The organism is Enterococcus sp. DIV1059_2 (genome assembly GCF_051713685.1).
GTDB lineage: Bacteria > Bacillota > Bacilli > Lactobacillales > Enterococcaceae > Enterococcus_D > Enterococcus_D casseliflavus.
Genome location: NZ_JBIOQK010000001.1, coordinates 2207843 through 2265513, shown reverse-complemented (window position 1 = coordinate 2265513; position 57671 = coordinate 2207843). Strand labels below are relative to the sequence as shown.

The 57671-nt window shown below is 42.9% G+C and carries 48 protein-coding genes, 1 tRNA gene and 1 riboswitch (1 of these 50 cut by a window edge); of the genes, 36 read left to right on the top strand and 13 right to left on the bottom strand.

The genetic code is table 11. The features are described 5' to 3' along the window. Together IGI72_RS10515 and IGI72_RS10510 are read left to right on the top strand one after the other, a co-directional pair. Nucleotides 1–1440: the final stretch of a hypothetical protein gene (locus IGI72_RS10515; protein ID WP_438754115.1), read on the top strand. 2040 nt of this gene lie to the left of the window's left edge; 1440 of the gene's 3480 nt are visible here — the last part of the coding sequence; its start codon lies beyond the left edge, outside the window; its stop codon occupies nt 1438–1440. A gap of 87 nt (nt 1441–1527) precedes the next feature. After that, complete coding sequence (locus IGI72_RS10510) at nt 1528–4503, top strand: alginate lyase family protein (protein ID WP_438754113.1); 2976 nt, start codon at nt 1528–1530, stop codon at nt 4501–4503. A 76-nt stretch (nt 4504–4579) separates the two neighbouring features. Here IGI72_RS10510 and IGI72_RS10505 read toward each other — a convergent pair whose 3' ends face one another. Further along, nucleotides 4580–5563 (bottom strand): AraC family transcriptional regulator, encoded by a 984-nt coding sequence (locus IGI72_RS10505; protein WP_438754111.1) that lies wholly within the window; start codon nt 5561–5563, stop codon nt 4580–4582. A gap of 165 nt (nt 5564–5728) precedes the next feature. On the opposite strand from IGI72_RS10505, the gene IGI72_RS10500 reads away from it, so the two are divergent. Further along, complete coding sequence (locus IGI72_RS10500) at nt 5729–6955, top strand: glycoside hydrolase family 28 protein (RefSeq protein WP_438754109.1); 1227 nt, start codon at nt 5729–5731, stop codon at nt 6953–6955. Nucleotides 6956–6984: 29 nt separating this feature from the next. Next, nucleotides 6985–9063, top strand: a complete 2079-nt coding sequence (locus tag IGI72_RS10495; protein ID WP_438754107.1) for a glycoside hydrolase family 36 protein — start codon at nt 6985–6987, stop codon at nt 9061–9063. A 192-nt stretch (nt 9064–9255) separates the two neighbouring features. On the opposite strand, the gene IGI72_RS10490 is transcribed toward IGI72_RS10495, so the two are convergent. From IGI72_RS10490 to IGI72_RS10470, 5 genes are all read right to left on the bottom strand, one after another. After that, nucleotides 9256–9927: a rhamnogalacturonan acetylesterase gene (locus IGI72_RS10490; protein WP_438754105.1), complete on the bottom strand. Its 672-nt coding sequence runs from the start codon at nt 9925–9927 to the stop codon at nt 9256–9258. A gap of 10 nt (nt 9928–9937) precedes the next feature. Continuing rightward, nucleotides 9938–11326, bottom strand: a complete 1389-nt coding sequence (gene uxaC, locus IGI72_RS10485; protein ID WP_086295511.1) for a glucuronate isomerase — start codon at nt 11324–11326, stop codon at nt 9938–9940. 20 nt (nt 11327–11346) lie between these two features. Beyond that, the gene (locus tag IGI72_RS10480) at nt 11347–12858 is read right to left on the bottom strand and encodes a UxaA family hydrolase (RefSeq protein ID WP_438754102.1); all 1512 of its coding nucleotides are present in this window, start codon (nt 12856–12858) and stop codon (nt 11347–11349) included. A 12-nt stretch (nt 12859–12870) separates the two neighbouring features. Beyond that, nucleotides 12871–14274 carry a tagaturonate reductase gene (locus IGI72_RS10475; protein ID WP_422704102.1) on the bottom strand — a complete coding sequence of 468 codons (1404 nt, stop codon included), beginning with the start codon at nt 14272–14274 and terminating at the stop codon, nt 12871–12873. Between the two features lie 70 nt (nt 14275–14344). Next, on the bottom strand, nt 14345–15325 hold the full coding sequence (locus tag IGI72_RS10470) for a LacI family DNA-binding transcriptional regulator (RefSeq protein WP_438754100.1): 981 nt from the start codon (nt 15323–15325) through the stop codon (nt 14345–14347). A gap of 162 nt (nt 15326–15487) precedes the next feature. On the opposite strand from IGI72_RS10470, the gene IGI72_RS10465 reads away from it, so the two are divergent. Beyond that, nucleotides 15488–17701 (top strand): AraC family transcriptional regulator, encoded by a 2214-nt coding sequence (locus IGI72_RS10465; RefSeq protein ID WP_438754098.1) that lies wholly within the window; start codon nt 15488–15490, stop codon nt 17699–17701. Nucleotides 17702–17761: 60 nt separating this feature from the next. Here IGI72_RS10465 and IGI72_RS10460 read toward each other — a convergent pair whose 3' ends face one another. Next, nucleotides 17762–18649, bottom strand: a complete 888-nt coding sequence (locus IGI72_RS10460) for a carbohydrate ABC transporter permease (RefSeq protein WP_015509917.1) — start codon at nt 18647–18649, stop codon at nt 17762–17764. A 258-nt stretch (nt 18650–18907) separates the two neighbouring features. Between IGI72_RS10460 and IGI72_RS10455 the strand changes: the two genes are divergently transcribed. From IGI72_RS10455 to IGI72_RS10400, 12 genes are all read left to right on the top strand, one after another. Next, entirely contained in the window at nt 18908–19876 is a 969-nt protein-coding gene (locus IGI72_RS10455) for an ABC transporter permease (RefSeq protein WP_005229934.1), read from the top strand. A gap of 15 nt (nt 19877–19891) precedes the next feature. Beyond that, entirely contained in the window at nt 19892–20569 is a 678-nt protein-coding gene (locus IGI72_RS10450; protein ID WP_005229936.1) for a YesL family protein, read from the top strand. Nucleotides 20570–20734: 165 nt separating this feature from the next. Continuing rightward, the gene (locus IGI72_RS10445; RefSeq protein WP_081116627.1) at nt 20735–21856 is read left to right on the top strand and encodes a glycoside hydrolase family 88/105 protein; all 1122 of its coding nucleotides are present in this window, start codon (nt 20735–20737) and stop codon (nt 21854–21856) included. Further along, nucleotides 21853–23169 (top strand): glycoside hydrolase family 28 protein, encoded by a 1317-nt coding sequence (locus IGI72_RS10440; RefSeq protein WP_438754095.1) that lies wholly within the window; start codon nt 21853–21855, stop codon nt 23167–23169. The genes IGI72_RS10445 and IGI72_RS10440 overlap by 4 nt, the downstream gene beginning before the upstream one ends. Further along, nucleotides 23166–24056 carry a dienelactone hydrolase family protein gene (locus IGI72_RS10435; RefSeq protein WP_438754093.1) on the top strand — a complete coding sequence of 297 codons (891 nt, stop codon included), beginning with the start codon at nt 23166–23168 and terminating at the stop codon, nt 24054–24056. The genes IGI72_RS10440 and IGI72_RS10435 overlap by 4 nt, the downstream gene beginning before the upstream one ends. After that, entirely contained in the window at nt 24017–24934 is a 918-nt protein-coding gene (locus IGI72_RS10430; RefSeq protein WP_438754091.1) for a pectinesterase family protein, read from the top strand. The genes IGI72_RS10435 and IGI72_RS10430 overlap by 40 nt, the downstream gene beginning before the upstream one ends. Continuing rightward, nucleotides 24931–25377 (top strand): DUF4064 domain-containing protein, encoded by a 447-nt coding sequence (locus tag IGI72_RS10425; RefSeq protein ID WP_438754089.1) that lies wholly within the window; start codon nt 24931–24933, stop codon nt 25375–25377. The genes IGI72_RS10430 and IGI72_RS10425 overlap by 4 nt, the downstream gene beginning before the upstream one ends. Beyond that, nucleotides 25374–26966, top strand: a complete 1593-nt coding sequence (locus tag IGI72_RS10420) for a glycoside hydrolase family 43 protein (RefSeq protein ID WP_428207205.1) — start codon at nt 25374–25376, stop codon at nt 26964–26966. Before IGI72_RS10425 ends, IGI72_RS10420 begins: the two co-directional genes overlap by 4 nt. 3 nt (nt 26967–26969) lie before the next feature. Continuing rightward, the gene (locus IGI72_RS10415) at nt 26970–28463 is read left to right on the top strand and encodes an extracellular solute-binding protein (RefSeq protein ID WP_015509909.1); all 1494 of its coding nucleotides are present in this window, start codon (nt 26970–26972) and stop codon (nt 28461–28463) included. A 149-nt stretch (nt 28464–28612) separates the two neighbouring features. After that, entirely contained in the window at nt 28613–29446 is an 834-nt protein-coding gene (locus IGI72_RS10410; protein ID WP_438754086.1) for a sugar phosphate isomerase/epimerase family protein, read from the top strand. A 165-nt stretch (nt 29447–29611) separates the two neighbouring features. Then, nucleotides 29612–30484 carry a VOC family protein gene (locus IGI72_RS10405; protein WP_438754084.1) on the top strand — a complete coding sequence of 291 codons (873 nt, stop codon included), beginning with the start codon at nt 29612–29614 and terminating at the stop codon, nt 30482–30484. Between the two features lie 64 nt (nt 30485–30548). Further along, a complete protein-coding gene (locus IGI72_RS10400) occupies nt 30549–30776 on the top strand; it encodes a hypothetical protein (protein WP_005229963.1) in 228 nt (75 codons plus the stop codon). An 88-nt stretch (nt 30777–30864) separates the two neighbouring features. Here the strand turns inward: IGI72_RS10400 and IGI72_RS10395 are convergent, their stop codons facing one another. From IGI72_RS10395 to IGI72_RS10385, 3 genes are all read right to left on the bottom strand, one after another. After that, nucleotides 30865–32136 carry a hypothetical protein gene (locus IGI72_RS10395; protein ID WP_438754082.1) on the bottom strand — a complete coding sequence of 424 codons (1272 nt, stop codon included), beginning with the start codon at nt 32134–32136 and terminating at the stop codon, nt 30865–30867. Nucleotides 32137–32337: 201 nt separating this feature from the next. Further along, nucleotides 32338–33564 (bottom strand): Ltp family lipoprotein, encoded by a 1227-nt coding sequence (locus tag IGI72_RS10390; protein ID WP_438754080.1) that lies wholly within the window; start codon nt 33562–33564, stop codon nt 32338–32340. Nucleotides 33565–33969: 405 nt separating this feature from the next. After that, nucleotides 33970–34052, bottom strand: a tRNA-Leu gene (locus IGI72_RS10385). Between the two features lie 196 nt (nt 34053–34248). On the opposite strand from IGI72_RS10385, the gene IGI72_RS10380 reads away from it, so the two are divergent. From IGI72_RS10380 to IGI72_RS10365, 4 genes are all read left to right on the top strand, one after another. After that, on the top strand, nt 34249–35361 hold the full coding sequence (locus IGI72_RS10380) for a hypothetical protein (protein WP_275854875.1): 1113 nt from the start codon (nt 34249–34251) through the stop codon (nt 35359–35361). Beyond that, nucleotides 35358–36572: an ABC transporter permease subunit gene (locus tag IGI72_RS10375; RefSeq protein WP_151195057.1), complete on the top strand. Its 1215-nt coding sequence runs from the start codon at nt 35358–35360 to the stop codon at nt 36570–36572. Before IGI72_RS10380 ends, IGI72_RS10375 begins: the two co-directional genes overlap by 4 nt. Before the next feature lie 10 nt (nt 36573–36582). Continuing rightward, nucleotides 36583–37458 carry an ABC transporter ATP-binding protein gene (locus tag IGI72_RS10370; protein ID WP_005229973.1) on the top strand — a complete coding sequence of 292 codons (876 nt, stop codon included), beginning with the start codon at nt 36583–36585 and terminating at the stop codon, nt 37456–37458. 167 nt (nt 37459–37625) lie between these two features. Then, entirely contained in the window at nt 37626–38843 is a 1218-nt protein-coding gene (locus IGI72_RS10365; protein ID WP_005229975.1) for a pyridoxal phosphate-dependent aminotransferase, read from the top strand. Nucleotides 38844–38898: 55 nt separating this feature from the next. Here IGI72_RS10365 and IGI72_RS10360 read toward each other — a convergent pair whose 3' ends face one another. Further along, complete coding sequence (locus IGI72_RS10360; protein WP_438754077.1) at nt 38899–39078, bottom strand: DUF2187 domain-containing protein; 180 nt, start codon at nt 39076–39078, stop codon at nt 38899–38901. Between the two features lie 159 nt (nt 39079–39237). Between IGI72_RS10360 and IGI72_RS10355 the strand changes: the two genes are divergently transcribed. From IGI72_RS10355 to IGI72_RS10335, 5 genes are all read left to right on the top strand, one after another. Further along, the gene (locus tag IGI72_RS10355; RefSeq protein WP_438754075.1) at nt 39238–40083 is read left to right on the top strand and encodes a helix-turn-helix domain-containing protein; all 846 of its coding nucleotides are present in this window, start codon (nt 39238–39240) and stop codon (nt 40081–40083) included. 68 nt (nt 40084–40151) lie between these two features. Beyond that, complete coding sequence (gene nagA, locus IGI72_RS10350; protein ID WP_096742572.1) at nt 40152–41297, top strand: N-acetylglucosamine-6-phosphate deacetylase; 1146 nt, start codon at nt 40152–40154, stop codon at nt 41295–41297. 122 nt (nt 41298–41419) lie between these two features. Beyond that, the gene (locus IGI72_RS10345; protein ID WP_271772766.1) at nt 41420–42259 is read left to right on the top strand and encodes an SDR family oxidoreductase; all 840 of its coding nucleotides are present in this window, start codon (nt 41420–41422) and stop codon (nt 42257–42259) included. A gap of 195 nt (nt 42260–42454) precedes the next feature. Beyond that, nucleotides 42455–43156 (top strand): ABC transporter ATP-binding protein, encoded by a 702-nt coding sequence (locus tag IGI72_RS10340; protein ID WP_438754073.1) that lies wholly within the window; start codon nt 42455–42457, stop codon nt 43154–43156. Next, nucleotides 43157–46579, top strand: coding sequence for an FtsX-like permease family protein (locus IGI72_RS10335; protein ID WP_438754071.1), 3423 nt, complete (start codon nt 43157–43159; stop codon nt 46577–46579). It abuts the gene before it with no gap. A 44-nt stretch (nt 46580–46623) separates the two neighbouring features. Here IGI72_RS10335 and IGI72_RS10330 read toward each other — a convergent pair whose 3' ends face one another. Beyond that, complete coding sequence (locus IGI72_RS10330) at nt 46624–47223, bottom strand: FUSC family protein (protein ID WP_005231932.1); 600 nt, start codon at nt 47221–47223, stop codon at nt 46624–46626. A 98-nt stretch (nt 47224–47321) separates the two neighbouring features. Between IGI72_RS10330 and IGI72_RS10325 the strand changes: the two genes are divergently transcribed. Then, nucleotides 47322–48284 carry an aromatic acid exporter family protein gene (locus IGI72_RS10325; RefSeq protein ID WP_438754069.1) on the top strand — a complete coding sequence of 321 codons (963 nt, stop codon included), beginning with the start codon at nt 47322–47324 and terminating at the stop codon, nt 48282–48284. A 32-nt stretch (nt 48285–48316) separates the two neighbouring features. Here IGI72_RS10325 and IGI72_RS10320 read toward each other — a convergent pair whose 3' ends face one another. Beyond that, nucleotides 48317–49273, bottom strand: coding sequence for a Gfo/Idh/MocA family protein (locus IGI72_RS10320; RefSeq protein WP_438754067.1), 957 nt, complete (start codon nt 49271–49273; stop codon nt 48317–48319). A gap of 123 nt (nt 49274–49396) precedes the next feature. Here IGI72_RS10320 and IGI72_RS10315 point away from each other — a divergent pair, with 123 nt between their 5' ends. From IGI72_RS10315 to purB, 9 genes are all read left to right on the top strand, one after another. Further along, nucleotides 49397–49900 carry a hypothetical protein gene (locus tag IGI72_RS10315; RefSeq protein WP_005229993.1) on the top strand — a complete coding sequence of 168 codons (504 nt, stop codon included), beginning with the start codon at nt 49397–49399 and terminating at the stop codon, nt 49898–49900. A 32-nt stretch (nt 49901–49932) separates the two neighbouring features. Next, on the top strand, nt 49933–50943 hold the full coding sequence (locus tag IGI72_RS10310) for a M15 family metallopeptidase (protein ID WP_438755091.1): 1011 nt from the start codon (nt 49933–49935) through the stop codon (nt 50941–50943). Beyond that, nucleotides 50940–51545, top strand: coding sequence for a glycoside hydrolase family 73 protein (locus IGI72_RS10305; protein WP_005229997.1), 606 nt, complete (start codon nt 50940–50942; stop codon nt 51543–51545). Before IGI72_RS10310 ends, IGI72_RS10305 begins: the two co-directional genes overlap by 4 nt. A gap of 20 nt (nt 51546–51565) precedes the next feature. Further along, nucleotides 51566–52243, top strand: a complete 678-nt coding sequence (locus IGI72_RS10300; RefSeq protein WP_010749577.1) for a hypothetical protein — start codon at nt 51566–51568, stop codon at nt 52241–52243. 82 nt (nt 52244–52325) lie between these two features. After that, a riboswitch (purine riboswitch) is annotated at nt 52326–52423 on the top strand. 76 nt (nt 52424–52499) lie between these two features. Beyond that, on the top strand, nt 52500–53081 hold the full coding sequence (locus IGI72_RS10295) for a xanthine phosphoribosyltransferase (protein WP_010749578.1): 582 nt from the start codon (nt 52500–52502) through the stop codon (nt 53079–53081). Continuing rightward, nucleotides 53081–54385: a nucleobase:cation symporter-2 family protein gene (locus tag IGI72_RS10290; RefSeq protein WP_438754065.1), complete on the top strand. Its 1305-nt coding sequence runs from the start codon at nt 53081–53083 to the stop codon at nt 54383–54385. Before IGI72_RS10295 ends, IGI72_RS10290 begins: the two co-directional genes overlap by 1 nt. Nucleotides 54386–54714: 329 nt before the next feature. Then, nucleotides 54715–55203 (top strand): 5-(carboxyamino)imidazole ribonucleotide mutase, encoded by a 489-nt coding sequence (purE, locus tag IGI72_RS10285; RefSeq protein WP_010749580.1) that lies wholly within the window; start codon nt 54715–54717, stop codon nt 55201–55203. After that, nucleotides 55187–56314, top strand: a complete 1128-nt coding sequence (gene purK, locus IGI72_RS10280) for a 5-(carboxyamino)imidazole ribonucleotide synthase (RefSeq protein ID WP_015509893.1) — start codon at nt 55187–55189, stop codon at nt 56312–56314. Before purE ends, purK begins: the two co-directional genes overlap by 17 nt. Nucleotides 56315–56327: 13 nt before the next feature. Then, entirely contained in the window at nt 56328–57626 is a 1299-nt protein-coding gene (purB, locus tag IGI72_RS10275) for an adenylosuccinate lyase (RefSeq protein ID WP_438754063.1), read from the top strand. The last annotated feature ends 45 nt before the right edge of the window (nt 57627–57671 follow it).

The window sequence follows — 57671 nt, the reverse complement described above, 5'->3', positions numbered from 1 at the left end:
CATACGTTTATGTATAAGTTTTATGTTCAAAATTCGCTCACCCATAATATGACAGTTGTTGATCTCAAGCAGCAAGATCCGGCACCAACGAAAACGTTGGCATGTGTAAGCGAGACAGAGTACCAATACATTGTTCAGGAAATTCGTACGAAATGGTGTCAACCGCCTTATGGTGGTTGGAGAGTCGGCAACGCTGAGACATTTCGCGAAAGATGCTGGCAAGAAGGTCGAAGCGTGTTTATTCCTGATGAGATACCTGAATATAGCCAAAGATCCGCTTTTACTGAAGAGATCCTCCAACGACGAGCAGTTGTAGTGACCGATGACTATGTCATTGTACTTGATTATCTGGAAGGAGAAGATACCCATGCTTTTGATTGTCTATACCATGCAAGTGGATTAAAGGGAATTTTTGCTAAAGAGCTAGAAGCAGATTATTTACTTAGTAATGACCCTCAAGATGCTCGGTACTTTTTAGTTGGCAAAGATATCGAGTACCAAAAGACAACAGAAAAACTTTCAGATGATCCGTTATCAAGCGCTCAGTTTATGACAGATGTGCATTGGTTTCGTGCACAAGAACCATTAAGGTTTTCTTTTTCGGTCGATATGCATAAATACAATGATAAGGGCTGGCTCACACCGTTGCGAACCAGTCAAAATCAACCGGGATTACTAAACTTGGCTATTCACATGATCCACCCGCAAAATGCGCCCGTTTTTGTGGGGATGGAGCCAGCATATAGTCAAACACAACAGCAACTGGTTTATCAGATTCGAACGGAAAAGAGTGTTCTTCATGAAAACAAGATGGGTACATGGATTTTTGGAAAAGAAGAAATTCAAGTAGCTATTCCTGCAAAGAGCCAAACGATCGTTTTAGAAACTAAGACAACCTATGTTGCGAATGAATACGGAAGTGGAAAAGACGTGCCTTTGCCTGCAGTGTTTTGGGGTGAAGGAGTCATCAAGACCCACGCAGGGGAGAGAATTCCTATTAATCAACTACCACGAGTGACAGAAGGTATCAAACAATCCCCATATGAGAACCGAGATTACTTTGGCGGTCCTATCAAATTTGAAACCCAAGTGATCCAATCCGCTTTGCCAGCCACGCCAATTGCAGAAGCTATTTCTGGAACGATAACGATCGATCTCAGCGGCGTTGATGCAGCATCATTAGAGATTGTGATAGGTGGCGATTATCCGTTAGGAGATGAATCCGATCATCGGCGAGTAGTTGGTATTCGCAAAGAGGGACGAACTGCCCAGTTTGCAACGATTCTCGAGCAGTACGATCAAGAAAGCAAAGTTGAATCGGCAACGATTTCAGAAAAGACCTTGACTGTAAGGCTAAAAGATGGACGTGAAGATGAATTGAATGTAGCCGATTGGCATTTAGAACAAGCACAATTGCGTTTTAGATCTGGAAAAACATAAATAGCTTTTTTGTGGAAAGAGGCAAGACATAGCTGATAACGTTGGTCGATTATTTTGACTATTTTTTTTAAAAAAAGGAGGCAGAAAATGGGGATCGCAAAAGTTTGGTTTTTGTTGCTTGGTAGTCTGTTGCTTAGTATTTTAAGTGTTCAAGTAGGATTTGCTAGCGAAAGAGAGGAAATCATCATTGTTGATGATGCGTTTGTCTCAAACTTTAATGGTCAACATGGAGAAGTGATGAAAGAACGAAACAGAGAAAAATTAATTGTAGGAAAATTAAGAGAAGCTTATATGAAATTAGCTATCAGTGATTTGACAGACATAGAAACGATCAAACAGATCCAATTGGAAATGGTGACTACTCATGGTGGCAACCAGTTGTTTTTCCAAGAGGCTTCCAATGAATTGACTAGTGGAGGACAAGCCGGGAGTCAGTGGGATTCTGATACGATCACTTACGACAACAAGCCTAGCGTATTGAAGGATACGAAAACGTATGAAGTCACGCTGCCAAATGGAGAGGCGGTAGTTACGTTAGATATCACTGATTTGATCAAAGAAGCCAAAGCTGCGAATCGTCAAGAAGTGACCATCCACTTTTATACAGAAAAAAGTCTTGATGAATCGATTGCTGCATCCGAACTTTTTTCAATTCGTTCGACAAGAGCGCCCTATGTCAAGATTATACGGACAACTGATGAAGTACCCCAAACCATAGAGGGACATAAGATTGGTAATTATTTCACCAACGCTTCATTACCAGTGAAGTACATGAAAATCAAAACTGATTCGGGGAGTTACTTTGCCGTTAGGGAAAATGGGGCAATTTACACAGTAGAGAATGAACAAGAAGCAGAGACGTTTGCTTCGTATGTGGCAGAACCGATCCACAAAATAACTGGTTCTTTAAAACCGACAGCTCAAATTCAATCAACCACCACTGGTAAATTTCTGAGCTTTCAAAACTATTTTTCAGAATCAGATGAACAAAAAAACTATTATCAAAAGAAAGACGAACGCTTTTTATTCAACTTTACCGCCGCATCCGTCAATGATAATGAACGGTTATCCATTCATTATTATCCTGAGTCAAACCGTTATACGATCGCTTCAGATCTAGATACTTTACGAGACGAACCCTCCGTTACTCATTGGTTTTTACATTGGCAGGAAGGAAGCTTAACTGCTAGTCGACAACAAAATCGACCAGCGTACTTTGTTTTTGAAGAAACTGAGTTCTCAGGAGCGCTGATTGTTGACCATGAAATACGTGCAAATCAAGTGTTTGTTCGATGGTTGCCGATCACAAGTGATGATCTGCCAAATGACTATCAATTAAATGTTTCAGCTAAAGTTCAGAAAACAAGCGACTATTTTCAAGCTGTTTTCCCAGTAGCGGATTTGCCTGAAAGCATCGAAGTTACTTATCAGCAGGCAACGTATACGGTAAAAGGAGTAAGTGAAGCTAGATCCTTTACCCATCCAGGTATCCAACTGACCACTGAACATCTCGATCAGATGAAACAACGAGTCGCTGAGAAAAAAGAACCCTGGTATAGTGATTATTTAAAACTTAAACAAGGGGTCTCCAATGATCAAAGTGCATTGACATTTATAGATACGCCTTTAGAAGGAGTGGGACGCGGTGCTCCAGAAGGTCATGGCAATATCGGCAAATTTGAAAGCGCCAGCAATGCAGCGTACTTTTTAGCCCTACAATGGGTCATCACAGAAGAGGATGACTATGCACAAAAAGCTACAGAAATCATTAATGGCTGGTCGCAAACCTTAAAAGTGATTGATGGCCGTGATCGCATTTTGGGCGCTGCGATCAGTAGTTCAAAATTAATAGAAGCAGCAGAGATTCTTGCGCATTATCAAGGTGGTTATTCTGGATATACTGCCGAAGATATCAGCCAAACCCAAGAAATGCTTATTAATACTGTGTATCCAGTAATTGAAGATCTAGGGGTTCCAATGTTAGCAAACGGCAACTGGGATACGGCGGCTATGAATGCGATGATGGCGATTGGTCTTTTTACAGATAGTCAACCGATCGTTGAGCGGGCGATCAATCTGTATCAGTCGATTCATATCAATGGATCGATTGCTGTCTATGTCAGCGATACGGGGCAATCGGTTGAAAGTGGACGTGACCAAGCACATGCACAGTTAGGGATCAGCTATTTGGCATCTGTGGCTGAAGCCGCTGCGAATCAAGGGATCGATCTTTATTCATTACATGATTATCGCTTAGTGAAAGCCTTTGAATGGGCTGCCAAGTACAATTTATTTGAAGAGGTACCATTCACCCCCCTCATGAACGTTTTCCAAAACCCGAATCGAGGGTATTGGACCCGGCTAGATAGTGAACGCATCAATCGCGGAGAGTTGCGCCCAATATATGAACAAGTGGCAGCACGCTTTCACGATAGTCCCGTTGATATGACCTGGACAAGCAAAGCTGCTGCAGCAATGCGCGCCCAAGGGTACATCCATAATGATCATTTGAATTTTTCAACGTTGACTTTTTACAATGGCCCGATTTATGAGACTGCGCCAAGCTTAACTTTGCGAATAAGAACACGCTTAGAACCTTGGTATGAAAGAACCTTAACCAAAGTAGGCGACGAGTATGTTTATGAAACACGAAATTCTTATTTATCCGCTAACGATGCAAGTCTTCTACAAATCAGTAGAAAATATGTTGAAGCTGATCTTTTCCAACTAATACCTCTGGATGGAGGGAAGGTTGCACTGTGGAACCAATCAGCAAACTGTTACTTGTCAATTACAGATGAAAAAAATGCTGCCGGTGATCAGTTGATCAAAGCAAATCAAACAGAAATTACTGAAAGCGAGACGTTTTCTGTCATGGGAACGGGACGAGGTTTTGTTTTTCTGACCGCTCCGTTTTATGAGGATCGAATCATAAAAATCGATCTTTCAGCAGTCGCAAAAGAGCAAGACCCTGAATTGACACTCGTCTTAGGACAAAAACAAACAACTGATGCAAATGCCCTTGCAGAAGAAGAAAAATTGCTTTTTTATTACGATTTCTAAATAAAAGAACAAAAAACATTTGCAGCCACCTTGAACAAGTTCCGCTAAAACGGACCAAAGGTGGACAAATGTTTTTTTATTGATGATTTTCTTTCAAAATCTGATAGATAAGCTTCTTTAGTGCCTCATTGCCTAATTGCTGTGGTAACGGGGCGGAAAGATTCATTTGACTAGAATTTAGATTGGTTTGCGCATTTTCTGCTCGATAGTCAGAAGGGGTTAAGCCATTTTTCTGTTTAAACGTCCTCATAAAATGTTTTGCATCGGAAAAGAAAGCTTGATCAGCTACTTCGTTGACCGATAAATTGGTTGTTGCTAAAAGTGTTTTTGCATAATCAATTTTGGTGTTTACCATATACTCTTTGATACCAATTCCCTGTTCCTTTTTGAACAGTCGGCTAAGATAATTGGGATTCAAGCCAAAATGGTTAGCAATATCAGATAAGTGGAGTTCACTTGTAAGGTTGACCCGAATCCACTCGGCAATCAATGCAGTTTTTTTGACATGATTTTTCGCGGTATGTGCCAATTGATTTAGGTAATCATCACAAAGAGCGATCAGTAATAAGGTTAAAGAAAAATCATTCCCCCGTTGTGTGTATTGTTGTCTTTTTCCGTTTGTAAGCAATTGATTAAGCAAAACAACGATTCGTTCGGGATACTTTAACTGGAAACGTTGTGGGAGAAAGATAAAATTATTTAACTCTGTTGGCATCGTTAGTGTTGCTAGATCCTGTAGGCCTTTTTGTAACATAGGCTCTTTTAAAGAAATCGTTTGGTAGGAAGCAATGAAATGTAGCCAGTAAAAATGAACTTCATGTTCAATTGTAGCAGCAGCTTTGATTTTCGCATATGGCGGTATCAAAAAGCATTCGTTTTCCTTGATCAATACCTCTTTTTCGTTGATGGTCAAGGAAACATCGTTTTTTATTGGCAAGATAAGTTCAAAATTTTCGGAATGATGGGTTTCTTTGTGGCGCCATGTTTGATTTTTATTGTTCGAAAACAACCCACTCCATAAATTGAAAATTGGTAGATTTAAATGAATCTGATAGATCATTCGATACTCCTTCATAGCAAAGACATTAGAAAGGTAACTTTCTGACACCAATTATATCGTTTTTTCAGTTATTCAACAATTAGATCCGCATTATAATTGACTTGTATTCATTTTTGAGAAATGACTGGGTGGAAAAAAATGATTATTGGACAGGAGGAAATGGAAATGGAAGACCAAAGGAACACGTTTATTATCACTGATTACGGGGTGTCAACAAATTCAGAAAAAAATCAAACAAAGGCGATTCAATCATGCATCGATGTTTGTCGAAAGGCTGGAGGAGGAGAAGTAATCATACCAGAGGGGGACTATTTGATTGGCTCTTTACGTCTTTATTCAAATATCACCTTACGTTTAAAATCTGGGTCAATCTTAAGGGGAAGCCAAAACTTAGCGGACTATTGTGATTTTCAAGTACCAAGTACGATTAACTACTTGCACGATGAATACTACAAAAAAATTTGGCATTTACCTGAGTATTATTTTTATGCCATGATCACGGCTTTTAAAGAAGAAAATGTGAAGATCATCGGGGAACCTGGATCGTTGATCGATGGTCAAGATACTTTCGACGAAAATGGGGAAGAAGGCTTTCGTGGACCGATGGGGATCATTCTTTCCCAAATCACGGGGGTTCATTTAGCTGGTTATTGTTTTAAAAATAGTGCTAACTGGAGTCATACGATCGATGGCTGTCAAAATGTCCAAATAAACAATGTAACCATCGAAGCGGGGCATGACGGATTCAATCTACATCATTCCACCAACATTTATGTCCGTGATTGTCATCTAGCATGTGGAGATGACTGCTTTGCTGGGTATGACATTGAGCAGCTGATGGTAGAAGATTGTTTTTTAAATACAGCTTGCAACGCAATGAGGATCGGTGGCGATACGATTACCTTTAAAAACTGTAGGTTTCAAGGCCCAGGGCGTTATCCTCACCTTTCAGAAAATACGTATTATACCCATGCCATTTTTAAATACTATGCGATTGAGGCAGATACGATTAAAAAAGATGCCCAAAACATTCGCTTAATTGATTGTAAAATCGCTGACGCAGATAAGTTTCTTGTTTACGAGTATGGCGAAAAGAAACTAATGCAAAATAATCGACCTTTGCGCCAGTTATTGATAGAGAATTGCTCGATTTCTGGGATTCGCAAGACATCAAACTTTTTTGGGAACGGTGAACAGGTCCGATTACAATTTAAGAATCTCAAGATTGATTATACAGGGGAAGCTTGTTTTCTTCGGGTGGACGAAAGTGTTCAACTAGAACTACAACAAGTGGAATTTTTGAATCCGACGAAGATTGAAATTGGGAAAAACCAGGTGATTGAATTGCAAGGACTTATTACGCAGAGCTTTTTTAAAGGAATCGATCAGTAGGCAATATACAAATGAAAGGAGGCCGTTATATGCAAAAGTTACGCACGGTCGTGTTTGGCGATATGACGATCGACTACTATCAATCCGCCGAATCTGTGGAATGGGTCCTTAGCCCAACTTCTTTGCATCATGAAGTACAGCTACCTAAAAAGACCAAATTTGATTCCTTGATTCAAGCAAAACTGATAGGTGATGATTACCCAAAAGGGTTCAGCACAGGGAGTACGATGCGGAATAGTGCAACAGTCAAAAGCCTTCGATTAGTGAAACAAATCGATAAACAGGAATCGAATAAAAAAGAAATTGCTACCATCTTAGCTGATGATAGAGGAAATCACTATACCCATTATGTAAGCTGGCAGATAGGGTTTCCAGTAATAGAAACTTATGTGACCTTTGAAAATCGGACGAAGATTCCCCAGATGCTTGAAATGTTGGCAAGCTTCTCATTGAGTAATCTTAGTCCATTTTATGATGAGAATCCAATAGGCAATTTGAGCTTGATCCGCTATCAAAGCAAGTGGAGTTTTGAAGGGCGTAAAACCATACAATTGCTTGAAGACTTACAGCTTGAGCCCTCATGGAAGCCTTCTGGTGTAGGATTAGAAAAATTTGGGCAAGTAGGTTCGATGCCAGTTAGAGGGTGGTTTCCGCAAGCGGCAATCTATGACAAACAAAAGGATATTACATGGGCAGTTAGTCTTGCGCAACCAGGATCATGGCAGTTTGAAGCGTATCGTCTTGATGAGGATTTTTGTTTGTCGGGTGGATTAGCAGACCGAGATTATGGCCATTGGCTAAAAGCTGTTATGCCGGGTGAAGTTTTTGTCACTCCAACAGCATACCTAACCGTCACTTGCGGGAATGAAGCAATTGCCGCCCAAAGATTAACAAAGATATTGACGTTACCTTTGGCACAAAAACAGCATCCTACGGAAGAGGATTTGGCAATCCAATTCAACGAATTTTGTACATCTTGGGGACGACCAACAGAAGATATGACTTTGAAAAATTTGGCTGCCTTAAAAGGGAAAGCGATTCAATATTATGTCATTGATGCTGGCTGGTATGCCAATCAACATGGATGGGAACGTAGTCATGGTGATTGGCAAGTAAGTTCGTCACAGTTTCCCAATGGATTAGAGACGGTGATCGCTGCTATCAAGCAGCATGATCTGATTCCGGGCATTTGGTTTGAAATTGAAACAGTCGGAGATCAGTCAGTTGCCAGTACGTTTTTTGAACATCTATTGAATAAAGATGGACAGCCTCTAACCGTCGGCAATCGACGCTTTTGGAATATGCGAGATCCTTGGGTCATTGACTATTTACAAGAGAGAGTAATCAATTTTTTAAAGTACTATGATATCGGATATTTGAAAATCGATTATAATGAAAATTTTGGGATCGGTTTTGATGGGAAGGAATCTTTTGGCGAAGAAAGTCGCTTACAGCTGTTGGCAACACAGGCATTTATTAAACGCATTCAGCAGCAATTACCTGATTTAATCATCGAAAACTGTTCGTCAGGCGGTCATCGCTTAGAGTATTCAATGATCCAACTGACGGATCTGTCGAGCTTTTCTGATGCTCATGAGGCAATCAGTGTCCCAATCATAGCAGCAAATTTGCATGACCATCTTTTACCGAGACAAAGCCTGATTTGGGCGGTCATTAGAAAGCAAGATTCACCCCAACGGTTGTTTTATTCTTTGATCAGTACCTTTTTAGGAAGAATATGTCTATCCGGCGATATCAATGAGCTTTCCAAAGAGCAGTGGAAAGTGATTGATGATTGTTTCGTCTTTTACGATCACTGTCGTCCTTTGATCAAGGATGGAACGACAACTGTCGTCCGAAGTCAGATTCTTTCCTATCGAAAACCAACTGGTTATCAAATCGTTCAACGGGAACTTGGTGATCAAGCCTTGCTCATCATTCATAACTTTGACCAAACAATGGTTGAACTACCTATGGATTTTCGTACGATTCTTCATACCTGCGGATTTGAGTGCCAGGGAATCCAGCTTCAAAAGAAGAAAAATAAGTGGTACCTTTCTTTTCCTTCTCCCTTAATGGGGTGTGCGATGCTCATTAAGCTTCGTTAGCATTTTCTTTCTATCAAAATTCAATCATTAAATAGCCTTTTAAACTAAGTAGAATAGAGGAAGTGACCGCTCAAAGTTAGACGAAAAATGCTAACTTTAAGCGGTCACTTTCAAATTCTGAAACGAACCAGTTTGGGGGATACATGGTTTCTTCTAATCTAAATGGGGAAGATTCAACACGAACAATGAGTTTCAATCTAACAAAACTTGTTGTGCAAGCGGTAATGGAGCATTTGTCAAACATTTGGCAACTAATTTGGCGACGGCTGTAGCACCTTGGTCATTCAAATGCGTGTTATCCGTAATGCCGGCTGGATAATTGGGGTGCTGGTTTTTTTCTAAATGAAGAAAATAGGTTTTCGCCTGTTGTGGTTCCAGTGCTGAAAAGAACCGTTGTGTTGCGACAAAAAGATCCAGACAGACCACATCCAAGGAGGTAGCCAAAGCACGCATTGCTTCTGGGTAAGGACCGACTGCCAAAGGATCAAGTTGCTGTTGGTCCACGTAATGCAAACGAGTGATCGAGGTCAATAGGATCGGTGTCGCTTGCTGCTGGCGTGCCGTTTGCACGAAGGTTGCTAAATTATGCTGATATTCTACAGGTGTCGTACCACGACTATCTGTTTTTTGATTGTTGTGTCCAAATTGAATCAAGAGATAATCACCAGCATATAGTTCTTTTTTTGCCTGCAACAAGCGTCCTTCTTCAATGAAGCTTTTGGAGGAACGCCCATTTTTTGCCAAGTTGACGATTTGATGCTGGGGGAGATAGCGTGAGATCTTTTCACCCCAGCCCGTTTCTGGACGAGCGCTAGGCTCTTTGATCGATGCGGTGGAATCACCGACGATGACGATTTTTTCCATTGTCTTTCTCCTAAAATTTGAAGTAGTTGTTGGCGTTTTGATAACAGACATTTTCTACTAATGGTTTTAGCTGACGAAGATCAGCAGGTGCTTCACCACGTACAACGATCTCAGCAAGCCATTCACAAAAGACGCGTCGGAAATATTCATGACGGGTGTAAGACAAAAAGCTTCTTGAATCCGTCAGCATGCCGACAAAGTTAAAGATCACACTGCCGTCTGCGAATTTCGTCAATTGGTGACGCATGCCTGCGCGGGTGTCGTTATACCACCAGCCAGATCCTAACTGCAATTTATTATTGCCTTCTTGCTGGAAGCACCCCATCAAAGCGACGAGTGCATCATAGTCATTGGGATTTAAGGAGTAGAGAATCGTTTGAGGCAAATGGTCCTGCGCATCAGCAGCGTTCAATAATTTCTGCAAGCTTTGAGTCAGTGGTTGATCATTGATGCCATCGTAGCCCGTATCTGGTCCCAAGCGCTCAAACATTCGTTGATTGCAGTTACGGTACGCATGGACATGCAGTTGCATCGTCCAACCATGTTCGTGATACAGCTTCATCAGTTCAACTAGAACATTGGTTTTGAAGAAAGAGACTTCGTTTTCCTCCAAAGATTCTCCAGCTAATGCTTTGGCAAAAATTGCTTCAAGGGATAACTGTTCGTCTGCAGCATACACTAAAGTATCCAGCGCATGGTCAGACAAGCGGCAGTGATGCTGGTGAAAGTAGGTTACACGGTCCCGCAAGGCTCTCAAGAAAGCATCGTAGGTAGTGATCGCGTTTTCGACACTCTTTTCGAGTTTGGTAACATAGGTAAGAAAATTCGGATGGTCGATTTGTAACGCTTTGTCAGGTCGAAAGGTCGGCAAGACCCGAAAACGTTGTTCTGTTTGGCTTAATTGGTGATGATAGTGAAGATCATCGACTGGATCATCTGTGGTGCAAACGATCTCGACGTTACTGCGAGCAATCAAAGCTCTTCGGGTAAAGTCTTTTTGCTGCAATTTTTCGTTGCATAGCCTCCACAAAGTTTCGGCATTTTCTTCAGTAACGGGAAGATCGATCTCAAAAAATCGCTTTAATTCTAAATGGGTCCAACTGTAAAGGGGATTTCCCACCAATTTTGGCACTGTTTGACACCATGCCAAAAATTTTTCATAATCACTGGCATTGCCCGTAATCGCTTCTTCGGGTACGCCACAAGCGCGCATCAATCGCCATTTGTAATGATCACCACTTAGCCATGCCTCGGTGATAGTTTTAAACGGCCGATCCTCATAGATTTCTTTCGGGTCTAGGTGGCAGTGGTAATCAATAATCGGCAGCTCTTTGGCATAGTCATGGTATAGTGTTTGAGCAATTTCATTTGGCAATAAATAGTTTTCATTTAAAAACATGTCGGACCTCTTTTCTTTGATTATAGTGTCACGCCATTTTTAAAGATGGCGATCTCACGAACGTTGTTGGCTTCATTACGCGTCGGTTTTCCACTGGCAGTATCGATGATCGCTTGAATAAAATCTTCCAGCACGACCTCCATCGGCTCTTCCAACAAGCGACCAGCGTTGAAATCCATCCAGTGGGGTTTCTTATGATAAATCTCTTGATTTGTGGCAACTTTCATGGTCGGCACATAGGCACCAAATGGCGTGCCGCGACCAGTGGTAAATAAGACGAGTTGGCAATCGGCAGAAGCCAGTGCAGAAGCGGCAACAAGGTCGTTTCCTGGACCTTCCAGCAGGCTCAAGCCTGGCTTACGGAGTTTTTCCCCATATTTTAAGACATCGACGACAGCGGAAGTCCCAGATTTTTGGGTACAGCCTAATGACTTATCTTCTAGCGTAGTGATACCGCCTGCCTTATTGCCAGGAGAAGGATTTTCATAGACTGGTTCACCGTATGCAAGGAAATAATCTTTAAAGTCGTTGATTAGATGGAGAATTTTTTCAAAGGTGGCTTCATCTTGTGCACGCGCCATCAAGACTTGTTCAGCGCCAAACATTTCGGGTACTTCCGTCAAGACTGTACTGCCACCTTGAGAAACTAAAAAGTCAGAAAATGCCCCCAACAAAGGGTTGGCGGTGATCCCAGAAAACCCGTCGGAACCCCCACATTTTAACCCGATCTTTAGCTCACTCAAGGGAACGGCTTCTCGTTGATCCTCTTTTGCTGCTTCCAGTAATTCTTCTAATAAGCTTTCGCCGACCGCAATTTCATCGTCGCTTTCCTGTGCCACCATAAATTTGACGCGCTTTGGATCGTAGTCACCCAGGTTTTTCTTAAACTCGGGAACGGTGTTGTTCTCACAACCTAAGCCAAAGACCAAGACGCCACCGGCATTTGGATGATGTACCGCATCAATTAAAATTTGACGGGTGTTTTGATGATCTTGGCCTAACTGAGAGCAGCCGTAGGGATGTTTAAGGATCGTAATATGATCAAAAGTGCCAAGATCCGGATGATTCTTCTTGAAGTTTTCAACAATGATCTCTGCGATGCCATTGATACAACCAACTGTTGGCACGATCAGTAAATCATTACGAATTCCAACTTTGCCGTTTGCCCTACGGTACCCTTGGAACGTCGCAGCCCTTTTTGGATAACGGACGGGATGCAAATCGGGAGCATAGGCGTATGTTAAGGTGCCAGAAAGGTTGGTTTTGACATTGTGGGTATGCAACCATTGGCCAGTTTTCACGTCAGCTAAGAGATGTCCAATGGGATAGCCATATTTGATCACGTCTTGTGATTGTGCTAGGTCTTTGAGGGCGATTTTGTGTCCTTGTGGAATATCCTCAAAAAGGGTGATCGTTTTGCCTTCAAATGCAAGGGTCGTTTTAGCAGCTAGTGGTTTTAATGCGACTGCGACATTGTCTTTAGGGTGCAATTTCAATAGTTGCGCGGGTGTTTCTGTTAATGTGCTGGACATAAAGATTCTCCTTTATTTCAAACTTGGCTCAGGGGTGTCAATCGACGCAAGTAACTGGCGGGGTCCGTCTTGTTTTAGGCATGCGCACATTTCATTGATTGTCTCTGTCATAAAGCTCAGGTCTGCATGCCAAAGTTGCTCATTTTTTAATAGAGCTGCGATCTGTTCTTCTGCTGGTAATTGTTTCACTTGCTGAAATATGGTTGTCACTAGCTCATCATCTTGAAAGGGTCGTGTGAGATAGAAAGTCAGCAATCCTGCCAGTGCGGCAGTGATTCGTTTTGGTACCTGCTGGTTTTGTTGGACATAACGACTTAAGACTGGTTGAAGACGCGCACGGAATTTTGAGACGCTGTTTAAAGCGATCGATTGCAGCTGATGCTTCACATAAGGATTTCTGAAGCGCTCTTTGATTTGGTCCGCATAAGCTGCAAGCTGCGCTTTAGGCAAATCAAGCATTGGAATCAACTCTTCCTGAAAAAGACCATCCAAAAAGGCTGCAAATTCACGGTCGTTCATTACTTCTTCAACGGTTTCTAAACCCGCTAAAAGAGCGAGGGGAACCATCGCCGTATGAGGACCATTTAATAAATGTACTTTTTGTTCACGGTAAGGAGTCATATCTTCTGTCACGATCACATTCAACCCAGCTTCTTGCAAAGGGAGCTTTTCGGCTACGCCGTTTCCTTCGATCACCCATAGCATAAAGGGTTCCGCAGTGACCATTACGGCATCCTCATAGCCAAGAACCTCTTGGTATTGAGCCACTTTGTCGCGAGGATATCCTGGAACGATCCGATCGACTAAGCTGCAGCAGAAGGTGTTTTCTTTTTCTAACCAGTTGACGAAGTCTGATTCCAAAGACCATAATGCGGCATATTGTAAGACGATCTCTTTTAGTTTTTCCCCATTCCGATCGATCAATTCACAAGGAATGATCAAAAATCCCTTTTTTCGTAGTTGAAAACGACGATACAAAAGAGCGGTCAGTTTTGCGGGAAAACTTTGGGGAGGGGTATCGTGTAAGGTATCCTCTGGGTGAAACGCAATACCTGCTTCCGTCGTATTAGAAACGATAATCTCAAGTTGCTCGTCTTCGGCTAAAGCAAGATAGTCTTCCCATTGCTGATAAGGATTCAGCACTTGATCAATGGTGGAGACGACTTCAAATGTTTGAGATAAAGCGCCATCGACAAGTCCTTCTAAGATAACGGTGTAGAGATTTTCTTGTTGTGCCAACAGCTCTTTCAAGCCGTGATCAATCGGCTGTACCACAACGGCACTGCCGTTAAAAAGACCGTTCTTGTTCATTTGCTGCAGCTGCCAGTTAAAAAAGCCCCGCATAAAATTGCCTTCCCCGAATTGAATCACTCGGGCTGGATAGGTTTGATGGGGTTGTTCGGTAATTTTTTTCATAGAATCCTCCTTAAAAAATAGTTATGCACACGTTAACATTTTTGCGTAAGCGCTCTTGAAAACAAGAGGCTTACAGCGATTGACGAATGATTAACGAGGTATCAAAGAAATGTTGTTTCTCAACTACTTGATTGGCAAATGCCTGCAACAGCAGGGTTGCTGCCAATTGACTCATTTCATAGACTGGTTTGCGGATCGTTGTTAATGGGGGATACGTATAGGGAGAAAAAGAACTATCATCAAAACCGATGATACCGATCTCCTCAGGGATCTTTCGTCCTGCTTGATGACAGGCATTGATCGCACCGATCGCCATGTCATCATTGGCGCAAAAAATCACTTCAGGTGGTTCAGGTAAAGCGAGTAGTTGCTGGGCACCCAGCTGACCGCTTTCCAACGAGTAGTCGCCAGCTACGAAGTATTCTTTCGGGCAGACAAGCTGCTTTTCTTGAATCGCTTTCATAAATCCTTTGCGGCGCTCTCTAGCGGAACCAAAGGAAGCGATCCCTTCGATCATGGCGATCTTTCGAAAGCCTTGTTCAAGCACATAGGTGATCATTTGATAGACCCCTTGGGCATCATTACTAGTGACATTCATCAAGGTTGCATCCTGCAATTGACGATTCAAAACGACGATAGGAATGTTATTCTTTGAAAGAGCAGCGATAAAGCCGTCATCACGATCACTTTGACTCATCACGATCGCTCCATCGAGGCGATTCGGCTCTTCATCAAATGTATCGGATTGCAATAATTCATGAACCGCCAAAGTATATTCGGATGGTAGGGTATCACTGATTCCTTTGATCACTTCGACTAAAAAGCTATCGGAAGTACCAATGGATAGATGAGAAAAATAAAGACCAATGATATAGGATTTTTTATTCACCAGACTTTTGGCATTGACATTGGGCACATAATGTAAAGATTCAGCGATGGCTGCGATCTTCTTTTTTGTTTCTGGCTTAATTAATGGGCTATCGTTTAGCGCACGAGAAACAGTTGTATGTGAAACACCAGCGACTTTGGCGATATCTTTGATCGTGACCATAGAAAACCTTCTTCCTTTTTGCTTGATTCAAGCATAGCTTGTTCCCACGAGAATGTCAATACACCAAGGATGCACACGTGAAACATTTTTCAAAATAACATAGGAACTTTTTCTGGGATGTGCTAGTATAAAAGAAGATAGTTAGGTAATGGGAGGGAGTCTATGAAATTCTTTTTAAGCTATCATCAAACGTCCAACTTGTTTTATAAAATATTTATTTTGATTTTTCTAATTGGTAGCGCTTTAATCGTTGGGTTTAGTGGGGTCATTTATCATCGAACGTATCAAAACATTCAAGAAACATTTTTGCAAAGTCAACATAATTTGGTCAACCAAGTCAAAGAAAATCTGGATCAAAAAATTCAGATGGTGGAGTATGCCTTTTCTACATACAGTAGCACACAAAGCTTTTCCGATACGATGGAACAGCCGTTTTCTGTGACGAATTATCGACAAGTACGAGAGATCAATTCACAACTGGCTTACATTGGTGTGATGGGGATCGAAAACGCCAGTTACCAATTGGTGAATTTGAACCAGCATTGGAAAATCGAAGAAGGCTCCTTAAAACAGATCGATGATACTGAACTTGCTGCTTTTCAATCGTTGATCGACAACCAACGCTACTTGTATTGGTTGCCAGAAGATGGCTATTTAAAAATGGTGATGACGCTGCCTGTGTTTCGACAGGAAACCACTGCTTTGGGGATCGCTGAAATCCAAGACCATACCATTGCGCAGTTGGTGGCAGATCATGACGATTCCTTTTTGAATATTTTTCATGCGGACGGACAACTGCTTTTCGATAATGGTGAAGTGATCGATTCTGCCTTACAAGAAACAATGATTGCAGCTGCCCACGGCGATGGCATCTTCACTGACAAAGAAAACAATAAGTATGTGGTCACACAATCGGATTACAATCAGTGGTATCATGTGATCCGCCTGGCGCCTGCTAGCGTTTCACAAGCAATCCGTGAATTAAGAAGCGGTTTGATCGTGATTGGCAGTCTTTTGATCATCCTCTTTTTATTAGTATCCTATCGCATTGCGATCGTGGCTACCTCACCAATCAATCGGATCGGTGAGCTTTTAAAGCCCAAAAAACAAGGTCAGAAATTAGAAGTCAATCAGTTGATTTCCGATATCGACCAGGTCTTACATCAAAACCACGATCTCGCCGTCAAAGTCGAGCATCAAAAGCCCGAATTAGAATCCTTGTTTCTATTAAACTTGTTTCGCGGCTGTATCTCAGAAGAAGATATTCACTTAAAACTGTCACAATTTGGGTATGAAGTATCCAAAACAGAACACTTTGCCGTATTACTGATTCAAATCGATGATTTGTGTGGACGAGAAACAGCGACTATTGATATTTTCTTGCTTGCCATCGAGAATCTCGTTTCGGAGATCATTCCAGCACATTTGCGTTTTCAACCAATCATCTCCAGTCAAGAAACCCAAGGAACGATTTTAAAGCTTCCTGAATCAGTTGACCAAAAACAAGTATTGATCTATTGTCAAAAGATCCATCAAGCGGCAAAAGATTACTTGAAAATCAAAATAAGTTGTGGGGTCTCACAATCCTACGACCGCCTCGTAGAAACCAAATTAGCGGTTGATAACGCCAAAGAAGCCTTGCACTATCGAATGAATTTAGGGGAAGAAGTCATTATCTTTTTTGACGACATTGCAGCACAATTAGACAATAATGCGATCGTTCAATACCCTAGAGAAGCAGAAAGCACCTTTTTGGATGCGATGCGTAGTGGGGAACTAGCGACCATCAAAGCGAGTTACACGGAAGTCGTACGGGAAATCATTCATGAAAACAAAAATCCGTTGACGATTGAAAGTGCCTTGTTTAAGTTGATCAACAGTATCGTTCAGCTAGGGCAACTCTTAGGAGCGGATCATACCAGCTTGCAGAATAGTCGTAAAGTTTATCAATCCGTGCTCAACCAAACTAGTTTGTTCAAAGTTGAGCAAATCATCTATCATGAGTTAGTTTTACCTATCGTTGAAACGACACAAGCCAAAACAGATCGAGAAATTCGCTCCTTGTCTGAAAAGATGGTCTTGATCGTACACCAACAATACGATCAAGATCTCTCCTTAGATAGCATTGCTGAACAGCTGCATTATAATGCCAATTACTTAAGTAATGTGTTTAAAAAGGAATTATCCATCAATTTTGCCGATTACTTACAAAACTATCGGTTGCAAATCGCCAAAAAATGGTTGCGGGAAACGGATATGACGATCAAGGAAATCGCAGCCAACCTTCAATATACCAACTCTCAAAACTTCATCCGCTTTTTCAAAAAGAAAGAACAGATGACCCCTGGAGAGTATCGCAAGCGATCCAAAGACTAAAAGAAAAAAGCGCTTTTTGATCGTTGATCAAAAGCGCTTTTTTTCTTTGCTGTCTGTTGGTTACCCTTTGACGGAACCAACCATTGCACCTTTCACGAAATACTTCTGGACAAATGGATAGGCGATCAACATTGGCAGAGTCGCAACGACGATCACGGCCATTTTTACGGATTGTGCTGGGGGGACAACATCGACACTAGCGGCATCAGCGTTCATCCCGCTGGAGACGATCACGATTTGTCGAAGGAGCACTTGGATCGGCCATTTCGCTGAATCATTGATGTACAAGATCGCTGATTGATAAGTATTCCAATAACTAACAGCGTAGAACAAAGAGATCGTCGCAATCGATGGTAAGGAAAGGGGTAAGATGATACGGAAAAAGACGCCCCAATCAGAGCAACCATCCATTTTTGCGGATTCCTCTAAACTATCAGGAATCCCTTGGAAAAAGTTTCTCATAATGATCATATTATATGCACTGATGGCGCTCGGTAAGATCAATGCCCAGAGAGAATCGATCAAGCCGAGGCTTTGTACCAAAATAAAACTTGGGATCATCCCACCGCTAAACAACATGGTAAATACGACAATAAAGTTGAAGATGCCGCGTCCATGCAAATATTTTCTCGAAAGAGCATAGGCCATAAAAGAGGTCAAGATCATTGAAAGAACCGTTCCGACGATGGTCACGAAAAGGGAAACACCAATACTCGTAAAAATCGTGGGTGTCGAGAGAATATACCGGTAAGCATTTAAGCTAAATTCACGTGGGATAATGATAAATGTTCGTGTCGCGATCTCAGAAGAAGAAGCAAAGGAGCTTCCGAGAATGTTTAGAAAAGGTAAGAGACACGTTAAGGTGAAGAGTAGTAGAAAGCCAATAATAAATCCTTGAACGACCCGTTCACTTTTCGGGCGGTTCGTTTTTTTCAGGGTTTGTTGCATAGAAAAAACCTCCATCTTTTTTTACTTAAATAGGTACTTCCAACGTATCATGAGGCGGGGACAACGTATATAATCACTTTTACATGTTGAAAAATTCACAATAGCGATAAACGTTGATAAATCAAGGGTTTTCCAATTCGATTGAGAAATAATTCTAAAAAATGTATGCCTTTTCAAAGCTGAGAAAATGATTATATACGTTATCTTTTTTTCACGCTACCATGGGACTATCAAATCAAAAAATTCGGAGGAACAAGTATGGAAACAAAAGTTGATAATTACTTCTCACCACTTAATGAAGAAGAACAGCGGCTGCGGCTGAAAAAGAAAAAATGGGCGCAAATCAGAAAAAATCGTGCCCTCTATATTATGGTATTGCCGGGGATTTTATATTTTCTTATTTTCCGTTACATACCGATGGGCGGTTTGGTCATCGCTTTTCAAGACTACCAACCATTCTTGGGGATCCTAGGAAGCCCCTTTGTTGGCTTCACTCATTTTATTCGGCTCTTTACTGAAGATACCTTCGTGATGTTGATGCGCAATACACTGATCATGTTTTTCTTAAATATCACGATTTCTTTCCCTTTTCCTATATTATTGGCACTTATGCTAAATGAAGTAAACAATCGCCGTTTGAAAAAAGGGATTCAAACCATCATTTATTTGCCTCATTTTATGTCGTGGGTCATCGTTGTTTCCATCTTCTATGTTTTATTAACGACAGAAGGTGGTGTAATCAATAACATGATCGAAAGTCTTGGTGGCGAACGTATCCCGTTTCTAACAAGCCGCACGTGGTTGCGTCCAATGTACATTTTCCAAGATCTTTGGAAAGGTGCCGGTTGGGGGACGATCGTCTATCTAGCCGCTATTACCAATGTTGATGAACAGCTTTATGAAGCTGCGGATATGGATGGGGCTGGCAAGCTACGAAAAATGTGGCATATCACATTGCCTTGTATTCGTCCAACGATTGTAACCTTATTGATTTTAAAGATCGGTTCGATCTTAGATATGGGCTTTGAGCATATGTTCTTGTTGATGAACTCAATGAACCGTGAAGTTGCCCAAATCTTTGATACCTTTGTCTATACCGCCGGGATTCAAAATGGTCAATTGAGTTACTCGACAGCTGTTGGGCTGTTTAAAGGACTTGTTGGCTTGATCCTCGTTATCTTTGCGAATCGTTTGGCGAAAAAAATTGGCGAAGACGGGATTTATTAAGAAAGAAGGGATCACATGACGATCGAAAAGATCACGAAAATCAACGAAGGATTACTCGCATTTTTGACGCTGATCGCACTTCACTTTCTTTGGCTCAGTGTGACTCTCCTGGGAGGGGTCCTCTTTGGCATTGGCCCTGCGTCGTATGCCATGATGAAATATTATGATCGCTGGCTTCGTCTTCATGAACGACCACCTTTGATCAAAAGTTTTTTCTACTATAGTAAAGAACGGTTCCGACAATCGGTGCTGATCAGTTGGTTGTTTCTGATCATTGCAGCGATCGTGATCACCAACATATTTGCGCCATTTCCATGGTTTATCCAAGTAGCGAATGTCCTCTTTTTGATTGCGTTTCTCTTTTTATTCATGCACGTGTATACCGTCATGGCAGCCACCAACTTTGTGACCGTGTTTGAGATCCTGCGGGGGAGTGCGTTGTTAGGTTTAGGCTATCTGCATTATTCGATCATAAGTTGGACGATTTTGATCGTTGGCTATTTAGTCCTGGGCAGTTATTTCTTGATCGGCCTCTTTTTGATGGGTAGCAGCTTAGTTGGTGGTGTTTTTGCCCTTGCTGGTAAAAAAATTCTTCAAGATATCCACCCAATTGAAACAGATCAGGTGGTTTCAAAAACGGCATCGACTACGGAGCAAACCGTTGCCAGCAAAGGAGATGAGGTCATTATCTAAAGAAAATGGCTCAAAGACTTTTACTGGTCCGCAAACAAAACGGTCACTAGAGAACACCTGAAAATAGCAAGACAAGCTGAACCCTCATGAAATACAGCCGGTAAAACGGATTCATTCAAATAGCTCTATGAATTGAGGAGACTACAATAAAAGGAAGTATCGTACATGAAGAACTATTCGGAAATTGCTTTGAACACATTATTTGAGCGCTATGACTACTTATGCAAAGAAAAAATTTATCACGGAAAATGGTCCTATGACATCGGGGTCGTTTTACAAGGCGTGAAAGAAGCCTATGAGCAAACTGGTGACAAACGCTATTTCGACTATATCCAAAACACGATGGATTTTTATATTGACGAAGACGGTTGTATCAAAAACTATCAGATGGATGCGATGAATATCGATTACATCAATAATGGCAAATGTTTATTCTTACTATACAAAGAAACAGGTGCTTCAAAATACAAGATCGCCTTGGACACGCTGTATCAACAATTACAGCAGATGCCAAGAACAAGCGAAGGCGGGTTCTGGCATAAAAAAATCTATCCTTATCAAATGTGGTTAGATGGCTTATATATGGGGGCCCCATTTCTAACAGAATACGCACTGACATTTGAGAAAGAAGAAGCATTGGAAGATGTAATCAAGCAATTCACCTTATGCTTTACTCATACCCTAGATCCAAAAACGGGTCTTTTGTATCACGCGTGGGATGAACAAAAAGTCCAGCCGTGGGCAGATCCTGAGACCGGTTGTTCAAAAAATTTCTGGGGACGATCAATGGGATGGTTCATGATGGCTCTCGCAGATACGATGGTGCTATTAGGGGAATCAGAGCAGAAGAATCCATTAGAAAAAATGTTTGTCTCCTGTCTAGAAGCTCTTGCTAAAGTAAGAGATCCCCAGAAAAAAGTGTGGTATCAAGTCTTAGATAAAGGCAGTGAGCGTGGGAATTATTTAGAAGCATCCGCTTCTTCAATGATTTGTTACGCAACAGCGAAAGCAGTCAAAGCAGGGATCATCGATCAAAAATGGCAAGTGTTTGCCCAAGAGACCTATCAAGGATTGCTTGATGAGTTTGTCTTTTTAACAAAAGAAGGCTGGTTGAATCTGATCAGAAACTGTGAAGTTGCTGGTCTTGGTGGCCCAGATGATCGGGATGGTACGTTTGTTTACTATATCAGTGAACCCGTTATCACGAATGATTTCAAAGGATACGGTGCCTTTTTACAAGCGAGTTTACTGCTGCAACCACTAATGGAGGAAGGAAGCAAGAAATGAATATCCAATTGACTACAGCTGATTTACAAGAAAAAGAAGGTCTGTTGACAGAAGCGATTCAAGAAAAAATTGATGAATTGCATCAACAAGGAGGAGGCAGAATCACTTTTTCCGCAGGACGCTATCCGACAGGAGCGCTCTTTTTAAAAAGTAATATTGAACTGCACCTACTATTGGGGGCGACCCTAGTATTTTCTGATGATCCCAAAGACTATCCCGTCGTTGTGTCTCGCTGGGAAGGGGTCAAACGGGAAGTTTATACCTCTTGTTTATATGCCGAGAATGCGGAAAATATCGCTGTCACAGGACTAGGAATGCTTGATGGACAAGGGCAAAGATGGTGGAACACCTTTCGGGAAAACCGTGAACAGCTTGCTTATCCACGACCAAAATTAATCAGTTTTGACTCTTGCCAGCAAATTACGTTGAAAGATATCCGTCTTGTCGATTCACCAAGTTGGACCGTCAATCCGATTCTTTGCCAAGATCTAACGATCGATAATCTTCGCATCAAAAATCCAGCGGATTCGCCAAATACGGATGGGATCGATCCTGAATCTTGTAAAAATGTCCGCATCAGTAACTGTCATATCGATGTTGGTGATGATTGTATCGCCATCAAATCAGGAACGGAGGACACCAAAGAACGGGTCGCTTGTGAGAATATCACGATCGTAAATTGCCATATGCTTCATGGGCATGGGGCAGTCGTTCTAGGTAGTGAGATGAGCGGCGATATTCGTAATGTCACCATCAGTAATTGTATTTTTCAAGATACTGATCGTGGGATTCGGTTGAAATCCCGTCGGGGACGTGGCGGAACGATCGAAGATATTCGAGTGAATAACATTGTGATGGATAATGTTATCTGTCCATTCACTTTAAATCTTTACTATTTCTGTGGACCGAAAGGCAAAGAAAAGTATGTTTGGGATAAAAATCCGTACCCGATCACCGAGGAAACCCCTCATTTTCGGAGAATCCATTTTGCAAATATCTCGGCTCGGAATGTTCATGCGGCCGCTGGGTTTGTTTATGGCTTGGCTGAACAATTTATTTCAGATATCACTTTCCAAGATATTGCTGTTTCTATGGCTGAACACCCAATTCCAGGAAAGCCTGCAATGATGACAGGTATCGAAGAGATGACAAAACAAGGCTTTTATATTGGCTGTGGACGGAATATTCAGTTTGATCGTATCAATTTGGAAGGCGTAACTGAAGCGTTCCATATCGAGAATAGTCGGGAAATCACCGTCACACAATCATTTGAGAATCGTCAGCCTCTGGCATTTCAAGGAGATTTTTTGTGAGGGATCCTCAGTTACTACAGCTGCTAGGTCCTGATATGAAAGTTGCACCACAAGTGGTTCAGCAAACAAAAGAGCAAGTGCAAAATTATACCTTGGAACATTTACTTCTACGATTAAATCAAGAAGAGGATGTCCCTGCATACTTTGCTTATCCTAGCTCTCAGCAACCTGTTCCACTCGTTTTGTTCAATCATTCTCATGGCGGCGACTTCACGAGGGGGAAAGAAGAACTACGACAAAGTCCGTGTTATATGCAAAAAGAAAGCCTATTCGCGACATTTATGAAGTTGGGCGTCGCCGTTGGGGTGATCGACATGTGGGGCTTTGGCGAACGAAAAAACGGTGAGAATGATAGCTACAAGCGGTTTCTGTTGCATGGCAAAACATTATGGGGACAACGAATCTATGATAACCAACAGTTTTTGACCTATCTTGCTTCCCGCAAAGAAGTGAAACATTCCGCTATCGCCACATTGGGACTTTCTATGGGCGGCTTGATGAGCTGGTGGTTGGCAGCGCTAGATGAACGGATATCAGTGGTGGTGGACATGGCAGCACAAGTGGACTATCAAGCATTGATCGAAGAGGACCGTCTAAGCAAACATGGGTTTTACTATTATGTTCCTAATGTGTTGAAAGACTTTACGACTGTGGCGATTCAAAAACAGATCGCACCACGCCCGCGTTTGAGTTTGGTTGGCAAAGAGGATCGTGGCTGCCCCTCAAGCGGCGTCGCTCGTTTGGATCAGCAGCTCGGACAGCATTATGAAGCAATAGGCTATAAGGAGCATTGGCAGGCGTGTTGCTTGCCAGGCGGTCATGAAGAAACCAAGGAGATGAGAGCGCAGTGGATCGAATTTTTAAAACAGCACCTCCTATCAAGCTAAAGGTTAGTAAAGAGTCGCAAAAGGGTGATTTTACGAGTATCCAAGCAGCCGTGCTGGCTGCTGAAGCCTTAAAAGCACCTTGTGAAATCACGATCGCCTCTGGCGTGTATCAAGAACAGGTGAAAATTTATAAAAACCAGCTTACGTTGATCGCGGAACCTAACACGTTCTTATGCTACCACTTGGCTGCCGAGCAAACCGATGAAAAAGGGCAAAAAAGAGGAACGTTTCAAACAGCGACGCTCTTTATCAATAGCCGAGAAGTCTTTGTAAAAAACCTGACCATCATCAATGACGCAGGGTATGGGCAAGCAGTCGGGCAAGCAGTTGCCGTCTATATCGAAGGGGATGACATTCGCTTCGAACGCTGTCATCTCGATGCTTTTCAAGATACCTTGTGCCTGGGTCCATTGCCAAAATATACCAAAGAAGGCGAACCAATGATCAGCCCTTGGCGAAAGACAATCTTTGACCAACAACAGAGTTTGTTTTTGCATTGCAGGATCAGTGGAACAGTCGATTTTATTTTTGGCGGTGGTTCCGCCACCTTTGAAGAGTGTCACTTGCATTGTAAAAATACACCACAAACGAACTACATTACTGCTGCCTCAACCAGCAAACAAGCAAGCGGGTTAACCTTCGATCGGTGCCGAGTGACAGGGGACAAAGCCTATTACTTAGGCCGTCCTTGGCGTAATGACGCCAAAGTCACCTTTTTATCCTGCTGCTTTGATCAACAGCTCGCCCCTTGCGGATGGTCTGATTGGGGAAAAACAGCAAGCCACCAAACGGTCACATTCACGGAGCGAATGTGTTGTTACCAAAGAAGTCCCCAACGTCCTGAATGGGTGACTCTTGAAGGAGTGATAGAAAAATGAGCAAGGCAAAATGGTCTGGCTGGATCGGGATGGTTCTCGCTCTGGTGTTTATGGGCGGCTTTTCCTTGGCGATCAATCAAATGACTGTCCAGCAGTTCGAAGAGATCTTTCAACGTGCGTTTCCCACTATACTGAATCAAATGACGGCAGAAGCAGCATTGGCGCAATTTCAAACACTCGGTGCTTGGTTTGGCTTCACGCTGTTGGCACTCCTGATATTGGTTTCAGTGGCGACGATGCTTGTTCGCTATCGTAATTATCGAAAGCAATCTTGTGCTATTTATTTTTTGACTGGTGTCGTGACATTGATTGGTAGTCAAATGATCGCTTTTCCGATTGCCTTTTGTTTCTTTTTAGCGGCGGGTTTTTGTTTTCTCCATCGCGATGCCGGACACAAGAAAAAAACAACGGACGCAGTCAGCAAACAAGGAGGGGTTGCATGAAGGCAATAATCAATAATCCGATTTTAAGAGGGTTTCATCCTGATCCGAGTATTTTAAAAGTCGAGGATACTTATTATTTAGCGGTTTCTTCCTTTGAGTGGTTGCCAGGAATTCGGGTCTACTGTTCTCAAGATCTAGTCAATTGGTCCCATGAAACAGATATTCTGACCAATCAAGTGGATTTATTAGGCAACACAGCAAATTGCAGCATTTGGGCACCGCAAATCAGCTACGCAAACGGACAATACTATTGTGTCTATACAAATGTTCGCAACACGACACGCCCCTTCAAAGACTGTCGAAACTATCTCATCACGGCTCCTACCATTCATGGGCCATGGAGTGAGCCCATTTACTTAAATGGTAGTGGCTTTGATCCGTCCTTGTTTCATGATCAAGAGGGGCGTATCTGGTTACTGAATGCGCTTTGGGATTATCGTAAGGATACACCAAATAAATCGGTGGGGATCGTGCTCCAAGAATACTCTGAAGCACAAGGGTGCTTGATCGGTGACAGAGTGCCAATTTTTTCTGGAACCCAGCTGGCGAAGACTGAAGCACCGCATCTTTATTACCACAATGAGTGTTATTACTTACTGACGGCAGAAGGAGGAACGGGTGCAGGTCATGCGGTAACAGTTTGTCGTAGTAAAACCATCACTGGACCTTATGAAGTAGATCCGCATTTTCCCATGATGCGTGCCTATCAGCGCGAAGATTCCCCTTTTCAATGTACAGGTCATGGCAGTTTGACGATTGCGCCATCAGGAGAATGGGTCATGAGCTATTTGATGACTCGGCCAGTAGAAGGGGCAGCGATCCTTGGACGAGAGACAGCACTCCAAACTGTCTATTGGGATCACGAAGGATGGCTGCGTCTTAGCAATAACGATACGATCCCAGATCAAACCATCAGGCTCGCTAGCGACGCTCAGAAGCAAAGGGCATCACCTGCTGTTTTTATTGATGACTTTAAAGGATCGTTGCAAAAAGCATGGAACGGCAGACGATTGCTGCCCAATGAAGAGTGGTGCAATCTGAGTGAGCGACCAGGGTATTTGCGATTGATCGGCGGAGAATCGATGCAATCGAACTTTCATAAGCACTTATTGGCGATTCGTCAACAAGACGTTTGTTTTGAAGCTGAAACAGTGATGGAATACCACCCCCAATCGTTCAATCAGATGGCTGGATTGTCGCTTTTCTTAAATGAAGAAAACTATTTGTTTTTCTACGTAACCTATGATGAAAAAGAAGACAAGGTCCTTCGGTTGCTGCGGTGTTGTGAAGGAGAATTTCACTTGTTCCCAGATAAATTGCCCCTCGCTGCTGCAAGTGAGCCGATTGGATTGAAAGTAGTCGGTTCTTATCTAGAAGCCCAATGGTTCTATCGGCAATCACAAACGTGGCATCCCTTTAAAAAGCAAAACATCCAGTTCTTGTCTGGTGGTTTTACGGGGAATTTCATTGGAATCAGTGCCCATGATTTAGATCACTTTGGCAAAAGCTATGCCGATTTTGAATATTTTACGTATCAAGGGAAAGATCCGCTCGATGATGGCTCCCTAAAAATAGAGAAAGAAGGTTAACAAATGAAAAAGTTGAAAGTTGCAAGTTTATTATTATGTGCTGGACTGTTTTTAGCAGGCTGCGGCGATGGTGGAGGTTCACCTGAAGGACCAGAAAGCGAAGGGAAATCAAGTATTTCTTGGATGGCGATGCTACATACTGCTTCCCCACCATCTGGAGATGTCACGCAAAAGCTAGAAGAATACACAGGGGTCGAGATCGACTTTACGTGGGTGCCAGATGCTTCAAAAACAGAACGCTTGAATGCAGCATTGGCGTCGAATTCTTTAGCAGATATCGTTAGTCTGACAGAAATCAATAACACAACCGTCCGCAGCTCACTCGCATCTGGAATGTTCTGGGATGTGGAACCCTATTTAGAAGAGTTCCCGAATTTGGCAGAAATTTCCGAAGATCGGTTAGAGTCTTCTCGAATTGATGGTCGAATCTATGGTGTTCCGTTTTTAAAACCGATCGCGCGTTATGGCGTCCTTGTCAGAAAAGATTGGTTGGATAATTTAGGCTTGGACGTGCCGTCGACATTAGAAGAATTAGCAGCTGTCGCCCAAGCCTTTACGGAAGATGATCCAGATGGAAACGGTGCGGATGATACGGTTGGTTTCGTAGAGCGTGATGAGTCCTTTAACGTTGGGTTCCGTTCACTTTCAGGTTACTTTGGTGCAGACAATTGGTTTACGATCACGGATGATGATGAAGTGATGCCATCCTTTATGCAACCAGAATACAAAGAAGCAATGGAATGGTTCCGTAATATCTATGATAACGGCTGGATGAATTCTGATTTTGCGGTAATGGCGAAAAATGATCAGAAGAACTATATCGTTCAAGGTCGTGGTGGGATCGTATTGAGTGGTTTGCAAGAAGTACGTAACTACATTGATGATGCAGCTGGTACTGATGAAGAGCATATGGAATGGGTCTTGATCAATGATATCGTCCATGAAAATGTGGAACGTCGTATCCTTTCTGATACCAATGGTGGAATGGGCGGCTGGCTAGCCATTCCGAAAAACAATGTTGAAACCGAAGAAGACTTACGTGTTGTTTTGAAATTTATCAATGATTTGATGGACGAAGAGCCGTTTACGTTGATGACGCAAGGGATCGAAGGTGTTCATTATGAAATTGATGATGAGGGTGTCTATGTCCGTTTAGATGATACGAAGTGGCAACAAGAAGTACAACCATTTTCTTCGTCTCGTCCATCAGAATTAGTAACAGTTTTCCCTTCAAGCAACCCATATGTCAACTTAGCCAATGAAAAGATTCGCGAAAATGAAGAGTTTGCGGTGATCAATCCTGCACAATCGCTGACCTCTGAAACCTATGATCGTTCATGGTCAAGCTTGATTGAAGGAATCTCAGACGCTTACTACCAATATATGACTGGGGAAATCGAGATCGATGGGTTTGATACAGCGATCGAAACCTTCTTAAGAAATGGTGGACAGCAAATCATTGACGAGTTCACGGAAGACTATCGTTCACAACAATAAAGGTCACAAAAGGTTCTGATCATCTATTGAGAAGAAATGGATGAAGTGAGGAGCCGCTACTGCTGAATGATTTGAAGACCAAGACCAGTTGAAGTGATTGGCTGCTTGGTCTTCTTTTTGCTTCAAAAGCAGTGAAGAAAGGAGAAGCTATGTTTCAACTAACTGTTCGGGGGCATGATTTAAAGAATTATGGGTCCCCAGAAGAATTAGCGCAAAAAATTGCCGCCCAAAACATTCATAACATTCAATTTGCATTAAATAAATCCTTCCCACAATGGGCAGAGCCAGAGCAATTAAGCCCTGGTTTAGGCCGCTTTTTCAAACGAGTTTTTGGTCAATCTCACGTTCAGGTCGCTTTATTAAGTTGTTATTGTAATCTGATCCATCCTGATCTGGAAAAACGGGAAGCGATTTTATCCAGATTCGAGACCTATCTCGCACATGCCAAATATTTTGATGCAGCTATGGTCGCAAGTGAGACTGGTTCGGTTTTGCCAAATATGGGGTATACCGAGGAAAATTTTAGTGACGTCGTTTTCGATGATTTGGTTCAGGTGATCAAGCGTTTGGTCCAAGTGGCTAAGAGACATCAAGTGATGCTAGGAATTGAAGCGGGATTGAATCATCCACTATCATCGATCGACCGAATCCAAGAATTGCTGGAACGGGTACCCTCTGACTATTTAGGGATCATCTTTGATCCAACCAATCTGATTACTGCGAAGAACTATCAAGAGCAAGTCGCTTTGACAAGGGAAGCTTTTTCCCGCTTTGGCGATGCCATCGTTTGCTTGCACTTGAAAGACTATCAAGTAATCGATGGGAAAATCAAGGTAGTCCCATTGGGAGAAGGAATGATTGATTATCAACAACTATTGGCCATCACCGCTAAATACAAGCCATATTGTTATGTTGTGTTAGAAGGGACGACCGAAGAAGCGATGCAGCCAGCCATTTCACTGATTGAAGCACTGAAAAAGTGAGGCAGATGTCTTTGATTGTGACTGATGCGGAAATGCTTTGTTTCTAGGAATCACGGGAGATCACGGAATCCTTTCCTCAACAAGCAGATTTATTTACTTACTAAAAGTTAGTGTTATACTTAAAGGTACAAGTGAATTTAACTGTTTAGAAAAGAGGAAATAACGATGAAAATGATTCAATCAACCTATCAAATCGATGCAGCAGCCGCAATTGGCAAAGTCGTTTTAAAAGTAGCAAACATAGAAAAAATGAGCCAGTTTTATTCGGACGTGATCGGCCTGACTTTATTGGAGCAAAGTGTAGATCACGCGCGATTAGGCGTGGGAGCGCAAGAGCTTTTAGTTCTAGAGAAGGTGAGTGATCCGTTGCCTTTGACACGGAAAACAGGCCTTTTCCATACGGCGTTTCTTTTGCCTAGCCGTAAAGACCTAGGAAATATGCTGATTCATTATTTGGAAGCCAAAGCTCCCCTCGATGGTGCCAGCGATCATGGATATAGTGAAGCGTTATACCTGAGCGATCCAGAAGGAAATGGGATCGAAGTGTATCGTGACAAACCGAAGAGTGAATGGGATATTCGAGCAGATGGTGAGATCGTAGGCGTTACTATCGAAATGGACGCGCAAGGCGTGCTGGGAGCCGCTGACCGATCTCAAACGACCTTTCCAGTTGGCACCACGGTGGGGCATGTCCATTTGAAAGTGGCGGACTTGGCAAAAACAGAAGAATTCTACACAGAAGTTTTAGGCATGCGTTTGACCTCAGATTTTGGTAGCCAAGCAAAGTTTTTTGCTGCTGGTGCGTATCATCACCATATCGGATCGAATATTTGGATGGGAAGAAATGTTCCAGCTATGGAAGAACAGGATCTAGGCTTAGCGTACTTTACGATCGTTTTGCCAGCTTTGGCTTTTTCTACGTTACGAAGTCATCTCAAGGCAAGAGGCGTTTCGTATGAGTTAGAAACAGACAGCCGCTTGCATTTGACTGATCCGAATGGGATCAATCTGATCATCGAAAGAAAGAATCAGCCTTAAGATGGAGGTTTTTTCATTCATGAAATGAGAGAATAACCTATAATCAAGTAAAAGGAGAGCAAGCATGAAAAAAAACGGGGCGGGACAATCACTATTTCTAGCATTATTGATCAGCATGGGCTTATTTTTCTTTGTCCAAGGGAAACAATTAATAGAAAGTGGGGCGTCTCCTGTGATTTTTATTGCTTTTTCGGCTTTTGCAGGAATTATCGGAGTTGGTGTCTATGGTCTTCAAGCAATAATGAAGCAGCATCGGCGCAAAGCCATGGTACCAATCAAAACCAAAAAATAAAGAAACCGACCAATCTTAAACAGGAAGATTGGTCGTTTTTTTGTTTAAGCTAAGACAAAATGGGAAATGGGGTCTCGTCCCCTACAGATTAATTTTCCATGTTTTCAATCGCAAATTCGATCTCATCAGGTGAGAAGCCGTTCCCTTCAAGATGAGCAGCCATATTTCTTTGACGGATCCCTAACACCCGACGGGATTGATTGGCGCGTCCTAAAGCATGGCGATACCAATCTACATCTAGGGTTTCTAGTGCCCATTGTGTTTCCTCCGCAGTAAAACCTTCTGTTTCTAACAGTTCTGCCATCTCTTGTTTTGAATAAAAGCGACGATTTCCTTGCGCTCTAACGAGGAAAAAGGCTTCAAGTTCTCGTTCTGTCGCATTGTTTTCGCGCTCATAGCGTGCTGCTACAGTCGGGGCGAGATGAAACCCTGCTAAAATCGTTTCCTCGGTCACTTCGTTATCAAACACGTAGGTTCTGAACTGAAAGCGATTGTCGTTTTCCAGTTCAAGCCATAGTGATTCAACCAGAAATCGATAACCGTATGGAATCGTTTCATAAACAGCATTGGCAATTTCGTAAAAATAAGCGGAAACGGCTTCGTAAGGAGTCATTATCTCGGGAACGATTTCCGTCGTTTGTCCATTAAACAAAGTGATTGCGGAAGGGTAGGTCTCACCAGCATTCGTAAATGTGAGAATCCCCACTGGCTCATGTTTTGTTGAAAAGATATTCATGGTCACACCGTTCGCCAAATCAATCGCACTCTGCCACTCGATTTCTTGGTCATCGCTTTGTTGGTGTAAGTGTTCAAGTGTATCAGGTGTCAAACCAAGCTTTTCTCGTGTATCTTCATTAATTCCTTCTTCATCGGCAAGAGGATTGTTTGCTCCAGCGGTCACTAGTGCTAAATCCTCTTCGTATTCGTTGAATAATTCTTGCAATTTTGCTCGTCTACTGACGATGATCGGGCTCTCTTCATGGATGGCAAGTAAGGCTTCGATACGGCCATTGCGAGCGGCAACCCAACTGGGCATATCCAGATAGCGAGCTTCGATCGCTTCTTGAGCGAGTGCGATCATTGTTTCCGTGTTTTCAATGAATGCCGCCTTGTGTTTTGAGTTGCTATTGACCTGGTCTAGAAAGGCCAATTCTGCTTCTTTGCCTCGAATCATCAGTTCGAGATTTTCAATACTTAAATCATAAGTAAGATTTTCTGCATGATAGGTATGTTCCCAACCAGCATCTAAAGCTGCACCGATGCGTTCAGAAAGTTCCTCAGGGCTTGCTGAATTTATCGTCCCACATCCTGAAATCAGGGACAGTATTAGTAATAAAGGCAACAAAACTTGTTTTTTCATTTTTCTCCTCCTCGTGAGACTCTAGTAAACCTCGCCATTTTGTACGAATGAACGCATTAGATCGAGCTCTTTCTTGGGTATAAACATAGCCACAATACAAGGGACATCAACTGAGCCCCCAAAGTTAGACCAAAAAAACTAACTTTTTGAGGTCACTACAACAGCATATGGGCATCGCGATGCCCTTTTCTTCGCTAGCTTTTAGTTACCTATGTTTGTCATCGCGTAGTCGATTTGTTCTTCTGAAAAGTCTTCAAAAGCCAATAACCGGCGAATGTTGTCAGGAGGAAGACTCATCAAGGAATGATAACTATTTGCTTTCTTCAACGCCTGCTCGTTCCAATCAATCGTGAGCTGATCAACTGCCCATTGTGCATCATTATGGGTAAACCCTTCAAATTCTAATTGTTGTATCAATCGTGCACGTGAGAAAGCCATGAGGTTCGTAAAGGATTCGGCACGAGCGATCGCTCGTCTTTGTTCTGAAGATCCTTTATTCTCGGTCTGAGTTTGTTCGTCATTGTTTTGCTCTTGCTGCAAAGCCGTAGCTGCTTCTTGTTTGGCGTTTGCTTCTTGAAGCTGTTGATACACGGTAGTGACCATGTCTTGATCAATGTCATGATCGAAGCCATAGGTCATCACCGCCAGCTGATGTTCATCAGAAGATTGATCGAATCGATTCATAAACATCATTGATTCACGAGGAATATTTACGGCGAGCGCTCGTAAAATCGTTTCATAGAAAGCAGCTTTTTGCTCGTCGGCAGTTTCCCGATTCAGAACAGTAAACCCAGATGCGTACTCCTCATCGGGCATCGCAAAAACGAAGACGTCAACATTCGTTTCGCTTGTGTGGTAAACGGTGGCGGTGAGTCCATCGTCAAGTTCGATTGTGCGATGAAGAGTAAGCGCATCTTCTGTGAGCTGCTGAAGCTGCTCGATATCGTCTGCCAAAAGCCCCAGCTTTTCCCGCGGGTCGGCTTCAGGAATCGTTTCGTTTGCTACCTCTAGTAGACTGTTGAGGTTGTCTTGATTACTGAGAATGATAGGGCTCCGTTCATGAATCGCAGCCAGAGCTTGGCTATAACCAATGCGGGCAGCAAACCAAGCAGGGACATCGATCCGACGCTCCACTAACGCTCGTTCAGCGGTTGCCATCAAATCAATCGTGTGGCTGATCAATTGCTGAAGATCTTCGTCGGAAGAATCAAGCTCTTCCAAAATAGCCAGTTCGGCTTGGCTGCCTGCAATCAGCAATTCTAAGGTCGCTGGTTGATAATAGGCCCAACCCGTTCCAGACTGGTTTGTATATTCCAGTCGTGCGTCGATGCCAAGCGCAACGGTCTCTGACAGTTCTTCATCTGCCTTCGTGCAGCCGATAAGCAAAATAACGAATGACAATAGGGTGATCAGTATTCTTTTTTTCATTAGACTCCTTCTTTCTATCGAAAGTAACTGAGAAAACGGTCGGCAGAGGTTGGTTCATCTGGGGGAAGGAGGAGGGCAGGTGAATGGAAAAAATGTTGAAAAGATTTCCATCACAAGTTCATTCAAGCAATTGTTTCTGATACGCTAATAAGAAAAAACGGAAAATCGAACTAAATTTTATGAATAGTCGTTATATTATTCATTTTATATGAAAAATATCTCTAAATGCAACGATAAAAGGATTTTTATTGGATTTTTTATATTTGGGGAAAGGAAGGTTACTATCAACTTTTGAGGAGTAGGTACTCAAGATCAAAGCGATCGAGGGAATTCATTGAAGGATCGCCAGGGGGGATCTTTTGTGCAAACAAAAAACAGCTTCCCGCAATGGGGAAGCTGTAAGGATGCGGAAAATGGGATTTGAACCCACACGAGCGATTGCTCACAAGACCCTCAATCTTGCACGTCTGCCATTCCGTCATTTCCGCAAATACTATAGAAGGAAACGCAGGCTGAGGTAGTACTGTCACGCCGCGTCTAGAAAATATCTTACCTGATTTTCAGCAGGTTTGTCAATAACTTTTCCTCATGCTATTTGAAAGAATTTTCAGACTTTAGATTGCATTTTTTCCCATAAAAGGTATGCTAAAAGAATGAATAATTATTTTTTTGAGAGGAGAGCAAATGAACTATTTTAAAAACCAACTGGCAAAAGCTGTTAAGCAGAAAACATTCATCTTCCTACTCATTGGGGCCTTTAGTTTAGGCTGCTGTTTTTCCATTTATTTGAAACTGATGGAACCTGTCAACTTGCCCGCTACCATTACCGCAGAAAAAGCGGAGGCTTCACGGCTTGTTGATCGCTACCAAGCCAATCAATCTGGTTCACCGGATGAGCAAGAGGTATATCAGCTATTACTTGATAACAATACTCTGACCTCACGGCAGCTGTCCAACTTGATTATGGAGGAATATGAACGATTTAATCAAACGAGTATTCAAATGGCGGAGCTAAAAAAGCAGGTTTGGGCGTCTTCAGTTGATGACAAAGCCTTTTTACCGCCGATGTGGTCGATCGAACAAGAGCAGACGGTCTATCAAGCCTTAGCCGAGCAAGAAAAAGATCCGGTTCTCACGGCTGCTAATACCCAGACGGCTGTCGCTTTGGCAATAACGTTTTTACTGAATTTTGGGTTCTTCTTCTGGGCTTTTTTTGCTAGTGACAATTTATTAGAAGAAAGAGAACACTTCTCCTTGATCCGCTCATACCCACAGATTTTCCCGATTCGGATGGTCAGTAAGGTTTTTGTCAAAACGATCACCAATTTAGGAATCTTGCTCGTGTTTTTCTTAGGCGTCTTTCTTTCAATGAGCCTTCTGGGGGAGTTCGGGGATTGGCAGTATCCAGTAGCCGTCTATCTCAGTGGGGATTGGGTAGCCTTACCTTTTTGGCAGAGTGTTTTATCTAGTATGGTTTCTTTTGCCTTGCTGATTGGTTTGATCGAATGCTTAGGTTTTGTCATGAACATGGTCGCAGCCAATCGATACGTCTCTTTCTTTTTACTGGTGCTTTTTTATGGATTCGGCTTGATTCCGATGCTGCAAAAGATCCCTATATTACCAGTTCATCTAGCTGCTATGGATAAATTTTATTCGGGCGCCTTTGCTTTGGGCTCTGGCACTTCTTGGGGCGTCTATGCCAGTTGGCTGCTGACGCTAGTGTGGATCTTCCTTTGTTTAAGCATCATGCTTGTTGCGGATAAACAGAATCGCTTGTTGAGAGGAGGTAAAGGATGAAAGACTATTTTTTCTTTGAATTACGCCAGCTGTTAAAAAGCAAGAAAACCATCGGCCTTTTTTGCTTGCTGCTGATCTACAGCGGCGTTTACAGTTTTTGGCAAAGAGACTTTCGCCCGATTGAACGAGTAGATAAAACAGAAATGCAACAACGCTATACCGTGCGACAAGATTTTCTTGATCAACAAGCAGCCAATCCCTCTGACCATTGGTCGGCATTCATGGCAGTCGAAATGTTTACCCCATGGAATGAAGCAGAAAAACAACGGCTCGACGCGCTAGCCGAGAAAGACTGGCAAGCATACGCACAAAGCACAAGTACTTGGTACCATCTCGCTTTGCAATTTACCGATGAACGAAATATTTTTTATACCCCTGATTATTACACGTTTCGAAATTACTATGCTGGGTATGACGGGCGCTTCGGCTATGCATCAACCGCAAAACTGATGGAAGCTTTTAGCCAGCTGCCCAATAGCAAACTCTCTCAAGCAGTCATGGAGCAAAAAACGGGGGTGCAAGCATTACAGCGAAGCTTTACTGAATATTTACCGATTCTATTAATTGCTGTTTCTTTATTTTTGGCGATCGATTGTTTACCAAAAGAACGAAGACATAAATCCCTGTTTCTTTCACTGCCATTATCGGCAGAAGAGATCCTTTGGAGCAAAACGGCAGCGTTGATGGTTGGTTCTGCAATCGCAACGCTAGGAACCATGCTCTTTATCTGGTTTGGCTCTGGTATTCAATTCGGCTTTGGTTCCTTGGAACTGCCAGTCACGATTTTATCATCGACCTTTGATGCCCGCTACCCGATCACCGATTTCAATGCTTTTGAAACACAAGCCATCGGTCTTTTTTTAAGTCAATGTTTTCTTGCAACGCTTTTCTTGCAGTTTCTTTATTGTCGCGGCATCTTGCTGTTCAGTGCCCTGTTTCGCTCAGAGCTGATTAATCTGCTTGTGGCTGGTTTTTGTTTGCTTTCGCCCTTTCTTTTCCAACGGCGCTGGTTTAGTGCCTACCTTGATAAAACGCTGTATGTCTATCTGTATCAAAATGTGGGACAAGTCCTTTCAGGCTGGACACGCTTTTACTTTGGTTCTGCAGGATTTACGATGGAAAAAGGCTTACTTTTATTAGGCGGGGTTTGGCTTCTGATCGAATTGTGTTTCTTTTTGACGATCCAACGCAAAAAATTTCATTTGGCATAGGAGGAACGATATGTTAGAACTGAAAAATGTGACTGTCACGTATACGAGAAAAGTATTGGATCAACTTTCCGTTGCTTTTTCTCCCGGGGAGATCGTCGGGTTAGTCGCCCCTAACGGCACTGGGAAATCCACGCTACTGAATGTGGCGATGAATTTCATCCAGCCGAATGAAGGCGCAGTATTTTTAAACGGCAGTCAAGTATATGTGACCAAAAAATCAGAAGTGGCAGCGCATCAACAAATTTCATTTTTTCCTGATCAAAATGATTTGTACAATGATTTAAGCGGACTCGAGCATCTGAAACTGTATCAGCGAATGTGGCGTTCAGAGGAACGCTTGGTGGAAGAAACGATTGCTCGTTTGCGAATGAGCGATTATATCAAACGCCCAGTGGGAACCTATTCGCTGGGGATGCGGCAACGTCTGTGTTTTGCGATGCAGATCGTGACAGATACGCCATACATGCTGATGGATGAGGTGATGAATGGCTTAGATCCGACAAATGTCGAATTGATCTCCAACGTGTTGAAAGCCTTGCGGGAGCAAAAGAAAGCGATCGTGATCGCTTCGCATATTCTGACGAATTTAGATTCTTACGCGGATCGGGTCTTGTTTTTAAAAGACGGTAAGATCATTCACGAATACCTTGGCCGCAAGTCGTTGGTCAATGAACCGTTGTATGTAAAGACGGACTCGGCGGATTTCTTGGTGGCTTTTCCAGAGTTAACGACAGTGACTATCGATCTGCAAGGGCGGATCTATCTAGTAGAAATCAGCGATCCGCAGTTGCCGCAACGTTTTATCGCAGCAGGAATCACTGATTTTTCGGTGGGGCATTTGGCGTTAAATGAATTGTACTTGAAGTATTTTCCTGAAAATTCCTGAATGAACCAAATTCAGTGGATGAACGCAGGGCAAGCCCTCTCGACCGAGAGGTGAAAAATTTTCGCCACAGTTAAAATTTTTTTGCTATAATAGGTTCAATCTGAAAAGAGATCAACGACGAGAACCAATAACCTGACGTTGACCTATGGTTAAAGGAGAAATGGAATATGAAGAAATTTTCAAAGTCGTCAAAACTTGAAGGGGTCAGTTATGATGTACGCGGCCCTGTTTTAGAAGAAGCTGATCGGATGCAAGAAGAAGGCATCAGTATCTTAAAATTAAATACTGGGAATCCCGCGCCCTTTGGCTTTGAAGCCCCAAATGAAATCGTTAGAGATTTGATCATGAATGTGCGAGAGTCGGAAGGCTATTCTGATTCAAAAGGGATTTTCTCGGCACGTAAAGCGATCGAGCAATATTATCAATTACAAAAATTTCCTGATGTGACCATCAATGATATTTACACAGGTAATGGTGTTTCCGAGCTGATCACGATGTGTATGCAAGGGTTATGTAACAATGGGGACGAAGTGCTCGTGCCGATGCCAGACTATCCTTTGTGGACTGCTTCGATCTCATTAGCTGGCGGAAAACCCGTCCATTATATTTGTGATGAACAAGCAGATTGGAATCCTGATATCGAGGATATCAAAGCCAAAGTAACCAGCAAGACGAAGGCCATCGTCATTATTAATCCAAACAATCCCACCGGCGCTGTTTATCCGAAAGAAGTTTTGCAACAAATCGTCGAGGTTGCTCGTGAGCATGACTTGATCATTTTCTCCGATGAGATCTATGACCGTTTAGTCATGGATGATTATGTCCATGTACCGATTGCTACACTAGCACCAGATCGCTTCGTTGTGACGCTAGGCGGTTTGTCTAAGTCTCACCGAGTGGCAGGCTTCCGCGTTGGCTGGATGGTTCTCAGCGGGGATAAGTCCAATGTCAAAGACTATATCGAAGGCTTGAATATGTTGTCATCGATGCGGCTGTGTTCCAATGTTTTATCGCAACAAATCGTCCAGACTGCATTAGGCGGCTATCAAAGCTCCGATGAGCTGCTGCTGCCAGGTGGTCGAATCTATGAACAAAGAGAGTTTATCTACAAGGCAATCAATGATATTCCTGGATTGTCAGCAGTGAAACCGAAAGCAGCCTTTTATATTTTTCCTAAAATTGATATTCAGCGCTTTAACATTACCAATGATGAACAATTTGTTCTCGACTTTTTACATGAACACCATATTTTGTTGGTGCACGGCGGTGGGTTCAATTGGCAACAGCCCGATCATTTCCGTATCGTCTACCTTCCTAATATGGAAGATTTAAAAACGACTGCTGAAAAAATGACAGAATTCTTGGCAGCGTATCGCCAGAAGTAAGTACATGAAAAAGCACCGCTCCTTCAGCGATCGTGAGGGAGCGGTGCTTATGTTTTTATTCGGTAACTGGTTGACAAATTTTTTTGCTGACAATCATCCGATTGGTAAACTTATCCAGCATTTCAGCACTAGGATCGGTCACTTGAACGAGGACCGAATTTTCATATTCCCGTTCGATGATCCCTTGGTATTTTTTGCCTTCCCATGTAAAAAAGATCGTACTGTCGATCATCATCTTAACACCTCATTTGAAATTGTGGAAAAATAACAAGACATTCTTGAAATTGCTTTCCTTTTTGTCATTATGTGCTAAAATAAAGAAAATTAAAAATGCGAATTCGCATTTTTGACAAGAAACGTTCGATTTTTTTAGAATTCCCCCTGGAGGACGATTATGAAAAAAAGAGATGAATCTTTTGGTCAAAATATCCGTTCAATTCGGTTGAAACGAAAGATGACCCAGAAGATGTTAGCGGAAGATATTTGTTCGCAAAGTGTGTTAAGTCGTATCGAAAACAACGAAGAGCTGCCCAATGTCTGGGTGATGTATCAAATTTGCCAACGCTTAGGCGTCACCTTAGATCAAGTAATGATGCTTCATTCGGAAGAGATCAACAAGACCAATCAAATCTTTGCCGAAATCGAATCACATTTTGTCCATAAACAATTTCAAGAAATGCGGGAAAAAATGCAAGACAAGGCGATCAAGGATTATTTGTATCTGGATTCAGATATGCAAATGTATTACTACTATCTAGGTAGCTGTGATTATTTCCTCGATCAAAACTATGATGCCGCCCTTGAGGCGCTGAAAAAAGGATTGGCCTATTCCTATCAACAGGATAAGACCAACGTTTCGGTGATGGAAATTCGTATCCTGAGCTGCATGGGTCGTGTCTATAGTGACTTGCTGCAACTGGGTGAGGCGCGTTTTTATTTAGAAAAAGCCTACGATGCCATGCATGCCTTGCCGCCGGAGCGACTGTCCACAGCGCTGACCAAAATTTATTACAACTATGCGGTCTTTTTAAAGGAGCAACAAGAAGACTGTCGCGCGCTAAAAGTAACCAACGAGGGCATTGCCCTAGCGAGAGAGAAAAATAGCTTATATTTTCTAGAAGAATTGTTTGAACTAAAAGGACAATTGCTTCAAAGACTAAAAGAAGAAAAAGCAGCTGAAAAAAGTTTTCAACTGTATCGTGCCGTCATGGATATTCGCCAATCAGACAAAGTGGTGTAGACCTTTCTTGACTTCTGCTGCAAATAAGAGTACTTTTAAGGAAGAAAAGAAATAGAGGAGCGATCAAGATGAATAAATATATTTACGCAGACAAATTCTTTCTGAAATCAGCGGTTCATGGCCCTGGTTACTTGGAGGTCAAGGAGGGAAAATTCGGCGCGATCGTCGATGAAGTCCCTGCTGGTGCAGACGTAGAAGATTATTCAGGCAAATGGGTAGCACCGGGTCTTGTGGATACTCATATCCACGGGTTTATGAACCATGATGTGATGGATAACGATGCAGAAGGCATCAAAGCCATGTCAGAAGGTCTTTTGTCTTGTGGTGTGACATCTTTCTTACCGACAACTTTAACATCTAGCAAAGAACGGTTGCGGGATGTTGCTGAAACCGTTGGGAAAGTCAAAGACGAAGTTACAGGAGCAAAAATCCAAGGCATCTACTTTGAAGGACCGTTCTTTACTGAAGAACATAAAGGGGCACAAAATCCGATCTATTTTGGTGATCCTGATATTGATACCTTCCATGAATGGCAAGAAGCTTCTGGTGGAATTATCAAGAAAATCGCCTTGGCTCCTGAGCGCGAAGGTGTGAGTGAGTTTGTTTCGCAAGTGACGGAAGAAGGCGTAGTGGTTGCACTTGGGCATAGTAACGGAACGTTACAAGAAGCGCAAACAGCAGTAGAAGCTGGTGCCAGTGTCTTTGTTCATGCCTTCAACGGAATGCGCGGATTAAATCATCGTGAACCTGGAATGGTCGGTGCCTTACTTTCATTAAAAGAAGTTTTTTCTGAGTTGATTTGTGATGGCCACCATGTGCATCCTCAAGCAGCTGAGATCTTAATGGAAAAAGCTGGTCACGACCATGTGGCCTTGATCACCGACTGTATGATGGCTGGCGGTATGCCAGACGGTGATTACATTTTAGGTGAATTTCCAGTAGTGGTAAAAGATGGCACGGCTCGAATGGAAACAGGCAATCTTGCTGGCAGCATCTTGAAACTAAAAGAAGCCGTGAAAAATGTTGTAGAGTGGGGAATTGCTACTCCTCAAGAAGCGGTCATGATGGCCAGCTTGATCCCAGCGATCAGCTGCAAGATCGACCACGCTTGCGGTATGATCAAACAAGGTCGTCCAGCTGACTTCATTGTTTTGGATCAAGAAATGAATTTAGCAGCCACTTATTTAGATGGTGTTTGCCGTTACCAAGCATAAAATGAAACAATCTGCTTCAAGAAACAAGAAGAGAGCTTCTCTTGATCTGTTTTTTGAGCAGATTTTTTTATTTTCAGTTATGATGAAAGAAAACGGTATTCTTAGAAGGGGAAGGTGGCAAATTGAAGACGATTTTAGTTACGGGTGCCAACGCTGGCATGGGCTTTGCAACAGCCAAACAATTGGCAGAATTGGGGATGCATGTGATTTTGTATTGCCGTTCTGCCGAACGAGGACAGGCAGCACAGCAACGTTTGAAGGAAGAGACAGGCAATCCAAGCATCGATCTAGTGATCGGTGATTTGGGGTCGTTGGCTAGCGTACGCAAGTCAGCCGCTGAAATCAACGCCCGCTTTGAGAAATTGGATGTACTGATCAATAATGCGGGCATCGTCAATTTAAAAAAAGAGCGAACAGCCGATGGATTTGAACAAATGCTGGGCGTAAACTACGTGGGGCATTTTGAACTGACCCGTCAGTTATTGCCGCTAATAAAACGTGCGGATGCTGGTAGGATCGTTAATGTTGCTTCTGGTGCTTACAAATTTGTAAAGAAAAAGGATCAGCGCTTTTTCGATGTGCCGAATTTTTTGCCTTGGCGGGAATATGGGCGCTCAAAAAAAGCCCTGATATTATTTACAGATGCGCTTGCGTTTCAACTGCGCAATACGACCGTTACTGCCAATGCCTTGCATCCGGGAGCTGTGGCGACCAGCTTAGGGGTCAGCAGACAGACAGGATTTGGTCAATCTGTCTACAAAATGCTCACGCCTTTTTTCAAAACACCAGAGGAAGGGTCTGATACAGCGATATATTTGGCACTAAGCCCCGAGGTGGCTGGCATTAGCGGGTGCTACTTTGTCGATCGTCAGGCAGTGCCGACCGAGATCCTTGATGAGCGGCAGCAAGCGCAAAAACTTTGGGAAGAAACCCAGCGAAGAATTGCCGACCAAGCACAATGATTGGTTTTTGTTCTTTGTCAATCAAATTAGATGGAAGTGTAAAATCGATTCTGGGACAGAATGAGCATCATTTTGTCTCAGATTTTTTAATTTGATAAAATGAGCTGCTTTTTTGCTGTTTCTTTCGCAGGAATAAGTATGATACACTATTAAGCGAGAAAGCGCATGCGGCGCTGGAATTCTTGGAGGAACATAATGAGTTATATCGAAGTTGTGAAAGAAGTGAAGAAATACACAATGGGCGACACGGTTATTGCTGTTAATGATGGTGTTTCGTTTTCCGTAGAAAAAGGAGAGATCGCACTGATCCTTGGTCCAAGTGGCGCTGGTAAGTCCACCGTTTTGAACATATTAGGCGGAATGGATCAATGTGATAGTGGCAAAGTGATCGTTGATGGAACAGATATTGCTGGCTTTGATGCCAAACAATTGACGACCTATCGCCGCAAAGATGTCGGTTTTGTCTTTCAGTTTTATAATTTGGTCCCTAATTTGACAGCCAGAGAAAACGTTGAACTCTCAGCACAAATCGTGCCAGAGGCACTTGATGCAGCTGAGATCTTGACCCAAGTTGGGCTTGGTGATCGCTTGGATCACTTTCCAGCGCAATTGTCTGGTGGCGAACAGCAGCGAGTCACGATCGCTCGTGCTATTGCGAAGAAGCCCAAATTGCTGCTTTGTGATGAACCAACTGGGGCCCTTGACTATGAAACGGGGAAACAGATTCTAGCAATTCTAGAAAAAACGGCTCGCGAGACTGGGACGACCGTTTTGATCATTACACATAACAGCGCATTGGCTCCCATGGCTGATCGTGTGATCCATATCAATGATGCAAAGGTCCGCAAGATGGAAAAAAATACTCATCCGATTCCAATTGCCTCTATTTCTTGGTAAATGCCTATGAAAAAAACATTATTACGTTCCAGTTTACGTGAAATCAGGCAAGCACCCGGGCGGTTTTTGTCCATATTAGGCATTATCTTTTTAGGGGTCGCTTTTTTTGTGGGGATCAGTGCAACTGGTCCGAATATGGAACAAGCAGCTGAAGATTATTTTGCTCGCCAGAAATTAGCGGACTTTACGATTGCGTCAACATTAGGGTTGTCGACTGCCGATCGGGAAATCATTGAAGAAATGCCTGGTGTCACGTCTGTTGAAGCAGAGCAGATCGCCGATATCAATGCCGAAAATCACCGTGCCGTGATCCGTGTCTTTTCCCTTTCGAAGGAGCGGCAAGTCAATCAATATCAGGTGACTTCTGGTCGATTGCCGCAAAAGTCAGGGGAAATTGCTTTGGATCAAGCGGCACAAAGCAGCGGTGGGTTTGCACTAGATGAAACTTTTGAACTGCCAGAAAGCGGTGAAAACCAGCTAGAAACGAACACTTATACGATCGTTGGCTTTGTCAATAGTCCCGAATTTATTGAGAATTTTCATCGAGGCAATAGTACCGTTGGGAATGGGACGGTTGATTACTTTGCAGTAATTCCAGAAGAAGATTTTAAAGAAACTGCGTATGCTAGATTGTTAGTTCGTTTTGATGAGCTATCGCAAGTGGCTAGCTATTCAGAAGCATATCAGACAAAAAGGGATCAAGTAAGTGATGAAGTAGAAGAACGGTTGGCTCCGCGGGCACAAGGACGGCGGCAAGAGTTGATCGATGAAGCGCAACCAGCCATTGATGAGGCCAAAGAACAGATCCGTGATGGCGAAGAAGCATTGCAGCAAGCGCAAGCGGAACTGGACGACGCAACAGAGAAATTGGCGCAGGTGCATCAGGAGTTGACGGAACAAGAAGCAGCTTTTCAGACAGAGATTCAAACTGCCCAAGAGCAATTGAATGGAGAAGCGCAAAAATTAGCTGAGGGGAAACAGGCATTGATCGAAAATCAACGCCTGCTAGATCAAAATGAACAAGCATTGATTCAGCAAGAAGCCCAAGTACAGTCAGCCCAAGCTCAGTTGGCATCTGTTTTGGCACAAAGACCTGAACTACAAAGGGGCATCCAGCAGGTAGAGGAGCAACTGGCGCTGGCATACCAAGGCATGGATCAAATCAGAAGTGTGGGTCAACTTTCTGCAGAGGAGCAACTGGCCCAGCTGCCTATCGTCTATGCACAAGTAACCGCCGCTCTGGCACAGTTGAACCTGCCGACAGATGTCCTTGGTCCGATTCCTGATCTGGAGGAAATCGATGAAACGATGATTGCTACTATGCTCACGGCAGTTGAAGATACATTGCGTCCACTCATTGCCGAAGGTGAGCAACAACGTGCGCAATTACTTGGGCAAATGGCTGCGATCAATGACCAAGAAGCGCAACTTCAGCAGGCACAACAGCAAGTCAATGCTGGCTGGAGCCAAATCAGAGCTGGGCGCCAAGAATTGGCACAAGCGCAGACCCAGATCACCCAAGGAGAGACGCAGCTGAGCGACGCTCGTGAGACCTTAGCTTCTGAAAAAGCCAAGGGTCAGTCTTTATTAGCTGCTGGTTGGCAAGAATATCGAGAAAACGAAGCAACCCTTCAAGAAAAGCTTGACGAATTTAAAGAAAGAGCACCAAAAGAACACGAAAAACTTGAAGATGCCAAAAAAGAAGTTGCTGAAAAAGAGCAGGAATTATTGGAGCTAAAACCGGCAGTTTATCGTGTCGCGAACCGCGATGCGAATCCTGGTTATTCAGAGTACCAAGACAATGCGGAACGGGTTTCTTCGTTAGCGACGATTTTCCCAGTTATCTTCTTTTTGATTGCAGCGTTAGTCAGTCTAACCACCATGACGCGGATGATCGATGAAAAACGTAGTGAGATCGGTACATTGAAAGCATTAGGCTATCGTAACTGGGAGATTGGACAGAAATTTTTGCTTTATTCCTCTGCAGCAGGCATCACAGGTGCTGTATTGGGTCTAGCAGTCGGCTTTTCCTTTTTTCCAGCAATCATCATTCAAGCTTATGGACCGCTTTACAATCTCACGGAGTATGACACCCCATGGTATTTGCGGCTTTCATTGATTGCTGTGGGAGTCAGCTTGCTTTGCACCATCGGTATCGCGCTGCTGGTTTTACGTTTTGATTTAAGACAGTCATCGGCTTCATTGTTACGACCAAAGGCACCCAAAACAGGAAAACGAATTCTCTTAGAAAGAATCACCGTTATATGGCGGCACTTAAGTTTTATTCAAAAAGTTACAATGCGAAACCTGTTTCGCTACAAGTCCAGAATGCTCATGACCATCTTAGGGATCGCGGGATGTACCTCCATGATCTTGACTGGATTTGGTCTAAGAGATTCCATCAGCAATATCATTCCTTTACAGTTTGAGAAAATCTGGCAGTATCAGGCAGTGATCACCTTTGATGATGAGGATTCTGAAGCAATGAGTGAAACAAAAGCCGCCGCAGAAGATATTGAAGGCTTTGAAGCAGGGTTATTCTTGCATACGGAAAGTCTGACGTTGGCTCAATCGGGGGTCACGCAGCAAGAAGTAACCGTCACCGTGCCAGAAGATCCTGCGGCTTTATCGAGATTTGTCCACTTGAATGATCGGGTTTCAGGAGAAGCTTACGAGCTAGAAGGAGAGGGTGCCATCATCAATGAAAAGCTTGCTAAGTTGTTTGGATTATCGGTGGGTGATACGATAACGTTGACGAATGAAAGCGGCGAAGCATTTGAACTGAATGTGGCTGCAATCGCAGAAAACTACACAGGGCATTTTGCTTATTTGACCCCAGATGCGTATCAAAAGATCTTTCAGGCAGCCCCTTCTTACAACAGTGAGTTATTGAAATTCAGTCAGCGTTTGACGAAATCGGAGGAAGAAGCGATCGCGGCTGATTTGATGGCACAAGACAATGTCATCAATGTTTCCTTCCTCTCAGCTTCAGCGGATGCCTTAGATGACACGACCGCAACCTTGAACATCGTCATCTGGATCTTGATCTCGTCTGCGGGGGCATTAGCCTTTATCGTGTTGTACAACTTGAACAACATCAATATAGCGGAACGCATTCGCGAGTTGTCGACCATCAAAGTATTGGGCTTTTATGATCGAGAAGTGACCATGTACGTCTTTCGTGAAAATATCTTTCTGACGATCTTCGGCATTGCATTTGGTTTATTATTAGGGGTGCTTCAGCATCAATTTGTCTTACAGACCATCGAAGTCGATATCGCCATGTTTTCACCGACAGTTGAACCAATGAGCTATGTGTATGCCGCTGGATTGACCTGCTTATTTTCAAGCGTGGTAGGGATCGCAATGTATTTCAAACTGAAACATGTCAATATGATCGATGCACTGAAAGCCAATGAGTAACAAAAACAGCCTTTTCTCAGAATGATTCTGGAAAAAGGCTGTTTTTATTTTTCTTGTTTTTCTTGTTCGGAAATCTCGCCTTGGACTTCTTCTAGCATGGCTTTTAGTTCAAGCTCTTTTTGCCTCAGCACCACCAGATCTTCTTGGATCTCATCCTTTTTCTCTTCCTCAGGTGGTCGAATGACGAAATTGATCGATAGGGCAACTAACGTGCCGATAAAGGTGTCCAATACACGGTCTAAGGCGAAGATGATCGATTCCCCTTGAGGGACACTGGAAGTGATCAAAAGCATCGTCGCAATAGCAGAGATAATGCCAGAATTGTTATTGATGCCATCTGAAAAAACGATGACAAAAATGACTAGCGCTGGCAAGACAAACAATTCGATCAGAAAGTCATTTTGAAAATATTGCTTCGTCAAAAAGTAAAAAATGGCTGTACCGCCGCCGATCGTATTTCCTAATACCCGTGACTTACCAAAAGAGATCGTTGTGGTCAGGTCTTGTCGCAAAGAAAAGACAGCCGACAAGGCAGCAATCAATGGTTGGCCACGATCAAGAAAATGAAAGAGCAGAATACAAAGCATGACAGCAATGGCTGTTTTTATCGTTCGCATACCCAAGCGAAAACGCCCCAGTTTCATGGTCAAATGCCCCCTTTACTTAATCATACCCAAAGCAGTTGAGAAATTCTAGTCTTATTCCTCACAATTTAGTATACTTTTCACAGGAGGTGACAAAAATGAAAATCGGAATGAGGACCGTGAAAACGGCGATTGCTGCTGGTTTATCAATGTTTCTGGCACAACAGATCGGTCTTTTGTATGCGCCAGCCGCAGGGATCATCGCCATTTTAAGCGTCGGTAATACAAAGAAAACGTCACTTTTTACGGGAATCGGGCGCTTGATCTCTTTGGCGATCGCAACGCTCTTAGCTTTTGTCAGCTTCCATTTATTAGGCTTTGGGCCGATAGGATTTGTTCTTTTTCTCTTTGTCTTTATCCCAACCGCTGTCTATTTCAATTTGACCGATGGGATCGTCGTCAATTCTGTCTTGGTGACCCATTATATGATGGAACGTTCGTTTGCTTGGCCACTGATTGGGAATGCTTTTTTATTGATGAGTATTGGCATTGGCTTTGCACTTTTGTTCAATTTATATATGCCAGATGGCGAACGAGCATTGAAAGAAAGACAGCAATTAGTGGAAGAAACGTTTAAAAGTCTTTTAAAAGACATGTCGATTGCGTTAACTGAAAAAGAAAAGGCGACGCTTCCCCAGGTCTGCCAAACGCTTTTGGGGGATATCAAGCAAGGCAAACAACAAGCAATGGTGCATAGTGAAAATCAATGGCGAGGAGAAGCCTCCTATTATGAAGAGTACTTTACCATGCGCCAAAGTCAGGCACGCTTACTCTTAGAAATGGTTGACTTATTGCAGTTGTTTTGGGTAGAAGAAGCCTATACAAATGCGTTTCAAGAGTTGCTATCCTTTACTGCCGAGTCCTTTCACGAAAATAACGATGGGAAAGAGATCTTGGCAAAAATTGCTGCGCTTTATGAAGATTATCGACAAAAGCCATTGCCCCAAACAAGAGCAGAGTTTGAAAATCGCGCTCAGCTGTTTCAGTTTCTGCAAACCTTTAAAAGTTTTATTGAAATCAAAGCCGACTTTTCTGATCAAATGCAAACAATGGCACGCTAAAAAAAGACTCCTAAAAAGGAGTCTTTTTCATTTTACTGCTGTTCCCAAAAAGCTTGCATTTGATCAAGAACGTCAATGACATCGGTGGTCAAATGGATCGATCCTTCGATCTCGCCATCGATGGCTTTGATCATATTGGCAATTTCATAATTAAGGGCTTGACTGCTGTCGCCAGCTTCAATCACTTCATTTGTTCCATCTCGGAAATGGATCACGGCTTTGTCCGCACGAGGGTATTCATCTACGGTAATGTATCCTTCTTCGAAAGCGACGATACCGGTTTTAGGCATTTTCGCTTGAAAAGTCAGCGTGACACTAGCCATTTCATCGGCTGGATTTTGTAATATCGTGACTGATTGTTCATCCACACCTGTAGAGAAGGGCTTCATGCTGCTAAACGTCACTTCTGGTGTATCCGTCATGAAAAAGCGGGCAAATGAAACAGCATACGTACCGATATCCAATAAAGCACCGCCGCCTAAATCTGGATTGAAGAAACGATTGCTTGGGTCTGGATCTTTGTAGCTGCCAAATGGTGCTTGGATCATTTTTAATTTTCCTAATCGTCCGGCATCGATCTCTTCTTTCAACCGAGCATAAACCGGCATATTGAAAATCGTCATTGCTTCTTCTAAGATTAGGTTTTTTTCTTTGGCTAAGGCTAGTTCTTCCGCTAGCTCATCGGCACTGGTGGTGATGGCTTTTTCGCAGAGGACATGTTTTCCTGCCATCAGAGCTTTCATAATAAATTCATGATGAAGATCATTAGGTACTGCAATATAAACAATATCGATTTGCGGATCTTCTAACATGGCATCTGTGCTTTCATAGGCATGGGGAATAGAGTGTTTCTCAGCAAATGCTTGGACTTTAGGGAAACTCCGGGCACTGGCCCCATATAGTTCACTTGCTTCATTAGAAAAGCCAGCAGCAAATTGCGTTGCGATATCTCCGAGGCCAATCATTCCCCAACGGTATTTTTTCATCATTGATCATCTCCTTCGTATTTAGTATAACAAAAGAAATCAATTCTTTAAAATAATCAAAAACAATCGCAAAAAGTTTCCATTACGGCTGACTTTCAGTAAAATATAGAAGAGGAGGGATAACATATGCATAATGTATCAATTGCAATTATTTTAAATACCATCATCGAGCAATACGCATCAGAAAAACAGTTTTATGAAACACAATTAGGCATCACCGAGGAGCAATGGGAGGCATGGAAAAATGGCACAATGAGTCTGTCACCTGCTGAAAATCAGAAAGTGAAGCTGCTGTTTTCAGATTATGAATGGATGTTGATCCAAAAAATCATTCGGCAAACCGTCATTTATCCAGAAAAACGCAATCAAGCGGTCGTCGAGTTCAAAAAAATGAAGACTCAAATCGCCAGAACGTGGTTAGCAAGCGATTTAGCGAAAGTCGAATTGTTAACAGAATCTGAAGAAACAGCCCAATACCTTGATTTGAGAGTCAGTATTACGTATGATGAGTGGGGTTATGATGATATACTAAACTTCCGATTGCCCGCTTTTGTTCAGCAGCAAATTCGCAATGAAAAAATCGAACTGTTGGAGTGGGTCAAAGAAAATCTGGAAGAAACTTACAACTAAAGGTAGGATATTTTTTGAAAAAGTATTATGGAATGGCTGCGGCGGCGGGCTTCTTGTTTCTGGTTCTTTTAACCATTCAAGTGAACCGAGTGACCGCAGTCACCCCAACAAAGAGTGCAAGTATCGCTCGTTCAACAGATCAAGCATCAACGGGTGAAACAACAGAAACAAATGAAAAAGAGCCAAATGGGAACACGCAAGAGTCACAAGAACAAGCAAGTGCTAGTGATGAAGTGAACGAAGAGGATTTTCCAACTGTCTCATTGGATGATTGGTCATTGGTTTTGGTAGGCCCAAACAATAAAATCAAAAGCGAAATTGCCCAAAAAGATTTAGGGAAATTGTCGAATGGCTATCTCGTCGATCAACGCATCGTTTCAGCTTATGAAAAGCTGGCAGATGCCGCAAGAGCTGCAGGACATCCTTTGGTGATGGTCTCTGCCTACCGTTCAGTCGCGTATCAAGAGGAGATATTCAATGCCAATGTCAACACCCTGATGAGTCAAGGTCATACAAAAGAAGAAGCAATTCGGATCACGAAACTGACCTTTACTGAGCCTGGCTATAGCGAACACCATACTGGGCTTGCTGTTGATGTTGTGGATCAGGATTGGTATCAAAATCATACAGGAGAACTGCTCAATGAGGGGTTCGGTGATACTGAGGGTGGAAAATGGCTACAAGCTCATGCAAGGGAGTATGGGTTTATCATCCGTTACCCGAAAGGAAAACATGCTATTACGCAAATCGATTATGAGCCTTGGCATCTACGATATGTAGGGGTCGAAGTGGCAACCTACATTGAGGAGCAGGAGTTGACCTTTGAAGAGTTTCTGGAAGAAGCAAAAGAACACATCGCTCGAAAAGAAGCAGAACTGTCCTCTCACGAATGGGAAGATCCTTTGGCAGAGGACTGGATCTATGAGGGGTCTCTTGCTAAAAGTCAAGAAAGCAGTGAGCTTACACAAGATGAGTTGTTGCTGAATGGAGGCAATTTGTTTTCTGAAAATGTGTTTAGTCAGACAAAGGAAGTGAAAAAATGAGCGCAAGACGAAAAAAACAGAAGACTCGTTTCCCATTAGTCTTTCTAGGGTTATTCTTGATTGGGATTGCTTTTATTTTTTCCTTGAATAGTTTGGCAGACCCCCTTCCAAAAGAGGAAGAAACAAACACGGAAGCCATCTCCCATGAAGAATTTATTGATCGCATCGCTCCTTACGCACAAGAACTGCAAAAGGGCTACGGGATTTTACCAAGTATCATTATTGGACAGGCAATCCTTGAATCAGATTGGGGTCAAAGTTCTCTAGCCAGTGAATACAATAATTTATTTGGAATTAAGTCGTTTGGCCATTCAAAAAAGGTGACATTAGATACCCAAGAGTTTTATAATGGAGAATGGGTCACGATTCAAGGAGATTTTCGTGTCTATGATACTTGGGAAGAATCAATGGATGATCATACGATGTTGTTTGTAAATGGTGTGGATTGGAATCCTGCACTTTATGTAAATGTCTTGACAGCAAACGACTACCGCAGTGCCGCACAAGCATTACAAGATGCAGGGTATGCAACGGATCCGGATTATGCCAGCAAAATCATTCAAGTAATTGAAACCTACCAATTGAATCGATTTGATCAATAAGAAAAGAGAGTTGGCTGCTTATGGAAGAAAAATATATGCCAAAAATCACCACCGATTTGCGTAAAGATATCGTGAAAGTGCCTAAAGTTATTCGAGAGGCTAGCGGTATTCAAATATTTGGAAAACAAATCCGCTCCATTATTTTCACAACGGATATTGCGATCATCCGTAATACAAATGCGGATGCTGTGATTGCGGTCTATCCCTTTACACCACACCCAGCAATTACGAAAGCAATCATCGAAGCAGCGGACATTCCAGTGTTTTCTGGTGTCGGCGGGGGCTTGACCCAAGGATTTCGCTCGTCTTATATGAGCATGTTTGCTGAAGCCCAAGGGTCGATCGGGGTCGTCTTAAACGGACCAACGCCACTGAAAACTGTGGAGCAGGTCTGTAAAGTTGTAGATATTCCCGTTATCAGTACCGTAACGAGTAAGTATACCGAAATTGATGCCAAGCTTGAAGCTGGTGTGAAAGTCATCAATATCAGTGCGGGCAAGGACACAGCAGATACCGTGGCTTTCTTCCGTAAAAAATATCCGAAGCTGCCGATCATCGCAACCGGTGGACCAACCGATGAAAGCATCTTAGAAACGATTGAAGCAGGCGCGAATGCCATCACCTACACGCCGCCGTCCAATGGGGAGCTTTTCAGTAAAAAGATGGAACACTATCGCGATATGGAGAAGCCAGAGTAGGAAATGATCCACAAATGAGAATATTTTTATTTATAAAGGGCATTCCATGCTTGTGTTTTTAATCAAAGACAGGCATAATCGAATCTATCATTTAAAAATTACTTGTATATCGTCGAAATATGGTCGACAGTCTCTACCCGATACCGTAAATATCGGACTATAAGTAAAAATCGTGCCTGTTAGACACTTTTTTTGCTTTGGCAAAAAGAGTGTCTTTTTTTTCAGGATGGAATAGAAAGGAACGAGGAGAGCTAGGATGGAAAAATTAGTTGAGCGTATCAAAACACACGGAAATGTGCTGGGCGAAGGGGTTCTTAAAGTGGACCAATTTTTGACCCACCAAGTGGATTATGAGTTGATGAAAGAAATCGGTGCAGTCTTCGCGGAACGGTTTCAAGGAAGCGGCATCACAAAAGTAGTGACCATCGAAGCTTCAGGGATCGCACCAGCCCTTTATACTGCAGAACAGTTACAAGTACCAATGATCTTTGCCCGTAAAGCAAAGAGTTTGACAATGGATGAAGAGCTGCTGACTGCATCTGTCTATTCCTTTACCAAGCAAGTGACCAGCCAAGTATCGATTTCCAAGAAATTTTTGTCTTCAGAGGATACAGTCTTGATTATTGATGATTTTTTAGCAAACGGACAAGCAGCAAAAGGCTTGATCGAACTGTGCCAACAAGCAGGAGCCAACGTCGTCGGTATCGGTATCGTGATTGAAAAATCATTCCAAAGTGGTCGACAATTACTTGAAGAAATGGGGATTCCTGTTGTTTCACTAGCACGGATCGCCTCATTGTCTGAGGGACAAGTCAGCTTTTTAGAAGGAGATGCCTAATGAAAGAAACGAATAGCCGTTCAGCAGTTTTAGGCTTGCAACATTTACTAGCGATGTATGCAGGAGCTGTTGCCGTTCCTTTGTTGATTGGAACAGGTCTGGGCTTCAATGAAGCTCAGATGACGTATTTGATCTCGATCGATATTTTCATGTGCGGAATCGCTACGCTTTTGCAACTAGTTGTTACCCGCTTTTTCGGGATCGGCCTACCAGTCGTTTTAGGCTGTGCCATCCAAGCTGTCTCCCCATTGATTTTGATTGGCGCCAAATCAGGGATCAGTGCGATTTACGGAGCGATCATTGCCGCTGGGATTTTCATTGTTCTGATCGCTGGCATTTTTTCGAAAATCAAAGTCTTGTTTCCCCCATTGGTGACGGGAACCGTGATTACCGTCATCGGCTTGACCTTGATTCCAGTCGCCATCACTAAAATCGGTGGGGGCGATGCTGCAGCTGCTAACTTTGGTGATCCAACGAATTTATTGTTAGGCTTTGTGACGATTGCCTTGATCATTGGGGTGCAGGTCTTTGGGAAAGGCTTTATTCGCTCGATTGCCGTTTTGATCGGTTTGATCGGTGGGACCATTTTAGCAGCGCTCTTAGGATTGGTGGATCTTTCTGCCATCGCCCACGCGCCTGTGTTTCATTTGCCTCAGCCTTTTTATTTTGGCTTACCAACCTTTGATCTGTGGTCGATCGTTTTGATGATCATTATTTCCATCGTGAGTCTGGTAGAGTCCACTGGTGTTTATTTTGCGCTGGGAGATATTACTGAAAAACCGATTACAGGCAATGACTTAAAGCGCGGCTATCGTGCGGAAGGCTTGGCGGTGATCCTTGGGGGGATATTCAATACATTTCCTTATACTGGATTTTCACAAAATGTAGGTTTGGTTCAACTTTCAGGTATTAAGACGCGACGCCCGATTTTCTTTTCAGCTATCTTTTTGATCGTATTAGGGCTGTTTCCAAAAGTCGGTGCCATTGCGCAAATCATTCCAGAAGCAGTACTGGGAGGCGGCATGTTAGTGATGTTTGGCATGGTCGCTGTTCAAGGGATGCGAATGCTGAGCAAAGTTGATTTTATGAATGACAAGAACTTGTTAGTGATTGCGGTATCGATCGGTTTTGGTTTAGGGTTCAATATGATGCCAACCTTATTCAGTCAGATGCCTGAAACCGTCCAAATGTTTACAGGCAATGGGATCGTCATGAGTAGTTTGACAGCCATTGTTTTGAATCTGTTCTTCAACGGATTGCCGAAAGAAACAGACGAAGTGACGGAATTGAGCTTGCAACAGTAAGTTGATTTGATCCAGACGAGGATTCGTCTGGATTTTTTGTATTGTTCCTTTATTTGTCTTTTTCCTGCCAAACAGAAAGACTGAATGGTTTTCTTAGCCATAAAAACGAACGATACAAAGTTAAACTAGCAAATAGTTCGAAAATATTTTGACATTGCTCCGGCAACTCGTTACTATTTAAAGGGGAAAGTGATTGTTAGTCATAACGTGCTATGCAAAGGGCGTTGGGTCGCAGTGACAAACTGCTGCTAACAAACTAATTTCGTGAGAAAATACTTCTGAGCTTGTTTCAGAAGAAACTAGTAAAAAATCGTTGGAGGGAAAATCAAATGAAACCAGCAGTTGCAGTGATTATGGGGAGCAAGTCAGATTGGGAAACAATGAAGGAGTGCTGCTTGATTTTAGATGAGTTAGCGATACCTTATCAGAAAAAAGTCGTTTCGGCACATCGTACACCAGATTTGATGTTCGAATTTGCCGAAACTGCTCGTGCAGAAGGAATCAAAGTCATTGTCGCAGGAGCAGGGGGAGCAGCTCATTTGCCAGGAATGGTCGCAGCGAAAACAACGTTGCCCGTCATTGGTGTGCCTGTACAATCTCGCGCATTAAACGGGTTGGATTCCCTACTATCGATCGTGCAGATGCCAGCTGGTGTACCAGTGGCAACAACAGCGATCGGAAAAGCTGGCGCAACTAACGCAGGACTACTTGCAGCGCAGATGCTTTCCATGTATGATTTAGAGATAGCGGAGAAATTAAACGCGCGAAGAAATACATTAAAAGAAATTGTATTGGAAAGTAGTGATCAACTTGATTAAACCTTTAATGCCCAACGCAACGATCGGAATCGTTGGCGGAGGACAGCTAGGTCGTATGATGGCAATGAGTGCCAAAGAAATGGGCTTTCGGGTTGGCGTCTTAGACCCTACTGCCAATTGTCCAACAGCCCAAGTCGCTGATTGGCATATTGTTGCTGCCTACGATGATGTGTTTGCTTTAGAAGAAATGGCTCGACGTGCCGACGTGATCACCTATGAATTCGAAAATGTCAGTGTCGAGGCTTTGAATTCCATTTTGCCTTATTCCCATATCCCTCAAGGGACTGACCTGTTAGCAATCACTCAAGACCGTTTATTAGAAAAGTCATTTCTAGAGGCTAACAATATCGTAATTGCACCTTATGCCACGATCATCAGTCCAACGGATATCCAAGATGCCATCGACAGTATCGGTTATCCCTGTGTGTTAAAAACGACTAGAGGCGGTTATGACGGAAAAGGGCAGCACGTGTTATACAGTACCGCGGACTTAGCGCCTTCGATGAACTTACTGCGTGAAGGGACGTGCGAATTAGAAGCGTGGATTCCTTTTGAAAAAGAATTGTCGATTTTAGTTGCTGGTAATGGAGAAACCTTTACCACTTTCCCAGTGGTAGAAAACATCCACCGCAACAATATTTTGCATCAAACGATCGCTCCTGCGCGCATTGATCCAGAAGTTGCCGAAGAAGCAAAACGGATCGCTCATATTATTGCGAAGGCCTTGGATCTGCAAGGCGTTTTAGCCATCGAAATGTTCTTGACTAAAAGTGGCGGCTTGTATGTCAATGAGTTGGCACCGCGACCGCATAATTCTGGTCACTATTCGATCGAAGCTTGTTCCATGAGTCAGTTTGATGCCCATATCCGGGGGATCTGTGGCTGGCCATTACCAGAAGTGTCATTGCTTTCACCAGCAGTCATGGTCAATGTCTTAGGCGATGAATTGACAGAAACGTATGAGCTGATTGCCACAAAACCTGCTTGGCAATTCCATTACTATGGCAAAGAAGAAGCGAAAACCGGGCGTAAAATGGGTCATATCACTGTTTTGACAGAAGATATCGCAGAGACCACTGAAGAAATCTATCAAACCAATATTTGGGATTAAAGGAGATAATAACATGTTAGAGCGTTACACAAGACCAGAAATGGGTGCTATTTGGACCGATCAAAACCGTTACCAAGCGTGGTTAGAAGTAGAAATATTGGCGGATGAAGCTTGGGCGGAACTAGGGGAGATACCGAAAGAGGATGTTGCTTTGATTCGTGAAAAAGCAACCTTTGATATCGACCGTATCTTAGAGATCGAAGCGCAAACGCGACATGATGTGGTTGCTTTTACCCGAGCAGTCTCTGAATCTTTAGGTGATGAAAGTAAATGGGTCCACTACGGCTTGACGTCGACGGATGTTGTTGATACTGCGTATGGCTACTTGATGAAACAAGCCAACGACTTGATTCGGGAAGATTTAAATCGTTTTGTGACGATCATTGGTGAAAAAGCCAAAGAATACAAACATACCGTAATGATGGGACGTACCCATGGTGTACATGCGGAACCAACGACCTTTGGCTTGAAATTAGCCTTATGGTATGCGGAAATGAAACGCAATGCCGAGCGTTTTGAGCGGGCAGCAAAAGGGGTCGAAGCAGGAAAGATCAGCGGAGCAGTTGGAACCTTTGCAAATATTCCACCGTTTGTCGAAGAGTATGTCTGTGAAAAATTAGGGATTCGTGCGCAAGATATTTCCACACAAGTACTACCTCGTGACTTGCATGCAGAGTATTTCTCTGCAATGGCGTTGATCGCAACTAGCATTGAGAAATTTGCCACTGAAATCCGGGGCTTACAAAAATCAGAAACCCGAGAAGTTGAAGAATTCTTCGCAAAAGGTCAAAAAGGTTCTTCTGCCATGCCCCATAAGCGTAACCCAATCGGTTCTGAAAATATGGCGGGACTTGCACGAGTCGTTCGCGGCCATATGGTGACAGCTTATGAAAATGTCTCACTGTGGCATGAACGGGATATCTCACATTCATCGGCAGAACGGATCATTATTCCGGATACGACGATTTTGATCGATTATATGCTGAATCGCTTTGGCAATATCGTCAAAAATCTGACTGTTTTCCCAGAGAATATGAAGCGCAATATGAATGCGACCTTTGGATTGATCTACAGCCAACGAGTGATGTTGAAATTGATCGATCACGGTATGACAAGAGAGCAAGCCTATGACTTGGTTCAGCCAAAAACAGCGCAAGCTTGGGATGAGCAAACGGATTTCCGTCCACTATTAGAAGATGATCCAGCCATTACGGATGTGTTGTCCAAAGCAGACTTAGACGATGCGTTTGATTACAACCATCACTTAAAACAAGTCGACACGATCTTTGAACGTGTCGGTTTAGCCGAATAAGAAAAAAGCCGCAACCTTCAGATCCTTGTCTGCTGGGCTCCCCGT

What these genes read in the sequence shown, in the direction of transcription:
- IGI72_RS10510 (WP_438754113.1), top strand. Translation starts at nt 1,528, where the DNA reads ATGGGGATCGCAAAAGTTTGGTTTTTGTTGCTTGGTAGTCTGTTGCTT.
- IGI72_RS10505 (WP_438754111.1), bottom strand. Translation starts at nt 5,563, where the DNA reads ATGATCTATCAGATTCATTTAAATCTACCAATTTTCAATTTATGGAGT.
- IGI72_RS10500 (WP_438754109.1), top strand. Translation starts at nt 5,729, where the DNA reads ATGGAAGACCAAAGGAACACGTTTATTATCACTGATTACGGGGTGTCA.
- IGI72_RS10495 (WP_438754107.1), top strand. Translation starts at nt 6,985, where the DNA reads ATGCAAAAGTTACGCACGGTCGTGTTTGGCGATATGACGATCGACTAC.
- IGI72_RS10490 (WP_438754105.1), bottom strand. Translation starts at nt 9,927, where the DNA reads ATGGAAAAAATCGTCATCGTCGGTGATTCCACCGCATCGATCAAAGAG.
- uxaC (WP_086295511.1), bottom strand. Translation starts at nt 11,326, where the DNA reads ATGTTTTTAAATGAAAACTATTTATTGCCAAATGAAATTGCTCAAACA.
- IGI72_RS10480 (WP_438754102.1), bottom strand. Translation starts at nt 12,858, where the DNA reads ATGTCCAGCACATTAACAGAAACACCCGCGCAACTATTGAAATTGCAC.
- IGI72_RS10475 (WP_422704102.1), bottom strand. Translation starts at nt 14,274, where the DNA reads ATGAAAAAAATTACCGAACAACCCCATCAAACCTATCCAGCCCGAGTG.
- IGI72_RS10470 (WP_438754100.1), bottom strand. Translation starts at nt 15,325, where the DNA reads ATGGTCACGATCAAAGATATCGCCAAAGTCGCTGGTGTTTCACATACA.
- IGI72_RS10465 (WP_438754098.1), top strand. Translation starts at nt 15,488, where the DNA reads ATGAAATTCTTTTTAAGCTATCATCAAACGTCCAACTTGTTTTATAAA.
- IGI72_RS10460 (WP_015509917.1), bottom strand. Translation starts at nt 18,649, where the DNA reads ATGCAACAAACCCTGAAAAAAACGAACCGCCCGAAAAGTGAACGGGTC.
- IGI72_RS10455 (WP_005229934.1), top strand. Translation starts at nt 18,908, where the DNA reads ATGGAAACAAAAGTTGATAATTACTTCTCACCACTTAATGAAGAAGAA.
- IGI72_RS10450 (WP_005229936.1), top strand. Translation starts at nt 19,892, where the DNA reads ATGACGATCGAAAAGATCACGAAAATCAACGAAGGATTACTCGCATTT.
- IGI72_RS10445 (WP_081116627.1), top strand. Translation starts at nt 20,735, where the DNA reads ATGAAGAACTATTCGGAAATTGCTTTGAACACATTATTTGAGCGCTAT.
- IGI72_RS10440 (WP_438754095.1), top strand. Translation starts at nt 21,853, where the DNA reads ATGAATATCCAATTGACTACAGCTGATTTACAAGAAAAAGAAGGTCTG.
- IGI72_RS10425 (WP_438754089.1), top strand. Translation starts at nt 24,931, where the DNA reads ATGAGCAAGGCAAAATGGTCTGGCTGGATCGGGATGGTTCTCGCTCTG.
- IGI72_RS10420 (WP_428207205.1), top strand. Translation starts at nt 25,374, where the DNA reads ATGAAGGCAATAATCAATAATCCGATTTTAAGAGGGTTTCATCCTGAT.
- IGI72_RS10415 (WP_015509909.1), top strand. Translation starts at nt 26,970, where the DNA reads ATGAAAAAGTTGAAAGTTGCAAGTTTATTATTATGTGCTGGACTGTTT.
- IGI72_RS10410 (WP_438754086.1), top strand. Translation starts at nt 28,613, where the DNA reads ATGTTTCAACTAACTGTTCGGGGGCATGATTTAAAGAATTATGGGTCC.
- IGI72_RS10405 (WP_438754084.1), top strand. Translation starts at nt 29,612, where the DNA reads ATGAAAATGATTCAATCAACCTATCAAATCGATGCAGCAGCCGCAATT.
- IGI72_RS10400 (WP_005229963.1), top strand. Translation starts at nt 30,549, where the DNA reads ATGAAAAAAAACGGGGCGGGACAATCACTATTTCTAGCATTATTGATC.
- IGI72_RS10395 (WP_438754082.1), bottom strand. Translation starts at nt 32,136, where the DNA reads ATGAAAAAACAAGTTTTGTTGCCTTTATTACTAATACTGTCCCTGATT.
- IGI72_RS10390 (WP_438754080.1), bottom strand. Translation starts at nt 33,564, where the DNA reads ATGAAAAAAAGAATACTGATCACCCTATTGTCATTCGTTATTTTGCTT.
- IGI72_RS10380 (WP_275854875.1), top strand. Translation starts at nt 34,249, where the DNA reads ATGAACTATTTTAAAAACCAACTGGCAAAAGCTGTTAAGCAGAAAACA.
- IGI72_RS10375 (WP_151195057.1), top strand. Translation starts at nt 35,358, where the DNA reads ATGAAAGACTATTTTTTCTTTGAATTACGCCAGCTGTTAAAAAGCAAG.
- IGI72_RS10370 (WP_005229973.1), top strand. Translation starts at nt 36,583, where the DNA reads ATGTTAGAACTGAAAAATGTGACTGTCACGTATACGAGAAAAGTATTG.
- IGI72_RS10365 (WP_005229975.1), top strand. Translation starts at nt 37,626, where the DNA reads ATGAAGAAATTTTCAAAGTCGTCAAAACTTGAAGGGGTCAGTTATGAT.
- IGI72_RS10360 (WP_438754077.1), bottom strand. Translation starts at nt 39,078, where the DNA reads ATGATGATCGACAGTACGATCTTTTTTACATGGGAAGGCAAAAAATAC.
- IGI72_RS10355 (WP_438754075.1), top strand. Translation starts at nt 39,238, where the DNA reads ATGAAAAAAAGAGATGAATCTTTTGGTCAAAATATCCGTTCAATTCGG.
- nagA (WP_096742572.1), top strand. Translation starts at nt 40,152, where the DNA reads ATGAATAAATATATTTACGCAGACAAATTCTTTCTGAAATCAGCGGTT.
- IGI72_RS10340 (WP_438754073.1), top strand. Translation starts at nt 42,455, where the DNA reads ATGAGTTATATCGAAGTTGTGAAAGAAGTGAAGAAATACACAATGGGC.
- IGI72_RS10335 (WP_438754071.1), top strand. Translation starts at nt 43,157, where the DNA reads ATGCCTATGAAAAAAACATTATTACGTTCCAGTTTACGTGAAATCAGG.
- IGI72_RS10330 (WP_005231932.1), bottom strand. Translation starts at nt 47,223, where the DNA reads ATGAAACTGGGGCGTTTTCGCTTGGGTATGCGAACGATAAAAACAGCC.
- IGI72_RS10325 (WP_438754069.1), top strand. Translation starts at nt 47,322, where the DNA reads ATGAAAATCGGAATGAGGACCGTGAAAACGGCGATTGCTGCTGGTTTA.
- IGI72_RS10320 (WP_438754067.1), bottom strand. Translation starts at nt 49,273, where the DNA reads ATGATGAAAAAATACCGTTGGGGAATGATTGGCCTCGGAGATATCGCA.
- IGI72_RS10315 (WP_005229993.1), top strand. Translation starts at nt 49,397, where the DNA reads ATGCATAATGTATCAATTGCAATTATTTTAAATACCATCATCGAGCAA.
- IGI72_RS10310 (WP_438755091.1), top strand. Translation starts at nt 49,933, where the DNA reads ATGGCTGCGGCGGCGGGCTTCTTGTTTCTGGTTCTTTTAACCATTCAA.
- IGI72_RS10305 (WP_005229997.1), top strand. Translation starts at nt 50,940, where the DNA reads ATGAGCGCAAGACGAAAAAAACAGAAGACTCGTTTCCCATTAGTCTTT.
- IGI72_RS10300 (WP_010749577.1), top strand. Translation starts at nt 51,566, where the DNA reads ATGGAAGAAAAATATATGCCAAAAATCACCACCGATTTGCGTAAAGAT.
- IGI72_RS10295 (WP_010749578.1), top strand. Translation starts at nt 52,500, where the DNA reads ATGGAAAAATTAGTTGAGCGTATCAAAACACACGGAAATGTGCTGGGC.
- IGI72_RS10290 (WP_438754065.1), top strand. Translation starts at nt 53,081, where the DNA reads ATGAAAGAAACGAATAGCCGTTCAGCAGTTTTAGGCTTGCAACATTTA.
- purE (WP_010749580.1), top strand. Translation starts at nt 54,715, where the DNA reads ATGAAACCAGCAGTTGCAGTGATTATGGGGAGCAAGTCAGATTGGGAA.
- purB (WP_438754063.1), top strand. Translation starts at nt 56,328, where the DNA reads ATGTTAGAGCGTTACACAAGACCAGAAATGGGTGCTATTTGGACCGAT.